Annotated in this window: 63 protein-coding genes (1 of these 63 only partly in view); 34 read left to right on the top strand and 29 right to left on the bottom strand. The window is 68.8% G+C overall.

All coding sequences use genetic code 11. From position 1 onward, the window contains the following. The 11 genes from A6A25_RS33375 to A6A25_RS45980 all read right to left on the bottom strand — a co-directional run. A protein-coding gene (locus A6A25_RS33375) for a pilus assembly protein TadG-related protein (protein WP_073897055.1) crosses the window boundary here: on the bottom strand, positions 1-406 show its 5' portion. 11 nt of this gene lie to the left of the window's left edge; only the first 406 of its 417 coding nucleotides appear in the window; it begins with the start codon at positions 404-406; its stop codon lies off the left edge, out of view. 38 nt (positions 407-444) lie between these two features. After that, entirely contained in the window at positions 445-852 is a 408-nt protein-coding gene (locus tag A6A25_RS33370) for a pilus assembly protein TadE (RefSeq protein WP_237048077.1), read from the bottom strand. A gap of 138 nt (positions 853-990) precedes the next feature. Continuing rightward, positions 991-1,374: a TadE family protein gene (locus tag A6A25_RS33365; protein WP_338013243.1), complete on the bottom strand. Its 384-nt coding sequence runs from the start codon at positions 1,372-1,374 to the stop codon at positions 991-993. A gap of 71 nt (positions 1,375-1,445) precedes the next feature. Further along, the gene (locus A6A25_RS33360; RefSeq protein ID WP_054044579.1) at positions 1,446-1,634 is read right to left on the bottom strand and encodes a hypothetical protein; all 189 of its coding nucleotides are present in this window, start codon (positions 1,632-1,634) and stop codon (positions 1,446-1,448) included. Positions 1,635-1,684: 50 nt separating this feature from the next. Further along, the gene (locus tag A6A25_RS33355; protein WP_073897021.1) at positions 1,685-2,578 is read right to left on the bottom strand and encodes a type II secretion system F family protein; all 894 of its coding nucleotides are present in this window, start codon (positions 2,576-2,578) and stop codon (positions 1,685-1,687) included. A gap of 5 nt (positions 2,579-2,583) precedes the next feature. After that, entirely contained in the window at positions 2,584-3,507 is a 924-nt protein-coding gene (locus A6A25_RS33350) for a type II secretion system F family protein (protein ID WP_073897020.1), read from the bottom strand. Then, entirely contained in the window at positions 3,495-4,868 is a 1,374-nt protein-coding gene (locus A6A25_RS33345) for a CpaF family protein (protein WP_241829054.1), read from the bottom strand. Before A6A25_RS33345 ends, A6A25_RS33350 begins: the two co-directional genes overlap by 13 nt. 104 nt (positions 4,869-4,972) lie before the next feature. Beyond that, positions 4,973-5,875 (bottom strand): MinD/ParA family ATP-binding protein, encoded by a 903-nt coding sequence (locus A6A25_RS33340; protein ID WP_073897017.1) that lies wholly within the window; start codon positions 5,873-5,875, stop codon positions 4,973-4,975. Beyond that, positions 5,875-6,585, bottom strand: a complete 711-nt coding sequence (locus A6A25_RS33335) for a hypothetical protein (RefSeq protein ID WP_073897015.1) — start codon at positions 6,583-6,585, stop codon at positions 5,875-5,877. The genes A6A25_RS33340 and A6A25_RS33335 overlap by 1 nt, the downstream gene beginning before the upstream one ends. Before the next feature lie 124 nt (positions 6,586-6,709). After that, complete coding sequence (locus A6A25_RS33330; protein WP_073897013.1) at positions 6,710-7,732, bottom strand: hypothetical protein; 1,023 nt, start codon at positions 7,730-7,732, stop codon at positions 6,710-6,712. After that, positions 7,726-8,316: a hypothetical protein gene (locus A6A25_RS45980; RefSeq protein WP_241829053.1), complete on the bottom strand. Its 591-nt coding sequence runs from the start codon at positions 8,314-8,316 to the stop codon at positions 7,726-7,728. The genes A6A25_RS33330 and A6A25_RS45980 overlap by 7 nt, the downstream gene beginning before the upstream one ends. 264 nt (positions 8,317-8,580) lie before the next feature. On the opposite strand from A6A25_RS45980, the gene A6A25_RS33320 reads away from it, so the two are divergent. Next, positions 8,581-9,222 carry a prepilin peptidase gene (locus tag A6A25_RS33320; RefSeq protein WP_241829052.1) on the top strand — a complete coding sequence of 214 codons (642 nt, stop codon included), beginning with the start codon at positions 8,581-8,583 and terminating at the stop codon, positions 9,220-9,222. Between the two features lie 18 nt (positions 9,223-9,240). Here the strand turns inward: A6A25_RS33320 and A6A25_RS33315 are convergent, their stop codons facing one another. Continuing rightward, on the bottom strand, positions 9,241-9,732 hold the full coding sequence (locus A6A25_RS33315; protein ID WP_073897010.1) for an NUDIX domain-containing protein: 492 nt from the start codon (positions 9,730-9,732) through the stop codon (positions 9,241-9,243). A 980-nt stretch (positions 9,733-10,712) separates the two neighbouring features. On the opposite strand from A6A25_RS33315, the gene A6A25_RS33305 reads away from it, so the two are divergent. The 12 genes from A6A25_RS33305 (at position 10,713) to A6A25_RS33250 (ending at position 19,585) form a co-directional block, all read left to right on the top strand. Then, positions 10,713-10,955, top strand: coding sequence for a hypothetical protein (locus tag A6A25_RS33305; RefSeq protein WP_073897052.1), 243 nt, complete (start codon positions 10,713-10,715; stop codon positions 10,953-10,955). Positions 10,956-11,179: 224 nt separating this feature from the next. After that, a complete protein-coding gene (locus A6A25_RS33300; protein ID WP_241829051.1) occupies positions 11,180-11,662 on the top strand; it encodes a hypothetical protein in 483 nt (160 codons plus the stop codon). A 6-nt stretch (positions 11,663-11,668) separates the two neighbouring features. Continuing rightward, complete coding sequence (queC, locus tag A6A25_RS33295; protein WP_073897007.1) at positions 11,669-12,373, top strand: 7-cyano-7-deazaguanine synthase QueC; 705 nt, start codon at positions 11,669-11,671, stop codon at positions 12,371-12,373. A gap of 165 nt (positions 12,374-12,538) precedes the next feature. Next, entirely contained in the window at positions 12,539-13,354 is an 816-nt protein-coding gene (locus tag A6A25_RS33290) for a reverse transcriptase domain-containing protein (RefSeq protein ID WP_241829050.1), read from the top strand. Positions 13,355-13,359: 5 nt separating this feature from the next. Beyond that, positions 13,360-13,917, top strand: a complete 558-nt coding sequence (locus A6A25_RS33285; protein WP_073897005.1) for a formylglycine-generating enzyme family protein — start codon at positions 13,360-13,362, stop codon at positions 13,915-13,917. Continuing rightward, positions 13,914-14,375, top strand: coding sequence for a DUF6884 domain-containing protein (locus tag A6A25_RS33280; RefSeq protein ID WP_073897004.1), 462 nt, complete (start codon positions 13,914-13,916; stop codon positions 14,373-14,375). Before A6A25_RS33285 ends, A6A25_RS33280 begins: the two co-directional genes overlap by 4 nt. Further along, positions 14,372-15,436, top strand: a complete 1,065-nt coding sequence (locus A6A25_RS33275) for a glycosyltransferase family 2 protein (RefSeq protein ID WP_241829049.1) — start codon at positions 14,372-14,374, stop codon at positions 15,434-15,436. Before A6A25_RS33280 ends, A6A25_RS33275 begins: the two co-directional genes overlap by 4 nt. Continuing rightward, a complete protein-coding gene (locus A6A25_RS33270) occupies positions 15,433-16,410 on the top strand; it encodes a radical SAM protein (protein ID WP_241829048.1) in 978 nt (325 codons plus the stop codon). The genes A6A25_RS33275 and A6A25_RS33270 overlap by 4 nt, the downstream gene beginning before the upstream one ends. Next, positions 16,407-16,970 carry a phosphoribosyltransferase gene (locus A6A25_RS33265; protein WP_073897002.1) on the top strand — a complete coding sequence of 188 codons (564 nt, stop codon included), beginning with the start codon at positions 16,407-16,409 and terminating at the stop codon, positions 16,968-16,970. The genes A6A25_RS33270 and A6A25_RS33265 overlap by 4 nt, the downstream gene beginning before the upstream one ends. Further along, positions 16,963-18,102 (top strand): glycosyltransferase family 4 protein, encoded by a 1,140-nt coding sequence (locus A6A25_RS33260; protein WP_073897000.1) that lies wholly within the window; start codon positions 16,963-16,965, stop codon positions 18,100-18,102. The genes A6A25_RS33265 and A6A25_RS33260 overlap by 8 nt, the downstream gene beginning before the upstream one ends. After that, positions 18,102-18,956, top strand: a complete 855-nt coding sequence (locus A6A25_RS33255; protein ID WP_073896997.1) for a 5'-3' exonuclease — start codon at positions 18,102-18,104, stop codon at positions 18,954-18,956. The genes A6A25_RS33260 and A6A25_RS33255 overlap by 1 nt, the downstream gene beginning before the upstream one ends. A 5-nt stretch (positions 18,957-18,961) precedes the next feature. Continuing rightward, positions 18,962-19,585: a PIG-L deacetylase family protein gene (locus tag A6A25_RS33250; RefSeq protein WP_241829047.1), complete on the top strand. Its 624-nt coding sequence runs from the start codon at positions 18,962-18,964 to the stop codon at positions 19,583-19,585. 47 nt (positions 19,586-19,632) lie between these two features. Here A6A25_RS33250 and A6A25_RS33245 read toward each other — a convergent pair whose 3' ends face one another. From A6A25_RS33245 to A6A25_RS33205, 7 genes are all read right to left on the bottom strand, one after another. Further along, positions 19,633-20,166 carry a flavoprotein gene (locus A6A25_RS33245; protein ID WP_083668877.1) on the bottom strand — a complete coding sequence of 178 codons (534 nt, stop codon included), beginning with the start codon at positions 20,164-20,166 and terminating at the stop codon, positions 19,633-19,635. Further along, positions 20,163-21,401, bottom strand: coding sequence for a helix-turn-helix domain-containing protein (locus A6A25_RS33240; RefSeq protein WP_274534364.1), 1,239 nt, complete (start codon positions 21,399-21,401; stop codon positions 20,163-20,165). The genes A6A25_RS33245 and A6A25_RS33240 overlap by 4 nt, the downstream gene beginning before the upstream one ends. A 49-nt stretch (positions 21,402-21,450) precedes the next feature. Continuing rightward, positions 21,451-23,667 (bottom strand): phosphotransferase, encoded by a 2,217-nt coding sequence (locus A6A25_RS45975; protein WP_143193570.1) that lies wholly within the window; start codon positions 23,665-23,667, stop codon positions 21,451-21,453. An 83-nt stretch (positions 23,668-23,750) separates the two neighbouring features. Further along, a complete protein-coding gene (locus A6A25_RS33225) occupies positions 23,751-24,110 on the bottom strand; it encodes a hypothetical protein (RefSeq protein WP_073896994.1) in 360 nt (119 codons plus the stop codon). A 14-nt stretch (positions 24,111-24,124) separates the two neighbouring features. Continuing rightward, positions 24,125-25,564, bottom strand: a complete 1,440-nt coding sequence (locus A6A25_RS45970) for a helix-turn-helix domain-containing protein (RefSeq protein ID WP_241829046.1) — start codon at positions 25,562-25,564, stop codon at positions 24,125-24,127. A 466-nt stretch (positions 25,565-26,030) separates the two neighbouring features. Beyond that, the gene (locus A6A25_RS33210; protein WP_073897038.1) at positions 26,031-26,759 is read right to left on the bottom strand and encodes a GntR family transcriptional regulator; all 729 of its coding nucleotides are present in this window, start codon (positions 26,757-26,759) and stop codon (positions 26,031-26,033) included. 33 nt (positions 26,760-26,792) lie between these two features. Next, the gene (locus A6A25_RS33205; RefSeq protein WP_073896992.1) at positions 26,793-27,326 is read right to left on the bottom strand and encodes a GntR family transcriptional regulator; all 534 of its coding nucleotides are present in this window, start codon (positions 27,324-27,326) and stop codon (positions 26,793-26,795) included. Positions 27,327-27,601: 275 nt separating this feature from the next. Between A6A25_RS33205 and A6A25_RS33200 the strand changes: the two genes are divergently transcribed. From A6A25_RS33200 to A6A25_RS33160, 9 genes are all read left to right on the top strand, one after another. Then, positions 27,602-28,291, top strand: a complete 690-nt coding sequence (locus tag A6A25_RS33200; protein WP_073896991.1) for a 6-carboxytetrahydropterin synthase — start codon at positions 27,602-27,604, stop codon at positions 28,289-28,291. Next, entirely contained in the window at positions 28,288-28,992 is a 705-nt protein-coding gene (locus A6A25_RS33195; RefSeq protein WP_083267853.1) for a 7-carboxy-7-deazaguanine synthase QueE, read from the top strand. Before A6A25_RS33200 ends, A6A25_RS33195 begins: the two co-directional genes overlap by 4 nt. A 241-nt stretch (positions 28,993-29,233) precedes the next feature. Beyond that, positions 29,234-29,860, top strand: a complete 627-nt coding sequence (gene folE / locus A6A25_RS33190; RefSeq protein WP_065914414.1) for a GTP cyclohydrolase I — start codon at positions 29,234-29,236, stop codon at positions 29,858-29,860. Beyond that, positions 29,860-30,675, top strand: coding sequence for a hypothetical protein (locus tag A6A25_RS33185; RefSeq protein ID WP_073897035.1), 816 nt, complete (start codon positions 29,860-29,862; stop codon positions 30,673-30,675). The genes folE and A6A25_RS33185 overlap by 1 nt, the downstream gene beginning before the upstream one ends. Beyond that, positions 30,675-31,742: a hypothetical protein gene (locus A6A25_RS33180; protein WP_198932949.1), complete on the top strand. Its 1,068-nt coding sequence runs from the start codon at positions 30,675-30,677 to the stop codon at positions 31,740-31,742. Before A6A25_RS33185 ends, A6A25_RS33180 begins: the two co-directional genes overlap by 1 nt. A 5-nt stretch (positions 31,743-31,747) precedes the next feature. Then, positions 31,748-32,458 (top strand): dTMP kinase, encoded by a 711-nt coding sequence (locus A6A25_RS33175; protein WP_198932948.1) that lies wholly within the window; start codon positions 31,748-31,750, stop codon positions 32,456-32,458. Between the two features lie 31 nt (positions 32,459-32,489). Continuing rightward, positions 32,490-33,410: a DUF2797 domain-containing protein gene (locus tag A6A25_RS33170; protein ID WP_073896986.1), complete on the top strand. Its 921-nt coding sequence runs from the start codon at positions 32,490-32,492 to the stop codon at positions 33,408-33,410. Between the two features lie 70 nt (positions 33,411-33,480). Continuing rightward, complete coding sequence (locus A6A25_RS33165; RefSeq protein ID WP_073896985.1) at positions 33,481-34,320, top strand: class I SAM-dependent methyltransferase; 840 nt, start codon at positions 33,481-33,483, stop codon at positions 34,318-34,320. Beyond that, positions 34,317-34,868 (top strand): NUDIX hydrolase, encoded by a 552-nt coding sequence (locus tag A6A25_RS33160; protein WP_073896983.1) that lies wholly within the window; start codon positions 34,317-34,319, stop codon positions 34,866-34,868. The genes A6A25_RS33165 and A6A25_RS33160 overlap by 4 nt, the downstream gene beginning before the upstream one ends. Positions 34,869-34,888: 20 nt before the next feature. Here A6A25_RS33160 and A6A25_RS33155 read toward each other — a convergent pair whose 3' ends face one another. Beyond that, positions 34,889-35,404 carry an NUDIX hydrolase gene (locus A6A25_RS33155; RefSeq protein WP_274534363.1) on the bottom strand — a complete coding sequence of 172 codons (516 nt, stop codon included), beginning with the start codon at positions 35,402-35,404 and terminating at the stop codon, positions 34,889-34,891. A 397-nt stretch (positions 35,405-35,801) separates the two neighbouring features. Here A6A25_RS33155 and fxlM point away from each other — a divergent pair, with 397 nt between their 5' ends. Further along, positions 35,802-37,025 carry a methyltransferase, FxLD system gene (gene fxlM / locus A6A25_RS33150; RefSeq protein ID WP_073896982.1) on the top strand — a complete coding sequence of 408 codons (1,224 nt, stop codon included), beginning with the start codon at positions 35,802-35,804 and terminating at the stop codon, positions 37,023-37,025. A 75-nt stretch (positions 37,026-37,100) separates the two neighbouring features. Here fxlM and A6A25_RS33145 read toward each other — a convergent pair whose 3' ends face one another. Further along, on the bottom strand, positions 37,101-37,964 hold the full coding sequence (locus A6A25_RS33145) for a hypothetical protein (protein ID WP_073896980.1): 864 nt from the start codon (positions 37,962-37,964) through the stop codon (positions 37,101-37,103). Positions 37,965-38,137: 173 nt separating this feature from the next. Here A6A25_RS33145 and A6A25_RS33140 point away from each other — a divergent pair, with 173 nt between their 5' ends. After that, positions 38,138-38,782, top strand: coding sequence for an HAD family hydrolase (locus A6A25_RS33140; RefSeq protein ID WP_073896979.1), 645 nt, complete (start codon positions 38,138-38,140; stop codon positions 38,780-38,782). 15 nt (positions 38,783-38,797) lie between these two features. Here the strand turns inward: A6A25_RS33140 and A6A25_RS33135 are convergent, their stop codons facing one another. Continuing rightward, positions 38,798-40,078, bottom strand: coding sequence for a helix-turn-helix domain-containing protein (locus tag A6A25_RS33135; RefSeq protein ID WP_073896977.1), 1,281 nt, complete (start codon positions 40,076-40,078; stop codon positions 38,798-38,800). Between the two features lie 437 nt (positions 40,079-40,515). Here A6A25_RS33135 and A6A25_RS33130 point away from each other — a divergent pair, with 437 nt between their 5' ends. The 6 genes from A6A25_RS33130 (at position 40,516) to A6A25_RS33105 (ending at position 45,084) form a co-directional block, all read left to right on the top strand. After that, on the top strand, positions 40,516-41,001 hold the full coding sequence (locus A6A25_RS33130) for a 6-pyruvoyl trahydropterin synthase family protein (protein WP_073896976.1): 486 nt from the start codon (positions 40,516-40,518) through the stop codon (positions 40,999-41,001). Positions 41,002-41,112: 111 nt separating this feature from the next. Then, positions 41,113-41,562 (top strand): NUDIX domain-containing protein, encoded by a 450-nt coding sequence (locus A6A25_RS33125; RefSeq protein ID WP_073896974.1) that lies wholly within the window; start codon positions 41,113-41,115, stop codon positions 41,560-41,562. Continuing rightward, positions 41,541-42,503 carry an inositol monophosphatase family protein gene (locus A6A25_RS33120; protein ID WP_241829045.1) on the top strand — a complete coding sequence of 321 codons (963 nt, stop codon included), beginning with the start codon at positions 41,541-41,543 and terminating at the stop codon, positions 42,501-42,503. Before A6A25_RS33125 ends, A6A25_RS33120 begins: the two co-directional genes overlap by 22 nt. Before the next feature lie 13 nt (positions 42,504-42,516). Next, positions 42,517-42,792, top strand: coding sequence for a hypothetical protein (locus A6A25_RS33115; protein WP_073896970.1), 276 nt, complete (start codon positions 42,517-42,519; stop codon positions 42,790-42,792). Between the two features lie 17 nt (positions 42,793-42,809). Beyond that, the gene (locus tag A6A25_RS33110) at positions 42,810-44,078 is read left to right on the top strand and encodes a hypothetical protein (RefSeq protein WP_143193569.1); all 1,269 of its coding nucleotides are present in this window, start codon (positions 42,810-42,812) and stop codon (positions 44,076-44,078) included. A 58-nt stretch (positions 44,079-44,136) separates the two neighbouring features. Continuing rightward, positions 44,137-45,084 carry a hypothetical protein gene (locus tag A6A25_RS33105; protein ID WP_143193568.1) on the top strand — a complete coding sequence of 316 codons (948 nt, stop codon included), beginning with the start codon at positions 44,137-44,139 and terminating at the stop codon, positions 45,082-45,084. A 26-nt stretch (positions 45,085-45,110) separates the two neighbouring features. Here A6A25_RS33105 and A6A25_RS33100 read toward each other — a convergent pair whose 3' ends face one another. Beyond that, on the bottom strand, positions 45,111-45,920 hold the full coding sequence (locus tag A6A25_RS33100; protein WP_073896964.1) for an NYN domain-containing protein: 810 nt from the start codon (positions 45,918-45,920) through the stop codon (positions 45,111-45,113). A gap of 1,040 nt (positions 45,921-46,960) precedes the next feature. On the opposite strand from A6A25_RS33100, the gene A6A25_RS33095 reads away from it, so the two are divergent. Both A6A25_RS33095 and A6A25_RS33090 read left to right on the top strand, forming a co-directional pair. Next, complete coding sequence (locus tag A6A25_RS33095; protein ID WP_073896962.1) at positions 46,961-47,191, top strand: hypothetical protein; 231 nt, start codon at positions 46,961-46,963, stop codon at positions 47,189-47,191. After that, positions 47,188-48,003: a hypothetical protein gene (locus tag A6A25_RS33090; RefSeq protein ID WP_143193567.1), complete on the top strand. Its 816-nt coding sequence runs from the start codon at positions 47,188-47,190 to the stop codon at positions 48,001-48,003. The genes A6A25_RS33095 and A6A25_RS33090 overlap by 4 nt, the downstream gene beginning before the upstream one ends. A 121-nt stretch (positions 48,004-48,124) precedes the next feature. Here A6A25_RS33090 and A6A25_RS33085 read toward each other — a convergent pair whose 3' ends face one another. From A6A25_RS33085 to A6A25_RS44960, 6 genes are all read right to left on the bottom strand, one after another. Continuing rightward, a complete protein-coding gene (locus A6A25_RS33085; RefSeq protein WP_073897032.1) occupies positions 48,125-48,523 on the bottom strand; it encodes an RNA polymerase-binding protein RbpA in 399 nt (132 codons plus the stop codon). 67 nt (positions 48,524-48,590) lie between these two features. Continuing rightward, positions 48,591-48,812 carry a helix-turn-helix domain-containing protein gene (locus A6A25_RS33080; protein WP_073896958.1) on the bottom strand — a complete coding sequence of 74 codons (222 nt, stop codon included), beginning with the start codon at positions 48,810-48,812 and terminating at the stop codon, positions 48,591-48,593. Positions 48,813-48,833: 21 nt separating this feature from the next. Beyond that, on the bottom strand, positions 48,834-50,948 hold the full coding sequence (locus A6A25_RS33075) for a hypothetical protein (RefSeq protein WP_073896956.1): 2,115 nt from the start codon (positions 50,946-50,948) through the stop codon (positions 48,834-48,836). Then, positions 50,945-51,781, bottom strand: a complete 837-nt coding sequence (locus tag A6A25_RS33070) for an SAM-dependent methyltransferase (protein WP_073897031.1) — start codon at positions 51,779-51,781, stop codon at positions 50,945-50,947. The genes A6A25_RS33075 and A6A25_RS33070 overlap by 4 nt, the downstream gene beginning before the upstream one ends. 281 nt (positions 51,782-52,062) lie before the next feature. After that, the gene (locus tag A6A25_RS44965; RefSeq protein ID WP_198932947.1) at positions 52,063-52,710 is read right to left on the bottom strand and encodes a hypothetical protein; all 648 of its coding nucleotides are present in this window, start codon (positions 52,708-52,710) and stop codon (positions 52,063-52,065) included. A 24-nt stretch (positions 52,711-52,734) separates the two neighbouring features. Further along, positions 52,735-53,331, bottom strand: coding sequence for a hypothetical protein (locus A6A25_RS44960; protein ID WP_198932946.1), 597 nt, complete (start codon positions 53,329-53,331; stop codon positions 52,735-52,737). 629 nt (positions 53,332-53,960) lie between these two features. Here A6A25_RS44960 and A6A25_RS45965 point away from each other — a divergent pair. Further along, the gene (locus A6A25_RS45965) at positions 53,961-54,140 is read left to right on the top strand and encodes a hypothetical protein (RefSeq protein WP_241829044.1); all 180 of its coding nucleotides are present in this window, start codon (positions 53,961-53,963) and stop codon (positions 54,138-54,140) included. Positions 54,141-54,390: 250 nt separating this feature from the next. Next, entirely contained in the window at positions 54,391-54,879 is a 489-nt protein-coding gene (locus A6A25_RS33050; protein WP_158073859.1) for a hypothetical protein, read from the top strand. The last annotated feature ends 234 nt before the right edge of the window (positions 54,880-55,113 follow it).

Here is a 55,113-nt window from a genome sequence, read left to right as displayed (position 1 = left end):
TCGCGGTCACCCCGCGCTGCGGGTGTGCGCTGCTCTGTCCGTGCACTTGGAGCGATCCGATGCCGACCAGTCCGAGCAGCTGGGTGGTCTGCGAGGCGGTCACGGTGACCGTGACGGTGTCGCCGGAGACGGTCACCGTGCCGGAGGCGCCCTCGGCGGCCAGGTGCGCCTGGGCGTTGGCGACCGCCTGGGTAGGCACGAGTTGCAGGGTGCCGTTGCCGCGGTAGGCGGTGAGGTCGATGGCCTGGGCGCCGGCGCGGGCGGCGGCCTCGGCCTGGCCGTTGGCCCGTACTTTTGCGGCCAGCGCGAGGCCGCCGTCGAGGGTCAGGCCGGCCAAGGCCAGGATGCCGACGGTCAGCGCCAGGACGAACGCGGTCACGCGGCCCTCGTCTGCGCGCCACCACATCGACCACCGGCTGCGCTGGGCGTGGCGGCCTCGCCGGGTCATGTCTGGCTCCCGGTGTTCAGGGTCGACCGCCAGAGGTCCACGGGTTCGACCGAGGTCGCCGACAGGGTCTTGCCGCCGGGCACGCCGAGGATGAGCGCGTCGCCGAAGTCGACGGCGCAGGACACGGTCACGCTGACCGTGCCGCCGGGGCGCAGGCCACCGGTCGACGTGCTCACCGACAGAGACGCGCACGTCACCCCCGCCGAGGACAGCGCGCTCGCGGCGGTCGACTGGGCCGCGGCGGTCGCAGCCGTCGGGGTGCGTTCGATACTCGCGGCGCGGGCCGCCTGGTGGGCGGCGTCGTCGATGCGGATCCGCGCGTCCACCCCTCGGTGGATGACCACCCCGACGAACACCAGCAGCATGACCAGGAACGGCGCGGCGATGGTGACTTCGGCGGCCACCGAGCCGTCATCAGCACGCCACCAGGCCGCCCACCCCCGCCGACCGGGGCGCACGCGGCCCTGACGCCGTCCGGGGGTCATGACGGGCGCGCGGGGCGGCGGCGTCCGCGATGACATCGTCTGCGGTGTCATCGCGGGTCACCCGCTCGCCAGGTCGGGGACGAAACGTTCGACGGGCCCGACGGCCTCGGCGTGCACAGGCAGGCTCAGGAACGGCACGACCGAGGTCGCGGTCCCGCTGACCCGCACCGACGCCGAGGCCGCGCTCCGATCCGAGGTGACGGCGGAGCCGGTGAGCGGACCGCTCGCGAGCTGGTCGAGCAGTTGCCGCGCGCTGGACGTGCCGGCCGCGGCAGTCCCGTTCTGGGACCGTGCGACCGCGAGCCCCTGCGAGGCAGCGGCTTGGGCGATGTGGGTGGCATGTGACCAGAGCGCGAACTGCACGATGGCCATCAGCATCAGCAACAGCAGGGGTGTCGCGATGACCAGTTCCGCGCTGACCGAGCCACGATCACCGCGCAGCGCTCGGCGGACTCGCCCCCATCCGGTGCGAGTCGCTGATGACCGCTTGCTGTGCTTGTGGATCATGGGAATCACATGGTGATGCCGTTGGCCTTCTCGGTGACCTTCGCGATGACAATCGCGATCACCGCAAGCGCAGCCACGACCAGCAGCGCGGTCACCAGGACGGTCTCGGTCGAGTACCCGGCCTCCGGCTGGCGCCGCAGCTCCTCCCACCGTGCTTGCACCACTGTCCACAATGCCTCCACTTGTGTGCGCATCGTGTTGTCCTCCCTTGTCGTTCACGTTCAGTCGTTGTCCGCGTGAGATGTCACAGTCCATTGAGGACCTGCGTGAGCGCGGGGTAGGCGATGAAGGCCAGGAACCCGAGGAACAGCGCCATCACCGGCAGGCTCATGCGTTCGGTGGCGGCTTGGGCGTCGCCCTCGGCCTCGGTGATCTGGTGGGTGCGCAGTGCTCCGGCTTTGGCAGCCAGGGAGGTGCGGACCTTGGCGCCCTCGGTGCCGGCCAGGCTGACCGAGGCGGCGAGCTCGGCGAGTTCGGTGACGTCGAGTTCCTCGCCGAGCTGGCGCAGGGTCGCCCACGGGGTCGCGCGCGTGAGGCGGGCGGTGTCCAGGGCGCGGCGGATCTGCTCGAACGCCCACCCTCGTCCGATGTTGACCGAGTCGCCCAGCGCGCTGTCGACCCCGGCTCCCCCGGCCAGGGTGATCCACACCAGGTCCAGGTAGGCCGAGAGCGCGTGGCGGAAGCCGGTGCGCAGCTTGGCGGCTTCGGAGTGGGCTTGCAGGTCCGGCAGGACGAACCCGACGGCCGCCAGGACGAGTCCGGCGATGATCGGGAACTCGAAGCCTGGGCCGAGACCGGCCACGGTGAGGACCACGGTCAGCAGGACGGGCAGCAGCAGTCCGGCAACGGTGAGGGTGGCTTTCTCCGCCAGGTGGGTCGAGGTCGAGCGGCCGATGACCGCCAGGTCCTTGGCCAGGCGTGGACCGGGGAGCCCGAGCGCGCGCAACGGTGCGACGGCGGGGCGGCCGAGGCGGACGGCCCAGCCGGTGTCGTCGGTGGCGAGGATGGGTGGCGGAGCGGGTGGGGCGGTGGCGTGGGCCAGGACCGCGCCGAGGGCCGGTCGTGGCGGAAACAGATAGACCGCCAAGGCCCACAGGCCGATCCCGGATCCGATTCCCAGGGCGATGTAGGTGATCATGGCGTTCACTCCTGCCTCGCGGTCACGAGACCCCGTGCCGGGCTGGTCGCCGAGTCCTGGTCGGCAGTGGAGAGGAAGCGGTCGGGCTGGGCGACGCGGGCGATGCGGTTCAACCACGCGAACCCGGCGGCGAAGAGCGCTCCGATGCCCAGCAGCACGATCTGCCCGGCGGCGCTGTCGTAGGCGCCCATGTAGTTGCGGTTGAGCAGCACCACGGCGACGGCGAAGGCCAGAGTGGTGCCGACGATGACGCGCACCGAGGTGCGGGTGCGAGCACGTCCGGCCTCAACGCGCATCCGCATCGAGGCTTGACCGCGGGCGGCGTCGGCCAGCGAGCCGAGCAGTTCGGCGAGCTGGCGGGTCTGTTGTTCGGCGGCCAGCAGCAGGGCGGCGATGACCAAATCCCCGACCGGGTCGTCCAGGCGTTCGCCGAGACGGCGCAGCGCGGGCGCGAGCCGGTCGCCGTTCTCGATCCCGGCGGCGAGCTCGCCGACCTCACCGCGGATGGCCGCCGGTGCCAGTGGCGCTGTGGCGAGGATGGCCTGCTCGAGCCCCGCTGCGGCCGACAGGGTGTCGCGGAGCATCTCGGTCCAGGTGGCGATGGCCTCGATCCGCGCGACTCGGCGGGCGTGCTCGGGGTCGCGGCCCAGCACCCTGGGCAGCGCCCAGGCGGCAAGGCCGGCCAAGACGGCGCCGACAACCCAGCCGGTGAGCAGCCCGGTTACCACCCCGGCGGTCACGGCGAGCGCGATCCGCAGGCCGCGGTGCTGGTCCACGTTCCCGGCCGCGCGGGTCCGGGTGCGACGCTGACGCTGGGGGTCGGTTCCGCGCCAGCCGAGGACCACCAGCAGCAGGCCGAGCCCGGTGCCGACGCCGAGCAGCGCCGCGGCTGCGGTAGTGGGACTCAAGGTGATGTTCACGGCGCCCACCAGCCCTCGGGGTTCTCCAGCACGCCGGGGTCGAAGCCGACGTCGAGCAGGTCGTCGAGGGTGTCGCTGCGCAGCGCTCCGGCCACGGGGCGCGCGCGGCGGTCGGGACCAGGGCGGTAGACCTCGTTGGAGATCACCTGCGGGCCATCGGCGCCGACGACCTCGCGGATCGAGGACACGACACGGGTGCGTCGGTCCTCGGCGCGGGCCAGGTGCACCACGAAGTGCACCGCCGAGGCGACCAGCAGGTTGGTGGCCTCCAGCGGGAGCCGCTCGACACCCTGGGCGGCATAGGAGGCGAGCCGGGTGAACGCGATCCGCGAACTGGAGGCGTGCAGGGTGGCCATCGAGCCGTCGTTGCCCTGGGACATGGCGTTGCACATCGGGATGACCTCGGGACCGCGGATCTCGCCGACGATCACCCGGTCCGGCGACATGCGCAGGCCCCACCGCACGAGTTCGGCCTGACTGATCGCGCCTTCGCCTTCGACGTTGGCTTCGCGCGCCTGGAAGGCGGTCACGTCGGCGTGGATGTCCGGGTCGTGGTCCAACCCGAGTTCGAAGGCGTCCTCGATGGTGACGATGCGCTCCAGCGGGTCCATCTCGGACGCCAGCGCACGCAGCAGGGTGGTCTTGCCCGCACCGGTGCCGCCGGTGATCAAGACGTTCTTGCGGGCCTTGACCAGCGCACGCAAGTACTGCTCCAGGCCGGGATCGACGGTGCCTCGGCGGCGCAGCTCCGGAAGGGTGACGGTGAGGTAGCCGTGGCGGCGGATCGACAGCGCGGTCACGCCCCCGGCGGTCAGAGCCATCACCGCGAACAGCCGCTCCCCGCCGGGGAGCTGGAGGTTGACCGCCGGGGAGCCCTGGTCGATCCGCCGCTCCTGGCTGCTCGCGCGGGCGGCGAGCAGCCGCACCAGGTCGGTCAGCTCCTCGTTCGAGCCCGCGATCGGCCCGACCGGGGCGCGGCGGCCGTCGTTGTACTGGACGAACACCCGGTCGAAGCGGTTGGCGTTGATCGTCTCCACCATCGGGTCGTCCAGCAGCGGCTGGAGCCCGGCCATGCCGAACAGCTCGTTGACGACCTCCCCGACGACCCGCTGCTCGACCTCACGCGGCAGCAGCTGCCGACCCGCGGCCAGCTCGTTCTCGGTGTGCACCCGCAGCGCCTCGTCGAGGATGCCGCGCGCCAGCTCGCGCCGGGCCTCGCGGTTGGCCGTCGTCCCGGTGCGGTCCTGCTGATCGGCCACCCGCTGCGGAAGCTCGGCGTTCAACCGCTCCCGCAGGTGCTGCCGCAGCCGCGTCGTGGCGGCCGACAGGTCAGCCGTGTCCTCGTCGGTGCCCCATCCCAGCGGCGGCACACCAGTATCTGTACCTGGTGCGGCGCTACCGAACGGGGCCGATCCGGGCTGCTGTTGGTGGGGGCGCAGAGGCACCGGCGCCGGGTACTGGTTGCTCGGGTACGTCACGACGCCTGCCCTCCCTGCTGGTCGCGGCGATCGGTCGCGGGGCCAGGCGCGACGCGCACGCCGTTGGACGAGACCGCGCCGGGTGGCACACCCGGAACCGAGCGCAGAACCGGGACCTGCGCCACCGGCTCAGCGGGCCGGGGCTGACTCTGGCTGGCCGGTGGGCGCTCGCGAGTGGCGAGTTCGGTGGCGACCCGGTGGGCAAAGCGGCCGAGCGCCGAATGCGCGGGGCCGCTGCGACCCCAGCGCAGCTTGTTCGGCCGACCGCACAGCACGGCCGCGCCACTCGGGTCGTCGGGCACGCGTCCCAGCGGCGGCACGCCGAGTTCGCGGGCGACCTCGGCGGTGGAGTAGCCCTCGCCCACCAGCAGCAGAACCGGGTTCGGGCTCCAGCGGCCGACGGTGGGCAGCCGGCGCGGCAGGTGCGCGAGGTCGTCGGCGTGAGCCCGCGACAGCAGCACGATCGCGTCGGAGGCGCGCACGATCGGCAGAGCGGGCGAGCCGGGGTCCACACGCCCGCAGTCGACGATGACCACCGTGCCCGGCTGGTTGGCCGCCGCCCGCAGCACACCCAGGCCGCTGGTTGGGTCGGGAGCCAAGGCCGACAGCGCCGCGCGGGCCTGATCAGCATCGGGTGGGGCGGCGATCACCGGCAGTCCGCCGGGAAGCTGCTGGGTATGCCGCCACACCAGATCGGCGTCGCCGCCACGGCGCGCGTCGGCGGCCAGGCTCACCAGGCCCGGTGTCGAGGACAGCGAGAACCGCAGGCCGAGATCGCCACCGGAAGGATCGGCCTCGACCACCAGGGCACGTGCCGGAGCGGGCCAGCGGGCAGCCAAGGCCACGGCCAGCGTGGTGGCGCCCGGTGAGCCTTTCAGGGACAGGACCGAGATCAACATCAGCGACCCCCAGCAGAGAGCATCACGATCGACAACTGACCGGCCGGCACCGCGGCGACCTGGCGGGCGGCGGCCTCGGACAACTGCACCGACACCACGGTGTTCTGGTCGTTCGCCGGGGTGGTCACGCTGGTCACCACCGCCGGCCAGACCGTGCCGCCATCGGCGGGCGGACTGGTCGCGGTTCCGGCCTGGCCGGGCACGAACACCACCGACACCCGCGCTCCCGGTCCAACTTCCGCAGGGAACTGGCCCGGTTTGAGCGCGAGGGCGGCGATGGCCTGCCCGTTCGTCGGGACCGCGGCGCCGCCGACGGCGTCCGGGGTGAGCAGCGCCCCGGCCGACAGGCTGGTGGCCATCGGCCTGCCGACCACGGTGGCCGCCTGGTCCGCGCCGACGACCGCGACACCGGGGTCGACCGCGACGTTGACCTGGCGCAGGTCCTGTGTGGTCAGCACGTGCCCTACCGGCACGCCGCGAGCCAGCGCGAGCACGGACTGCCGATCTCCGGAGTTCAGCGAGATCAGCACGAAGCCACCCACGCACGCCAGGACGAGCAGCACGCCGAGCAGCAGGTACGGCACGCTGCGGCGCCGCCCTGTGGTGCGCAACCGCGAGGCGGGAGGCTTCTTGCCGTCGTTGATCCAGGGGCCGTTGGCCGTGCTCGTGGCTCGGTCGGTGTCGGGCCGGATCGTGGTGTTGGTGCTCACGCCGGTACCTCCAAAAGGCATGGGGGTAGTGCGCCGCGTCGCCAGAGGATGGTCAGCGAGCGGAACAGGTGGTCATCGCTTTGTGGGCTGGGAAGTGGTGCCTCGCGGGGAGGCAGTGGCGGGGTCAGCCGCCGCCGTTGTTGAGAGCCTGCGATTCCGCCACGCGGAAGGTCGCGTTGCCCGTCGTGGTCATGTCCGGGAACGTCCCGCCCTGGCCCGCACCGGACCAGGTCACGGTCCAGTGCACGGTCGCCGTCACCGGGTACGCCTGCCCTGGTTGGCTCGCTGACGATCGGCGGTAGACGTGGCCGCAATCCGGCGATGGCGCTTTGGGATCTGTGCCTGCCTTGTAGGGTGTTCCGGCGCCGGTGCAGGTGACGGTCGAGCCGTCGCCCATCGCCCAGGTCACGGAGGTCGGCGTCGCGACCGCCGTCACCGACACGCCGGGAACCGCGGCGGTGGCCGAGACCGGTCCCCAGCCGCCAGACAGCCACATCCAGGTCGGCAGGTTCACCAATTGGTCGCCGGCCGGGTTCGCCGCGATTGACGGCGAGGGCAGTCGGAGCTGCTTGCGGGCCATCTGCGCGAGCTCGGCGGGTGAGGGCAACAGGGCCGCGCCGGGCTGCTGTCCGTCGGCGATCCATACCGGTGGCCGGTAGAGCCCATCCGTGACGCCTTCAGTGGTGCACTTCCACACGTACCACGCGCCCGGCCCCTGACCCGGCTGCGCCGCTTGGGCACGGAACGCTGTCGGCCGGAACACCGCAGCGTGGACCACTCCGCCGCTGGTGGTCGATGGCTTGTAGGAGGCGGTGACCACGCCACCGGAGGGTGGTTGGTAGTCACTTTTGACGTAGGAGCAACTCGCCAGGTTCGAGTCCCCGCCGACGATGGTGTCGCCGGGGTTGCTTGGCCTGCCGGTGCTGGAGTCGTTGCCTCCGGGGCGGCCTGGCTTGTTGGATCCGGGGTTTCCTCCGGGCCTGTTGGGGTCGCCGCTTGTGCCAGCCCCCAGGTCGCACAACGGAGTGGGAGTCTGGTTGCAGTTGACGTTGCCGTAGTTGTCGCCCGCGAACGCAGGTGCCGTACCGAGGACAAGCCCGGCGGCGACCGCGCCCGCCACGACGGCGGCGCGCTTCATGTTCAGCATGTCCCCACCTCGCGCACGGCGAAATCGGTGACCTTCCAGGACTTGTCGCCTTGCAGCTCCACCTGCCCATTGATCAATCGCCGTCCCCCAGGGGTGTCGTCGGCGAGTTGACCGTTGTCGGCGCGGTACTTCAGCGCCTTGGTGGAATCACTGCAATCGGTCACGATGATCTTTGTCGGGTTGTCCGCAGGTTCTGCGGACGCGACCTTGGCGTCGTGCGTCGCTTCGCCCTTGGTCACCAGCTTGTTGTAGTGATCGGCGTAGAGCCCGCGGGTCAAGTTGGTCAGTGCGACGCCGGTCGCGTACTTGCCGAGGGCCGCCGACTGCCAATCTGAGGTCGTTCCGGCCACCGCGAACTCGCGCCACATCCCCAGATACGCCGCAGTTGCGTCCTGCTTTGCCTTGTCGGCTGCGGACGCCGTCGTAGTCGGCGTCGAGGACGTCTCTTGCGGTGGCTGCGTCGTGCTGGCGCCGGTTCCCGGCGAGCCGCTGGAGCTACACGCGGCCAGGGCGAGCGTCGCCGCCGCGAAGATCCCCAGTACGACACGTCCGCCCTGTACGCGGAAGGTCTTCCCCCCTACCACAGGTGCACCCCCAGACTTCCGTAACGATCGTCTTGTGTCTCGTGACACTCACCACGTCTACACCACGGACCCCCACCGACTGCAAAGTCGGGAAGCACTGACTTTGAAGTCGGTATGACATCCACTCACGAAGATTCACTCGATCGGTCTACTTCGGTCACTCTGCGGGTCGTCGCGAGGTAACACTTAGAGCAAGGGATGCTGCCTTTTGGGGGCGAAAGATGTGTCGATGTTGCTACGAAGGGTGATAAGAGGTGAGGGCGCTTGACCTCGCCAACATTGATCATTTCGTGGACCGCACTCGGCGTGTTGGTTGGAAGCGCACTCGGACTGATGACTCGAAAGCTGCTGCACTACCGGAGACTCAGCCGCTGGAGCTGGACAGCGGCAGCAGCGCTCACCGGGCTGCTGTTCACAGCGCTGGCCTGGCGGATGGACTCGAGCGTCACCTTGCTGGCCTACAGCTACCTGGCAGCCGTGCTGGTCCCGCTTGCGATGGTGGATCTGGCCGAGCAGCGCCTCCCCGGCGTGGTGGTGCTGCCCAGCTACCTGGTGCTTGCCGGCGCCTTCGGCGTGGACGCCGTGCTTTACGCGAACTACGACAACCTGCTGCGGTCGGTGGCCGGCATGGTCGTCCTCGCTGCGGCCTACCTCGGCCTCGCACTCGCGGTCGGCGGGCTCGGTGCTGGCGACGTCAAGCTCGCCGGTCTCCTGGGGCTCGCGCTCGGTTGGTGGAGCTGGACGGCGCTGTTCACTGGGACGTTTCTGGGATGGCTGCTCGCAGCAGTTGTTCGGGTCGCGCTCAGGACGACCGGCCGTGCCGAACGGGACGACCCGATGCCGCTCGGCCCCTTCCTCGCGCTGGGTGCCGTAGCGACCGTCATGTTGAACGCGACTGGCTCATAGCGCATGAGAGCGTACTGGTCACCCGAGCTGCTCCGAGTAATCCGTGACGCCCGTCGTTAGGGCGTCCAGGGCTCGAGCCAGGCGCTGCGCCATGTCGGGCCGCAGCATGGTCTTGGCCTCGGCGAGTTCGACTAAGGCGAACTCTGCGATCTCCGGATCGGAGATCCGGATGGTCTTTACCTGCGCGGGTGACAACGTCCCGCCGTCGAAGATGAACACCAGCTGGTCGTCCCACGGTCCGTGAGGTCCGACCCAGTCCAGCACCAGGATGCGGCCGGCGGTGGCGATGAGGCCGAGTTCCTCAGCGAGCTCGCGGGCGCCTGCCGCTCGCGGCGGTTCGTTGCTCTCCGCCATACCGCCGGGGAGATCCCAGTTGTCCTTGTAGGTGGGGTTCACCAGCAGAACGCGCCCGGCTTCGTCCCGGATCAGCAGGTCGGCGGCTACGCGCTTGCGCGCCTGCTTGGCGTTGCCCTCCGCGAGGTAGGCGAAGCGCGCCTCGTCATCGGTCATCCCGGCCACGACGACACCCTCACTGTTGTTTGTGCAGGTCAAGACGGCTCGCGCCACGGAACCCCAGAACCGCAATCGCGATCTTGACCTGCCGGAGTGAGTTGGCTTCCGGGGGTGCCTGTCGATCGGTTCGACACTGGGTGCGGCTATCACAAGTCGCCCTGTCGTGTCTCGCTTTTCTGCGGCCAGTACCCAGAGTATTACGCGGTTTCACCCGTTTGGCACAGACGTGCCCGAATGGGAAATCCGCAGGTCACGCGCCCTGCCGCCCAGTGGACGCCCCATCGCCGCTGCGTTCCCGCTCTGGTTCGCGCCGCGCGGCGGACGTTTAGCTGCGTTGGCGGGTTAACAGCGGTTCTACCAGCACCGTTACCCGCCCTCCGGTTCGACCGGTGAATAACTAAACGCTCGACGCTATGGGAGTAGCAGAAGTTCGGGACAAAAGTAAATCGGGACTCGCTGAGTTACGGAGTAGATGATGACACTCTCCCAGCGATTCGCGGAACCTGCGGTTTCGCGATGCCCACAAACAAAGCTCGCTGTGCCGCGTTTTCTCGTGCAGCCGGTGTGGGTACGGAGTTGGACCACCGCACGAGGCGGTGACGCACGATGAACGACCGCGGACCTTGGGCGGTGACGTGCCGGGATATCGCCGGCCGCCCTCGGAGCTTGACGGTGCTCGTGCGTGGCTCGGACGTCGTAGTGATGGCACCCCCAGGTGAGGTGGCCAGGCTCGACGCCGCTGAGGCCGAGCAGTTCCGCTCCGTCATTGCCACCGCCGTTAAGGTGGCCGCCACTCCTGCCCCCGGTGGGTCTGGCCCCTCCGAGGAAACCGGCATAGCGAGCACGGTGAAGCAGTACGGCGACGGTGGTCCCCCAACCGTCGCGGGGCGCTCTGCTTCACCGTCATGTCGCGGCGGAACCACGACCCCGATACCTGGTTCCGCCGCGATCCCCACCCTGCGAGGTGGGGCCGCGTGATGTCCTTGGCTCCGGTCATTACCGCGATCGCCGCTGTGGTGTTCGTCGGTTGCCTGCTGTTGCGGGCGTTCCGGCAACGACGCTCCGAGGCCACCTCCGGCAGACACAGCTTGGCCGTGTCGTCCTACGTCGGCAGGCATTGGCGTCAGCCGAAGCAGCCACCGTCACCCATGTTGCTGCACGCGCTGGCGACGGTCGGCACGCACGGCTTGGGCTTCATCAGGGAAAGCGAAGCCGCGTGAGCCGTCTCGATAACCGGCCAAGACCGTGCGCTCCGCATCAGGTCGGCTGGTACGGGGTCGGAGCGATGGCTGACGTCCCCTGATTTGCGAACTCGCGCCGACCGTTGATCAGCGCGATCCGCGCGGCCATGAAGTGCCGCGTCCTCGATCACGGCGGGGCCGGGGTTTTCCCTTGAGGCGCCTCGGCTCCGCCGCACCAACCCCTGCACGACAGGAGCCTTTCCATGACCACAGCAACCGCAACCGACACCCGGCAGCATGACGACATCGCGCCGAGCGTGCTCCGGCGGTACTACACCAACCTGCTGAGCTGGCCGACGACGATCGCCTCGGAAACCGGCGAAGTCCGGCTGCGCCTGGGCGAGACGATCGACGCGCTGGTGATGCGGGCCGGGTTCGGCGGCGAGGTCAACCATGAACTCGTACAGGCAATGATGCGCGCGCCGATCATCGTCGTGCCCGGCAAGAAGGCGGCCGACTGGGTCTTCCTGACCCAGCCGCGCACGCCCATGCGCCAGTCGACCGTCGACGACCTCATGGCCGCCCAGATCGGGTGGTACAAGCCGGGCGCCACGGTCGCGCTGCCCGCGTTCGGCACGACCGAGGGCGGTCTGTGCTGGTTGCAGCGCCCCCAGCCGGGCGGGGAACTCCCGAGTTGGGGAGCCGTTGTCGGCGCGGTTCGGCGTACCTTCACGCGGACGTGGTGACCGGCCATGACGATCGACCACCCCGAGCACCGCCACCCCGAACACGCGGTCGTCATCGCGTCCGGTGGCCTGGACTCCACCGTGCTGGCCTACTGGCTGGCCGCCCGCCACAGCCGCCTGACGCTGGTCTCGTTCGACTACGGGCAGCGCCACCGCGTCGAACTCGATCACGCCGCCGAGATCGCGCGGCTGCTCCTGAGCCCGCACCGGATCATCGACCTGACCAGCCTGGGCGCGCTGCTGACCGGTTCGGCGTTGACCGACACCTCGGTGGCGGTGCCCGACGGGCACTACACCGACGAGTCGATGGCAGCCACGGTGGTGCCCAACCGCAACGCGATCATGCTCGACATCGCCGTGGCGGTCGCCATCGCGGTGCGCGCGGACGCGGTCGCCTTCGGCGCGCACGCCGGGGACCACACCATCTACCCCGATTGCCGACCGGAGTTCGTGGAGCGGTTCGCCCGCAGCGTGCAGGCGGCCAACGAGGGCCTGCTGGTGCCGGGGTTCCAGGTACTTGCCCCTTTCCTGACGCTGACCAAGACCGACATCGTGCGCGTCGGCGAGGCGCTGGCGGTGCCGTTCGCCCGCACCTGGTCCTGCTACCGGGGCCGAGAGGTGCACTGCGGCACCTGCGGAACGTGCACCGAACGCCAAGAAGCCTTCCGCGACAACGGCATCGCCGACCCCACCGTGTACCGGGCCGCGTGAAGGAGCGTGAGAATCGTGGACGCGAAGCCCACAGGCCCTGGGCTTGAACGGGGCCGTCTTTCCCTCGATCACGGCTCGCGCGTGTTGGGTTGCGAGCCGGTTCTCGGTGATCAAGGGAGCGTGCCTGCCGCTCAAGCGGAGCCGACCCTAGCGCACCCACCTGCCGTGCCACCAACCCCTGTCCTGCAGACGCACTCGCTGATCCCGTTGCTGGACGAGAAGCACCTGCGGACCGCGTTGCGGCAGTGCGGACGGCGAACCTCGGCACCTGGTGCGGACCGGATGACGCTCGGGGAGTTGCGGCGGCGTGCTTCCGAACTGCTGCCCCGGCTGGCCGAGCAGTTGGCCGAGGGCACCTGGCGGCCGGGCCCGGTACGGGAGGTGGCCTTCCCGACCTACACCGGCAAGTCGATGACGGCGTGCGTGCCCACGATGATCGACCGGCTGGTGCACCGCGCGCTGCGCAACGCGATCGAGCCGATCCTGGAAACGCAGGTGCTGGCCGACTGGGTGTCCGGTTACCGGCCTCGCCGCAACCGCATCACCGCGCTGCGCCACGCTGCGGCTCACGTCGAGGCCGGCTTGCGCGCGGTCGCCGATGTGGATGTGGCCTCGGTGTCCGAGGGCGCCACCGTCGAGCAGGTCGTCGACTGGTGTGCCCGGCACGTTCACGACGGCACCTTCCTCGACCGAGTGCGCACCGCGCTGGCCGCGATGCCGTACCCGATCGCGCCGGGTTCCGGGCTCGCGCCGCTGCTGATCAACCTGCGCCTATCCCGTCCCGACGCCCTGCTGGGCGGGCTGCGGGTGGTGCGGTTCGCCGACAACTACGCCGCCTTCGCCGCCGACGAGACCGAAGCTCACGTCGCCTTCACCGTCATCGCCGAGGCGCTCGCCCAATTCGGGATGCGGCCCAACGAGTCCAAGAGCCGCGTACGAACGCACGCCAACGTCGAAGACCTGTTCCTGATCGGGGGCTGACCACCATGAAGATCGAGTGGGTCGAGGTATCCGGAGGGACCTGCCGATTCGGCGACGATGCCCGGCCGGTCGAGGTCGGCACGCTGCTGTGGACGCGCACCCCGATCACCTGCGCCCAGCTGCGCGGTGAGCGCGGTGGTGAACGCGGGCTGCACCCGGTCACCGGGATGACCCATGCCGAGGCCACCGAGATCGCCCGCGCCCTGGGTGGGCGGCTGCCGACCTCGGCGGAGTGGGAGTGGATGGCGGGCGGCCCCGCCCGGCGGCGCTGGCCGTGGGGTGACCAGGACTGGACGCCCGAGTTGGCGAATCTGCGCGACTGCGGCCTCGGCACCACCTGCCCGGTCGACGCCCACCCCGACGGGGCGACCCCGGAGGGGCTGCTGGAGGTGGCGGGCAACGTCTGGGAGTGGACCGCCCGCGCCACGATGGGCGGCGGCGTCACGCTGCGCGGCGGCTCCTACGCCTCGCCCACGCTGTACGCGCGCACCACCTTCCTCAACGCCGCGCCCGTCGAGCTGGCCTCGCCGGGCATCGGGATGCGGGTGGTGCGCCGACCATGACTCCCACCGGCAGGCTCGAGCCCGAGCAGGGACTGGTCATCGTCTCCTGCAGCCGGGAGAAGCTGGTCACCACGACCCCGGTCCCGGCCCTGGAGCTCTACCTGGGCGCGCTCACTCCCCGTCTGCGCGACCACCTCGCACCCGAGCATCGGGCACGGCTGCGCATCCTGTCCGGGGCACACGGCCTGCTGCACCCCGGCGACCTCGTGGGCACCTACGAGTACAAGCTGCGTACCCGCGGCGAAGCGCAAGCGCTCCAGACGCGCGTGTCCGAACGCCTGACCCCCGACTTGCGGGCCGAGGCGTTGCGGCACGTGCTGGTGGTGCTGGAGCCGCTGTACCTGGCCGCCGCCGAGTGCCTGTTCGACCACGCGCCGCCGCTGACCTTGACGTTGCTGCCCAACCCCGTCGACTGGACTGGGACGAGCGCCGTGTTGTCCGGGTGGGGCTGGCTGTGACCACTTCCGAGTTCGCCCCCGGCCCGCCGCCGCTGCGGGAGGAGTTGCTGCGGCACGGCAACAACCACAGCTCCAGCACCCATGCCTGGGAGGCCGTCGCCGACGGGATCGGCTGGCACCAGCCCACCCCGTCGGACTGCTGGCTGGCATCCGCACGCACCGTCTCGGTGGTCATCCCCGCCCACCAGGTCGGCTACTGCCTGCCCACCGTGCTCGACGCCTTGGAGTCCCAACACCACCAGTACGAGTTCGAGGTCATCGTCGTCGACGACGCCAGCACCGACGACACCGCCCACGTCGCCGCTCGGCACCGGGTGGTCGACCGGCTGGTGCGGCTGCCGCAGCGGATGGGCGCGGCCACCGCACGCAATGTCGGCACCGCCCTCGCCAAAGGGCAGACCGTGCTCTACCTCGACGGCGACATGGTGATCCCGCCGCACGTGATCACCGACGTCGCCACGCGCGCCACGGACACCAGCGTGCTGGTCGGCTTTCGCCACAACCTGCGCTATGAGGTGCACTCGCAGGACCCGGCCATCCTGGGCCGCATCCCGAACCTCGCCGCCGACCACCGGGTCGTGTGGCGGCCACCGCCCAACGTCGTGTTGCCCTACAGCGGGATCACGCTGCCCGAACCGCTCGACGGCCGCCCGCTCGACGACACCCACGACTTCATCGACCTCGGGTACGGGCAGTCCTACTACGACTGGGACTTGCCCCGCATGGTCGTCACCGCCCTGGTCGCCGTGCCGCGCGCCGCCCTGCTCGACGTCGGCGGTTTCGACGCCGAGTTCGGTCGCATCGGGTGGGGCATGGAGGACACCTACCTCGGAGCGTGCCTGATCGCCGCCGGGCTGCTGGTCATCCCCCTGCGCCAGGCCGTCGGGTTCCACCTCGACCCACCCGACGCCGCCGAGCAATGGCAGCACAAGCTCGCCGGCTGGCCGCGCACGCTGGCCCGCTACCGCGACCTGCTGGAGCTACCCGCGCCGCGAAGCCGCACCCACGCCTTCATCGCATCCATGTCCGAGCTGCTCACCCACTGCGAGGGACGTCCATGACCACGACAACCGCGACCACCGGCCGTGCTTCGGCGCGCCGGATGGTCGGCTTCGGCACGCGCGGCGGGACCGGTGTCGTTTACGACCCGCTCACCGGCCTGACCCATCGAACCGGCCAGCCGGTCCTCACCGGGCGCACCGCCCTGGCCCACGAAAGCATCGCCTCGCTACCGGAAGTCCACCCCGGTGAGCTGGGCGACGTGATGCCGGTCAGCGTGTGCTGGTCGCCCATCGTGCGCTGCAACCTGGCCTGCCCGCAGTGCCTGGACGACAAGAGCGTCCCGGAGCTCGGCCGCAGTGAGCGCGCCGAAGTCGCGGCCAGGATCGCCTCTTCCGGGGTGCTCGGCGTGGACGTCTCCGGCGGTGAACCGCTGCTGATCCGCGAACTGCCCACCCTGCTCGATGTGCTGGTCGACGGCGGCTGCGCGGTCAGCGTCACCACCAACGGCACCCACCTGCCCCGCCGCGCCGAAGCCCTCGCCCGCCGGGTCGACGCGATCCGGGTCAGCCTCGACGGCCCCGACCCCGAGCGGCACGATCGGTGGCGTGGCGAGGGCAGCTTCGCCAAGGCCGTCTCCGGCATCCGCGCCGCGCTCGCTTACGGCATCCCGACTCAGATCCAGACCGTGCTTATGCGCTCTACCGCTGCCGGGCTACCTGCGCTGGTCGAGCTGGCCGACCGGCTCGGCGTCCACGGGGTAACCGTCCTGCAGTACCTGCCCTTCGGCGAAGGCGCCCCACTCGCCACCGCCGAACAAGTACCCGACGAGGACGCCCACCACCTGGTCACGGCACTCGGCGCAACGCCGGTTCCGGTGCGGTTGCGCACCCGCGCCGACGCCGCCGGGTTCACCGTCGTGCGCGCCGACGGACAGGTCTGGCGCAACACGCCGGACACCACCGCCATCGCCGCCCTGCGCCCACTGACCGGGCCGGTCAGCCTGGCCGTGACCGGACGGGACGGTTCGGCATGACCCGCACCGCACAGCGTGTGTTCGAGCACCAACGCATCTGGCGGGTCACCCCCGACGCCCTGAGCGACGCCTGCCTACTGCTCTTCGCCGCCATCACCCGCGACCACCCGAAGGTCAACCACGTCATCGGCGTCGCCAACGGCGGCGTCGCCCCCGCCCGCATCCTCGCCGGCCGCCTCGGCGTGAAGCCCCGAACCGTGCAGGCCCGGCACAACGCCGACGACGGCCTCTACCGGCAGGCCACGGGCAAGGTCACCGTCGACATCGACGCCTTCCATCGCGCCCTCGGCCGCCGCAAGCTCGACGGCACGATCCTCGTGGTCGACGACATCTGCGGCAGCGGCGCCACCCTGCACAAACTCCGCAACGTCCTCACCCCAGTCCTCGCCCCGGACGTCCGCGTGATCACCGCGACGCTGTGCCTGAACACCGGGGCGGAGACCGGCCCGGACTACTCGGTGTGGACCGTGTCGGACTGGGTCAGCTTCCCGTGGGAAAAGCGCCCCGAGCAGCCGACCACCGACATGCCCAGCCCGGACCGGGTGACCAGCCATGCCTGACACCACCAAGCCGCTGACCGTGGCATTCGTCCTGGTCTCCTACACCGACAACGCCCCGGCTGGGATGGAACGCGCCACCGCCGCCCTCGCCCACGGGCTGCGCCAGCTCGGACACCGCGCCCTGATCATCACCGCCGTCGAACCCGGCCCGCCCAACGACGAAGTGGACGAGGACCTGGTGGTGCTCGGCTCGGTCGGGGTCACCTTCCCCGCCGACGACGACGAACTGCGCGAGGCGATCAGCACCCACGGCCAGGACGAGATCATCGCCGCCGACCTGCGCGCCCTCTACCGCCGCCACCACGTTGACATCGCCGTCTACGTCGACGCCCTGTGGGGACTCGGGCGCCTTGCTCCGGCCTGCGCTGGCGTGCGGACGGTGCTGGCGATGCACGTCGTAGGCCACGACCAAGACCTCGTGGCCGCCCTGGAGCGCGCCGACGTGGTGGTCGCGCCGTCGGCCACGGTCCTCGGCCAGGCCCACGACCGAGGATACGACGGCACCTGCTGGCAGGTCGTGCCCAACGCCCTGCTCGACGACCACGGCGCGCCCGACGCCCGCCAGCGCGAGGCTCTGAGGCAGGGCGGGCCGGTGCGGGTGCTGGCCCGGCTCGGGCCGGAGAAGAACATCCGCGCCCTGCTCGATGCCGGCCGCCTCGTCGACCGCGGCATCGAGGTCGTCCTCGCCGAGGCCGGATTCGAGCACACCGTCGGTGCACAGGCCGCCGAGTACCGCCGCTGCGCCTACTCCGCCGCCCACCTGCTCCTGGGCAGTATCCGCGACGACGGCCTGCCCTGGGACCAGGTCCAGCCGTGGCTGGCCGACGCCGCCGTGGTCGTCGTGCCCTCGACCAAGGAAACCTTCGGGCTCGTCGCCCTGGAGGCGATGAGCGTCGGCACCCCAGTCATCGCCTTCGACGTGGACAACCTGCCCGCCCTCATCGGAACCGGGGAGGGAGCAGGCGGGATCCTGGTGCCTCGCGCCCACGGCGAGTTCGGGCTGTGGGGTGCCACCGAAGCACTCCTCGACGATCCGCTACGCTACGCAGCGCTATCACGGGCTGCGTACTACCGCTCGCGGGACTATCTGCCCACCACAGTCGCCCATGACTTCCTCAAGGCGGTGCGGTGATGACCGACGTCCCACTTCTGCTGGTCGACGGCCACAACCTGCTCTGGCGCGGAGCCTTCGGCTTCCCCGCCGCGATCCACTCCCGCGACAAGACTCGGGACCTGACCGCCCAGTTCGCCTTCTTCGCGCTACTCCGCGTAGCCATCCGCGAAGAGTTCGCCGCGCCGCCCGAGGTGATCGTGGTGTTCGACGGCCAACACGGCGCGGCCGAACGCCAAGCCACCGACAGCGACTACAAGGCCAACCGCGTCCTCGACGAAGCCGCGCTCAAACCCATCCGAGCCATCCCGCACGTCCAGGAAGCACTGACCGCCTACGAGCTGGCCTGGATCGAGATCGACACGGCCGAAGCCGACGACGTGATCGCCACCCTCGTCACCCACGTCCGCCGCGACGACCCCGATCGCCGAGTGTGGATCATGTCCGGTGACCGCGACTTCTACCAGCTCATCGACGACCGCATCCGTGTGCTCAACACCGCCATGAAGCGAGGCCGTCGCCACATCCAGCCCGACACCGTGTTCGATCGCTACCAGGTCCAACCGACCCAGTGGGCGGACTTCCGGGCCCTCACCGGCGACCCGGCCGACAACATCCCTGGCGTGCGCGGCGTCGGGACGGGCACCGCCGCCAAGCTCCTGGCCGGCGGCCTCACCCTCGACCAACTCGCCGACGCCGGACGGCTCACCGGCACCAAGGGCAAGGCCGTTGCCGAAGCCTGGGACCAGGTCCTCGGCTGGCGCGACCTGATCAGGATGCGCACCGATCTCGACCTGCCCCTGCTCCCCGCCGGCCGCAGCAGCCGGGCGCTACCTAAGCCTGCCGAGGTCATCGAGAAACTCGGGCTGTGGTGACTCCGGTGACCGCGTTCATCCCGCCCGCCTCGGTTCTGACCGTGATGGCCCATCCTGATGACGCTGAACTCTGGACGGGCGGCACGCTTGCCCTCTGCGCCGCCGCCGGAGCCGACGTCACCATCGCTGTCCCGCGCCACCCCGAGCCCCGCGCCAGCGAGGCCGCCGCCGGGGCCGCCGTACTCGGCGCCGGGCTCCACCAGATCAACGAGCCCACCGCGGCGGCAGTACGCGAGCTGCTGCTGGACACGCGCCCCGAAGTCGTGCTCACCCACCCGCTGCGCGATGTGCACCCCGACCACCGGCGCATCGCCGAAGCCGTGCTGGAGGCACTTCCCGAGGTCGTCATCGCCACCGGACACCCTCGGCGGGTCTACACCACCGACACCTACAACAGCCTCACCCTCGACGGCCCCGTTCCCGCCCACACCACCGTCGACATCACCACCACCTGGACCGCCAAGCAACGCGCCCTGGCCGCACACGCCTCCCAGCCCATCGCCGAGCACTTCGGGCCGATGGCCCAGAACCTCGGCCGGCTGTGGGGCGCACGCATCGGCGTCGAACACGCCGAGAACTTCGTCCCGCTTCCCGTCCTCGGACGCCTGCCAGCTGCGGCAGCCCTGTGACCTCGCCCGGCCGTCCGACCACGTGGCGGACGGCCGCCGGTCAACGACTAATCGCTCGTACTCACGGTCACTGCTGACAGAATCTGCGCCCAGTCGAAGGCCGCAAGCCCGTCCTCCGCGCGCGTGGTCACCGCATCGGGGTCAAGCATGATCACTCCGCACTGTGTGAGGCGTTCTACGCTGTCGACGTACGCAGGATGCTTGCGCAGCAGCGCTTTCACGCACGGTGCGGCGATAATCGGTATCTCGGCGCCGAGCAGCTCGTTCAACACGCCGAGAGCCACGCTGTCGCTGATACCCGCAGCCCACTTGTTGAGGGAGTTGAACGTCAGCGGAGCTGCAATGACCATGTCTGCTGTCGGCAGGGAGTCCTGTTGGCCTGGTGGACGTGCAGTCACCCGCGTCATGCAGCCGGTTTCGGTAGCGAGCGCGTCGAGGTCGATCCACGAGGCCGCAGAGGGAGTGGCGATCAACGACACCCGCCATCCCTGCTCGGACAACAGGGCAACGAACTCATTGATCTTTAGCACCGGCGGCGCGGCCGTTACCACGAGGTAGGCAGAGCCGCGGTCATGGCTCACGCCGCCACTCCGGTACGGATCGCTAGTTCACGCAGGCCGGGTACTTCACGACGCCGTTCACGTGCCATCAGGTCTCGGATGAGGTTGTGGGCCGTACGACTGGTGTAAACGATCTCGGGGGCGATTCGATCGGTTTCCAGCAAGTGCAGCACCGCAAGGGCATCTTCGTCGATCTGAGTGTGCGCCCAAGCGCTGTCGAGGTGGAACTGGGCTCGCCGCCCACGCAATCCCGTGGGCATGCGCGTGGGATCGAGTCGTTCGCTGGTGGCGAGCAGTTGGTACGGGTCATCCAAGGCAACAGCCGCCGACATGCGGTGAATGGTGACGTTGGTGGGGCCGAACGCCGTATAGCCGATATTGGCGTCTCGTCCGAGCCGGTCTGCAAGTCGTTGTGCTGTGTCCAGTCTCCCACAAGCAGAAGCGACGTCGTTTCGCCGTGCCGCGATGATCGCCGCAATCAACGTCAGCGCGCCCGCCCAACTGATGCGGCGAGGATCATCGCCAGACACGCTTGCAGCCGCACCGACCGCGAGTTCCTCCGCAGCGGCGGCTTGGTCAAGCTTGAGCAAGGCGCAAGTCATCTGGTACGCCGCAGCGGCCTGTCCAAACGGATCGTCAGCGTCGTCCGCCGCCGCTTTCGCACGCTCGGCGGCAGCCCGTGCCGTCGCGCCGTCACCCGTTTTGGTTGCCAGCTTCGCTTCCACCACTGCGGCACTACATCGCAGAATCAGAGCTTGGCGTCGTTCTTGTCCCCGGCTGGTGGACATCAACGCAGTGATGGCGTCTGCGACGGTGGACAGCGCGCCACCGACCTCGGCGTACCGAGCGGCTTGATAGGTCTCGTGCAACCGCGTCACAGCCGCCGTGATCGAGGACAGACCTTGCAAAGCAACTGCGTCCGAGCTGGCTTCGGCGAAGTTGTCGGGCGCGGGGAGCCAACGGTGCGCCAGGACCGAGCCCGTTAGCAGAGCTGTATCCCGCATGACTTCACGTCGACTGATCGTGACCTCAGCAGGCGCGGCGCCGGATGCCGAAGGATTGAGCAGCGTGTCGAGCTCGGCGAGCGAGAGCTTGAGTTCCGATGCGATTCTCGGCCGACGCCACGGTTGCGGCGTGAGCGTGCCACGCTCCCACCGACCGACCGTCGAGGCTTCTACGCCGAGCTTCTGCGCAAGCGATTCCTGCGTGAAGCCCATCGCCTCGCGCCGAGCAGCGAGTTCCTGTCGCCGATCCAACGTCTACCACCTCAGATGTCGATGTACGAGTAAGTCAGGGGCCGCCGACTCAAAACGCCGACCACGACCAAGGCCGCTCGATCTCGCCACGCAGGCACGCCACCCGGTGCCGCACCTGTTGGGCTGCTTCCGTGCTGGTTTTGGCTTTACCAAGGACGAAAGCTGTCCAACGTAGTTCTCTGATCGTCGCCAGGGTGCGGTAGCCAGACCACGCGGTCATGTCATAGCCGCCGTAGGCGTCCACGAAAGCCTGGTAATCCAAGTCCGTGAGCCGGGCGAAGTCGGTGTAGTCGACCGCCAGCGAGACCAGGTCCCACTCCCGAAGTCCGATCCCGACATGGTCGAGATCCAGCAACACGGGGCCGCCACCCGCTCTGGGGACAACAACGTTGCCCTGCCACGCATCGCCGTGGATGACGCACCGAGACAAGGTCGGAACCAGCATCGAGTACTCACCGTGGAGCAGCTGTGCAAGATCTCGAAGCCAGGCTCGGTCATCCTCCGACAAGGCGGTACCGCCGTCGATTGACTCGCGCAGCCCTTCGAAAGGGTCGACAACGGGGAACGAAGGCGATTCTGGTACGTCCAGCGCGTGCAGGCGGCCCAGGACTGCGCCCAATTCGGCCGGCGTGGCGTGGCGGTGATCAGGAAGCCGTACCCACCACGTCACGGGTCGAGTTCCAACAACCGTGGGCTGGTCGATGTCGTCGACGGCACGTACGACGGCGATTCCGGCGTCAGCCAGCCAATGCGCCGCCTGGATTTGACGGGCGGCGACTAGCTGCGAGCCTGGAGGGCCCACACGAGCCACGACACCGTCGGCCATCTCGTAGATGACGTTGGTGCCGTCACGGATCAAGGTCGCTTCTGCGGTAGGCAGACCGGCTTTCCTGGCCGCTACCATCAGCACGTCACGCGGATCTCCAGACAAGACCAGGCCCGTGTCCACGTCAGACATCGGCTGTACCGGATTCCACGAGTTCCGAGAATTCGGCCACTTCGGGTATCGCACGATGCTGTTGGCACGCCCGCGCCAGCTTGGCGAGTTCCTCGTCCATCCGTCGTGAGTGCAACATCGCGGCGTCGTCGAGGGCTTGCCGTCCAAAGAGGACGGCTTCACGCGGATCCCCGATCGCCATGTGCAAGGTAGCCAGGCGCGCCCTGGAGAATGCCCGCGAGCGCGGATAGGCGTCGCTATGCAGTCGAATCGCCGAGACAAGACGCTCGGCGGCGTCCCCTGGCTGCTTTCCGCGACGGCGAGCGGAGTAAGTGCCCGCGCGCTGCTCCCCGCGTGCTCGGCTTCGTCGTAGTACACCAGCCAGGGTGGATTGGTCTCCGGTTGCCGTTGGGCGAAGTAGGTATCCGCACGGTCGACTTCGGCTCGCGCTTCGTTGTGGCGGCCCAGCATTGCCAACAACCGGGCCCGGACCACACCGATCATGGCTCGCGCGGTGGCGGTCAACCGGTCAGCTCGCACCTGGGCGAACTCGATCAAGGACAGCGCGTCGTCCAGGTTGCCGAGGTAGATGGCTTGGCGTGCCATATCGGCGAGGGTCGCGGCACGCAACTCCCACGAGCCACCCTGCTCGGCGCACCACAGACCGAAGCGAAAGCATCGAGCCGCTGCGTCGTGGTTTCCGACGTCGAAAGCCGAGAACGCCACCACTCCCGCAAGGTTTCCGATGGCCTCGAACATCCCCGCTTCGACGGCGGCGCTGGCTCGGGCACTCAACAGGTGGCCAGCCCACCGCAGATGCGCGGCCCCCGCTTCACCGGCCATGCCTCCGCCATACAGGTTCTCGCTGGCGGCCAGCGTGCTCGTCATCAGCTTGACCTGCTCGACCTCGGCCCATCCGATCCGCCGCGGCGGCTTCACGGTCAAGGTGAGTGACTCGAGGAACTCAGCGGGCACCTGCCCCATGTCGAGGCTTCTGGCGGGGTCATACGCGGCGGTGAGCGCAGAAGCGGGCGAGCTCGACACCAGGGAGGTTTGCCGGGATCGTCCCCAGGTCGCTTGCCCTGTGACCGACTGCGGCAGATCCTGTGAGCCGTGGGTCGGCCCTTGGCCGAGCAGCACGTTTAGCTCATCGAGGGAGACGCCCAGCGCCTTCGCGATCCGAGGGCGCCGCCACGGTTGAGGCGTCAGGGCGCCACGTTCCCACCGCCCGACGGTGGAGAACTCCACACCAACAGCAGCAGCGAGCCCTTCCTGAGTGAAGCCCATCGCCTCACGTCGAGCCGCGAACGCCTCGCGTTTGTCGCCCACGCCGCTCACCTCGCTTGCCTGATTCAGCCACCAGCCTGGTCGGCGAGTAGCCACGCCGTATGTCTGCCGATGCCGTCACACGGTCAGGCGTCCTGTTCGATGCGCTCGAAGATGTCGATGTCCGTGGCCTTCTGCCAGTCGGGCAGGTCGTTCCAGTCCGCGACGTAGGACGGCTTCGGGTCGGGGAAGTGCTTGTAGATCTGGCCGATCCAGCACAGCGCGACGAAGCGGCCTTTCTGGTCCGAAGTGAGCTTGGCGGTGGCGCCGTCGGTCGCCCTGATGAAGGCGAGGACCTGGTCGTACACAGCGGTCGCGGCGTCACGTTCCCAGTCCGGCGTCTCATCCCACGGAGTGATGTAGCCGGGCTTGGGCTCGCCGGGGTAATGCTTGGTGACTCCGGCGATCCACGCCTCGCGGAACACGCGGCCACGGTCGTTCTGCATTCTGTCGTCCTCCATCATGCGGCGCGGTTGCCGACGAGTTCGGTGATCTCGGCGTCGAGCCGCTGGATCTGCTGGTCGGTGAGCAAAGGGGCCAGGTGCGGCTGTAGGCCACGCAGTTTGCGCGCGATGACTCCGGAGCCGGTCTGACGGGCGGTGGCCAGGGCGGCGTCGGCGTAGGTCGCGACTTGGTCAGGATTGCGCCGATGCACTCCGATCATCGCCAGGTCGGTGAGAACACCGGCCTTCCGGCGGGCGGTCAGGACGCTGGCCAGCGCGTCGGTCAGGGCGGCTTCGGCAAGGTCGTAGCGGCCGAGGTTGACGTAGCAGGTGCCGCGTTCCTCGGCCAGGCGTGAACCATCGAATCGGAGCCAGCCACCGTTGTGAACCGGCCCCTGAAGGTGCTGGACCTCGGCTGCCGTGTCGAGTGCGCGCTGGCAGGCGTCCAGGTCGCCGAGACCGGCGAAGGTTTCTGCCTGCACAGCTGCGATCCATTGCCGGGTCGAGAGGGCAGGATCGCCCCGGCGGGCCAGGTTGGCGGCCAGTTCGAGCAGCGGAGCAGCCTCATCGAACTGGCGCTCGTACACGGCGATGAAGGCGTGCCTGGTCAACGCGCAGGACCAGAGGTCCGGGGCATCGGCTTCCTTGCCTGCTGTCGCGGCCAGGGTGTAGCAGTGGGCGGCGTCGGTGTATCGGTCACCGTCGAAGAAGATCTCGCCCGCCAACTGGAAGAGGTCGGCGGACAACTCGCAGAGTCGCTGCCGGATGGCCGGGGTCTGCGGATGACGCAGGCCCGTCGACAGAACATCGAGCTGTGCGCGGACGAGGGGAAGTACCTCGCTCTTGGTCGGCGCGAGTGCGTAGACCCGCCACAGGTGGCTGTTGAACTGGGCGAACTCGGCTGCCGCCGCGGAATCCACCGCGCCGGTTCGAGCCACTGCGGCAAGCCTGTCCACGTCGGCGAGGACCGGTTCGACCGCAGGCAACGCCAGCAGGGCACCGCTCATGGTGAACAGGCGCAGTAGGTCGCGACGGTTCATGTCGTCTGTCTCCGCAAGGTCGGGCTGAACAGGGACGGCCTCCCTTCCGAACAGCCTGCCACCCGCTCGTGGCGCGGCGGCTTCGAGACGGACTTGAGCACCACCGTGCGCGGTGGGCTGCGTGTCGAGCGGGCCTCCTGCGCCGGCATTCGCCGCTCGGGCTGGTACGGCGGCCGAGGGCGGAGCAGTCATCTGCCGGGATGGTGCCGAGGCAAGCAACGTGCCCAGCTCTTCGAGGCTGATCCCCAGCGCCTTCGCGATACGTGGCCTGCGGTACGGCTGCGGAGTCAGATCACCGCGCTCCCAGCGGCCCACGGTCGAAAACTCCACACCGACGGCTGCAGCGAGGCTTTCCTGGGTGTAGCCCATCAGCTCACGCCGCGCCGCGAACGCCTCTCGCCGGTCGCCCATGAACATCACCTCGCTCCGTCGGTCCAATGCCACGATAACCAGCTACCGGTCAAGTCTGATCACCCGCTCGGCGAGCAGCACCCGTTCGGACTACCGCCGCACAAAAGGCGTTTTTGCAGGTCAGAGACGGTGACGCCTCGTTGCCGCCTCATTGCCGCCGCATCGTCGCTCTGGCAGCCGTTGATCATTGGAAGTTGACTGAGGTCGCTGCGGTCTGGGCGGCCTTCTGTCTCCAGCGGCAGCCCGAGTGACTAGTAGCGCCTTCGCCAGAACGTGCGGCTGTGGATGTCCGATGGTCAGACCACCCTCCCCGTCGATCGGGAGCCCGCCGTTCACGCGGACGTGCTGGTGAGCACGCTCGATGCACGCATTTAGGGCTCGGGCCATTTGGTAGTTCCAGGGCGTAACCGATGAGGAGATCGTCACCAATGCAGTTGCCGTGTCTGAAATCGAACCCCTCGACACCGTGGCTCTAGCCCAACTCGGTCTCTACGGTCTGGCGGTACAGCAGCTCGTACAGGTGGGCGCCCTTGATGAGGACCGAGGCTTCGACGGGGCGTTCGTTGTCGCTGTAGATGACGCGCAACTGCCGGATCACTGGCGTCCCGTCAGGGAGGTCCAGCGTCTCGGCTTCCTCCACCGTCGGGGGGCGGGCCGAAATCCGGTCGACGAAGGTCCGCTGGGGAAACCCGAGGTCGGCGAGGACCTGGGGTGCGCCTCCGCGGATCTTGGCGGCCTTCGCCAGGCTGCTGTTCGCGGCGATCTCAGCTGGGTAGTACGACGCGGACATCTCCACGGGCTGCTCGTCGTGGACGAGGATTCTGGTGCGGACGATTGCGGTAGCGCCCGACGCCAGCTGCAATCCGTCGACTATGTCCGCGGGCGGGACGACGTTGTCGACATTGAGCAGCTGGTAGCGGAACCGGCCTGGTTCAGGCTTGATGTAGGCGGAGGCGTCGATGATGAACGGCTGCCGATCGCGGACGTAGACGCCTTTGCCGACACGGCTGTCAAGGAAGCCTTCGTCCTTCAGCGCCTTCAGCGCGTGCTGGATGGTGGCGTTCGCTGCGCCGTACCGCTCGACGAGCTGCGCGGTGGACGGCAGTTGCGTACCTGGGCTCAACTCGCCACGCATGATGAGATCGCGCAGTTCCGCCGCGATCTGCTGATGCCGGGGTCGGGTGTCACGCGCGCGAGGCAAGACCGACTCCAAGAGACGCCGTCAGGGGATCGGTCACGGCGTCAGCTCGTATCGCAGCCGTCGCCCCTCGGCCACCATCGTCATCACGCTGGCTTCGACGGGCAGATCGCTCTCGGTGACGAGCGCGCGGGCGAGCACCAGCACGCAGGACGGATCGTCCAGCGCGAGCGCGGCCCGTTCGTCTGGTGTGGCCAAGCGCGCGCTGACGTCTTCCCGGACGCGACGAGGCGGATAACCGAGGTCGGCCAGGAGGGCAACGGCACCGCCGGGGATCTTGCGATGCTCGGCCAGCCTGGTGCCCCGAGCGATGTTCGCGGGGTAGTACGAATCGACGAGTTCGACCGGGTGGTCGTTGAACAGCATGAGGCGGCGGCGCACGACCACCGCCTCGCCCGCAGCCAGGCCCAGCATGTCGGCGACCGTCGCGGAGGCGACCACCTCGTCAACACTCAGCAGCTTCTGAGTTCCCGTGCCACCGTGCTCTGCTGCCTCGGCACCCCAGGCGTCGCCGCGGTGACCGCTCACATAAGGCATCGACACGCTCGTCCACGGGCCGGCGCTCGCCATCGCTCGCCCTCCTTGTGTCTCGCGGTGGGAGGTGCTCCCGCCGTTGACCTTAGTCGTAAGGCAGCAAGGCCACCCTCGACGCTCGTCCGACAACCTTGTCACCTTTCGGGTATCGCAGTAAGGTTGATCGGAAGTGAAGGTACTACAGATCGCCGCTGGTGCCGCTCCACCCTCGGACTTTCTGGCCGCTGCGTCGTCCGGCCCGACAAGGACAGCTCCGCCGCCAGCGCACATCGTCCGAGTGCCATTCGGCATGACCGAGGAAGGAGAGCTACATGAAGGCCACCGAGGAGAAGTGCGTGGCGGACGGTCAGATCACCATCTCGCAGTCGTTCGGCTTCAGTGCCAGCCACGAGCTGAGGCTGTTGCCAGCCAGTCACAAGTGTCGCCGCAACCACGGCCACAACTACACGGTGACCGCTTCGGCACTCGTGCGCGGTGACGCCTCAGGAGATCTGTCGCCGCTCGGGGATTATCTGGCCGCGACATTCGACCACCGGTTGCTCAACGAGCAGGTCCCCTTCCACCCGACGAGCGAGCTTCTCGCTGCTCACCTTGCCGAGTGGTTCCGGGACAACATGGAATCGGCGATGCCGATCACGCTGGTCGCGATGGTGGTGTCGGAGACCGCGACTACATCGGCGCTCTGTGACGGCGTCACCGGTGAGGTCACGATCTCGAAGACCTTCAAGACCAGCCACGGCGACGTCACGCTGGTGCTCGGAGCGGACGGGCTGGACAAGGTTGGGTTCATCACCGATTTCGGTGACCTGAAGCCGTTCGGGGCGTACCTCCAGGCGTCTGACGCCGACGCAGGGTTACGTGCTGCTGGCCCTGCACTGGTCGCTCACCTGGCTGGTTGGTTCGTCGACAGCGTCGAGCCGGGGATCCGCGGTCGACTCGTGTCCGTACGGGTCGAGTCGGGTACCACCACCGGCCTGTGGGAACGAGGCGATGCTTCGTGAGCACCCCGCCTTTGCCTCCCGGACGTGTAGAGGGTTCCGCGATTCTCACGGAGAAGTTCGAGTCGTTCCAGGGCGAAGGCCCGTGGACCGGGCAGCGCTGCGTGTTCGTCCGATTCTCCCGGTGCAACCTGCGGTGCAGCTACTGCGACACCCCAGAGAGCTGGGACTGGAACAGGTACAACCCGGCCGAGGTCAGCGACAGAGTCCCCGTCACCGAGCTGGTGTCGTGGGTGCGTGAGCGCGGCGTGGACATGATGGTGATCACCGGCGGGGAGCCGATGTTGCAGCAGCCCGCCATGATCGCCCTGGCCCGCGGCCTGGCGGACGTTCGGGTGCAGGTTGAAACCAACGGCACGATTGCGCCCACACCGGAACTTGCCTCCGTGGTCGACCTCTGGGTGGTGAGTCCGAAACTTGCGAACTCCGGCATGACCTACTCCACCCGCATCAAGGCCGATGCCCTCTCGGCGTTGGTTGCGACAGGCCGCGCGGTGTTCAAGTTCGTGGTCACCGAGCCCGGCCGCGACCTCGACGAGATCGCCCAGCTCGTCGAGGAGCACCGGCTGGCTCCGGTGTGGGTGATGCCGGAAGGCACCACCCAGGAGAAGGTTCTGGCCGGCATGGACGCGCTCTACGGCCCGGCCACTGAACGCGGGTGGAATGTCTCCACCCGCCTGCACATCCTGACCGGGGCGCGGTGACAACGATTCCCAGACCGAGCACTGGATCAGGCGTTTCCCAGCGCCAGCACCACGACCTCGGTGACGTCCCTTGGGGGCACGGGTTCCGAGGACCTGACCGAGACCGCCCTGATGCTCGTAGTCGCCGTCGCTGCGTTGGCGGGTTGCCCAAAACCTGCGCGCCGGGGCTCTACCAGCAGCAGCCGCCGCCGCTACTGACGTCCTTCACCCACTTATCAAACCCGGAAGCGAGGCGAAATCCGTGACCAACACCCTCGACAGACCGGCACCCAGCGGAAGCCAGGACCTGGCGTCGCCGGGCCTGGTCGACACCGAGCGCGTCGCCGATCTTGTCGGCCAACTTCTGGCCGCGATCGGCGAGGACCCCGGACGGGAGGGCCTGTCGGACACGCCGGCCAGAGTCGCCGCATGGTGGCTCAGTTTCCTCTCCCCACAGCCGTCGGCCACACCGACCTGCTTCCCCGAGCAACACCTGAGCGGCCAGTTGGTCGTGATCGGTGGCATGAGCGTCTGGTCGCTGTGCGAGCACCACCTGCTGCCCATGAACCTGGACGTCGCCGTCGGTTACGTACCGGACGGCGAGGTGATGGGCCTGTCGAAGTTCGGCCGCATCGCACAGCAGTACGCGGGTCGCCTTCAGGTGCAGGAGCGCTTCACCCGGGAGGTAGCGAACGAGATCGCCGCCGTGCTTGGCAGCAACGACGTGGCCGTCGCGGTCCGCGGCACGCACCTGTGCATGAGTGCGCGAGGTGTGCGGATGGAGGCAGCTCGTACCACCACAGTGCAGTCCGGTGGTCGATTCGAGAGCGATCCTGTGCTCTCCCAACAATTCCTCACCCTCGCCACCGACAGGTGGAGGACCGCCTGATGACCAAGAGCATCGCCTTCTCCGCGATCGCGCCGCCCGACTACCTGGACGCCTTCGTAGCGCAGGAGCCCGCCAGCGTCCACCACGTGGCAGCCCAACGTGTGTTGACCGACGCTGCCTACCGTACGTTCTTCCACCGCGAGGCCCAGCGGGGCGCGGAGATCATCGTCGACAATGGAGTCTTCGAGCTGGGCCAGGCCCTGCCGGCCGCCGACCTGATCGCGGCAGCCCGCATGGTCGACGCCTGCGAGATCATCCTCCCGGACGTCATGCGCGACGGGCTCGCCACCATCAAGTCCAGCGACGAAGCCGCCCGCGAGATCCTCGAACTGAGCGACGAGTTCCGCCTGTGCGTGGTGCTGCACGCGGCAGACGATCAGGAATGGTTGCGCTGCTACGACTACTTCGCTTCCAGCGACTACGTCGGAGCGATCGCGCTGCCTGCCTCCCGGCGTCCCGCGCCCGAAGACCAGCTCTGCCGCACCCGCTGGGCGGCAACCCAGTACCTGGAAGACCACGGCATGATCGAGGATCGCATCGTCTATCGGCTGCTCGGCCTCGGGCGCACCGGGCACCTGGAACTCGCCGAACAGCGCGAGCACGAATGGATCGCCTCGGTCGACGGCGCCGCACCGGTCATCCTCGGCGCGATGGGCATCGCAATGCTGCCCGACGGCCCCTACGAGAAACCTCCGACCCCACGGATTGAGAACCTGGGACCGATCCCCGAAGAACGGTTCGACCTGATACGCCGCAACATCGCCGTCGTCCGCGAGGCGGCCGGCAGTAGCGTGCGGATCCCGGAGGCCGCCTGATGAGCCTCCTCGCCAACACAGTCCCGACTGCGCGACCCGGCTCGGCATTGTGTCCGTCGCCCATCGCGGTGGACGGGCACACGATGGCCCCGGACCGCCTTCTGCGGTACCTGCAGATCAAAGTGCACCACCTGATCCAGGACCACGACTGGGACAGCATCCATGTCGTCGGCGGCTACGACCGCGAAGCCGTGATCTCCGCACACGAGAAGACCGGCAAGCTGTTCAACTTCGAGCGCCCCACCGCAGACGTCCAAGGCCGTGACCTCATCGTCAAGGCGTTCCCCGGTGCGGACTACGTCCACCACTACGCGCTGATCATCGCTACGTACCTGTCCATGACAGGAAAACCGGCCGACACGGTCACCTACGAGTTGCCCGACCCGACGTTGTCCCGCGACGCGGTGGGGAAGCTCGAACTCGAACTCGACGGCGACCTCGTAATCGTCGGCTGGGGCCTGGCGCATCTCGCCCCGCCGGACGGTGTGTGGAACCACGGGCACGGCTACGCCTGGCAACACACCGAGATCCACGGTCGCCGGGTGGTCTACCTCGGTTTCCTGCACAGCATCTGGGGCGACGTCGCCGGGCGAGTCGTCACGCGCCTGGCGGAGCTCGGCGCCCGCGAGGTCGTCTATGTCGGCAAAGTCGGCGCGCTGAACCCCGACATCGAGCCCAACACGCGACTGGCCACCGGAAACACGAGCCTCGTAGGAGGAGGCTTCGTCACGTGGCCCGATTTCTTCAGTGACTTCGCTACCGCCCAAGCGGGCGTGCACACCGGCGTCCACGTCACCTCGCCCTCGATCCTGCTGGAGAACCGGGACTGGCTGACCGAGCACGCCGAGCACGCATTCGTCGATCCGGAGATCGGTCCTATGGGAGTCGCAGCACGCGATGCCGGGATCGAGTTCGGCTATCTCCATGTCATTTCCAACAACCTCGCGCGCCATTACCCCGCGGACTTGTCCAACGAGCGTCACAGCGACGTTGTCCGACGGCGCACCGTCCTCATCAGACAGATCCAAGACATCATCGCCAACCGACTGGCCGCTCGGCCGATCTGAACCCCTTGGAGGGCCGCCACATGACGAACGCAGCACCTTTCTTCAACCCGGCGCGCGGCCGGGAGATCACGGTGGTCGGGATCGACGGCGCGGGCAAGTCCACCCTCGCCACCCGCCTGCACCAAGCGCTCAACGAGGCTGGCCACGAAGCGATCCTGATCGGCAAGCACAGCACCGAAGTCCCGATGGACCCGGAGTTGTCCGCCTACGTCGATCGGCTCAACGCGCTCGTCTACCGCCGCGACGCCCGCGTCGCCCAAGCGTGCGGCGACCACTACTGGCTGCTGGCGCTGGCCGCCTGGTACACCCTCCAGGACAAACTCGTCATCCAACCCGCTCTCGCCGCCGGAACCCACGTGATCCTCGACAACGCCCACCACAAGATCCTCGCGCGCTACGCGGTGAATCCCGACGTCTCCACCAGTTTGGCCGAGCAGGTCTTCGCCCACCTCACAGAACCCGACCTGGTCTTCTTCCTGCACATCAGCGCCCGCGACGCGCTCACCCGCAAGGGCGAATTCAGCTCCCTGGAAACCGGCCACTCCGGCGCCACGGACGAGGACTTCATCCGCTACCAGGACATCGTTCTCGCGAAGCTGCGCGAGCACGAGCAGCGCAGCGGATGGCTGTCGATGGACGTGACCAACATGGACCGCGACGCCGTCTTCAAGAGCGCCGCCAACGCGCTCGCCGACCGCCTCCAGCTCGCCATCTGACCCCGCCCGCAGCCACCGCGAGGAACGCACCATGCCAGCGACCCAACCGACCGACGGCGAGTACGTGTGCCACGGCGTCACCTGGGCGACAGGAGATCCCCGGCTGCTGCTGGCCCCGCTGCCCGACGGGCCGCTGGTCTACGCCGAAATCATGAACCAACGACTCGGCTTTGCGGTTGATACCGGCCGGTGGTGCACCGGCCGGTATCAGTTCGCCGACACTGTGCGCGTCGAGGCCCTCGCCTGCCCCGACCGCGCGTCGACCGAGCAGAGCGACCAGTGCGGCCGGTGCTTCCGCCAGGACGAGTTCCGCTTCGCCCACCGGTTCCACCAGGACGGCAACGTCCCCGAAGCCCTGCGCCAGTACATGGACCAACCGCACTGGCTCTACCTCGCCACCTTCGCCGACGGCGCGACCAAGATCGGCACCGCAGCCGAACCACGCAAGCAATCCCGCCTCAACGAGCAGGGCGCCCTGACCGCCACCTACCTGACCAAGAGCCCCGACGGCCGGGCCGTACGGCACCTCGAAGACGCCATCACCCGCAGCCTGCAGATGCCCCAAACCGTCCGGGCCTCGACCAAGCTCAAGGCGCTGGCCAACCTGACCGACCTGTCTACCGCGAGCGCGACCCATGCCCACCACGTCGCCCGCGCCGCCGACGCACTCGCCGCCATAGACATCCCGGCAATGCTCGAGACGTGGACTCCTCCTGCCGAAGGCGACCGAATGCGCGTCGCCGACGGTGTACGGATGCTGTATCCACACGACCTACGCGACGGCGAGCACGGCTTCACCGTCGTCTCGTGCATCGGCACCCAGGTACTGGCCGTCCTGGACGGAGACGACGAGGTGGACTACGTGCTCGACCTCGGCGCTCTCAAGGGTCGCCGCATCACGCTCGGCCCGTTCGCGTCGCCCACCGCCGCCTTCCAGAACTCTCTCTTCTAACCGCCCCCGCCCGGCTCGTCGCGTCCGTCCGCGGCGAGCCCGGTCTGCACCCTGAAGCGAGGTAGCCACGATGGCACCCCTGGACGCCCTTCTCGGCTGGGACGAGGACACCACCGCAGAGGCGTACGCGGCCTTCACCCGTGACTTTCCCATGTACGCGGCCACCAGCCGAGACCTTGCCCGGCGCGCTGAGCTCGCCGACGGCCGCCTGGTGGTCGACCTGTGCGGCGGAGCCGGCGCGACCGCAGAGGCGATCCTCGAACTCGTCCCGATCGACGCCCAGGTCGTCTCGCTGGACAACGCCGCTGCCATGCAGCGCGTTGGCCGACGTACCCTGGCCGACCCACGCATGTCCTGGGTCACCGCCCCTGCCGAAGACCTGGCAGACCACGTTCCCGGCGCGGCGGATGCCGTGGTGTGCAACTCCGCGATCTGGAAGACCGACGTGCCGCAGGTGTTCGCCGCCGTCCGCCAGGTCCTACGACCCGGTGGCCGGTTCGTGTTCAACGTCGGCGGCGGCTTCGCCGGCGTCCGCCACCCCGACGAGACCAACATGCACACCGGACCGTCGTTGAACACCCTGATTCATCAGGTCGCCGCCCGTGACTACGGCTACGCCCCGCCCCCAGCCGCCGAGGCAGTTCCCAAGCTGCCGCTGGACACGATCACCAAGCACCTGTCGGCCGTCGGGCTGACCGTGGTCGACACTGAGGTCGTCGCCCAGCACAGCACGATGGCCGAGAAGAAGGCGTGGCTGTCGATTCCGGTCTTCGCTCGACCCGACGGGGAGTTCACGCACGCTCAGCGGATGGACATCCTCGACAAGGCGTACTCGCTGACCAAGCCCGACACGCCTACCGTGACGAGCTGGCTCGTAGTGGTCGCGCAGCGGCCCAGGGAACTACGTTGACCGCCCAGCCGCCGCCCAGCAGCCGCGGCAGCGGGACAAAGTACTGCGATCACGCGGCCGTTGGTGTGCTCATCTCCTCACTGGACGGGCTGCTGGTCTTCGAACGGGCGAGGCCCCCGGCGGGGATCGCACCGGTCGCCGGTCATGTCGACCTGCACGGAGGACCCGAGCAAGCCGCCCACGTTGAGGTTGCCGAGGAAGTCGGCCTGACCGTCACCTCTCTTCACCTGCTGCTGACCGCATGGCGACCCAACCACTGCCGTCGGCCGACCAGCGACCGCGTGGGCCATCAGTGGTGGATCTACCGGGCCCAGACGTCAGGACCGATCCGACCTTCGGCCCAAGAGGTGCGCGCCCCTCGATGGCTGCACCAAGACCAGCTCCAGCAGTACGCGCACCGCACCGCGGCCTACGCCGAAGGGCAGCTGAGCGAGGAGCAGTTCACCGCAGAGCCCGGCTTGGAGCCGGTGTGGGTTCGATTCCTTCACGAGCTTCACCTGGTGACGCTGCCCGACGACACCCTGAGCTTGATTGACCAGGTCCTTTGACCGTGCACCGGCAATGGTCCTCAGTGCGCTCCCACGACGTTTCCCGCTGCCAATCGGCGCACGTATGCGCGGATGCGGTCGCGGTCCTCGGGGAACACGCTCTCCCATGTCTCGTCCAGGTCGACCCACTTCGACGGCTGCCCGGTCTCCCCGCCGAGCGGCACATCACGACTGACGACGGCCCCGTAGGACAGGCTCAGCGTCGGTGCCCAGTCGGCACGGAAGGAGCGGACAGCCACTGCGGCCGGTACAGGCAGCAGCACGCCCGCTACGCCGGCCTCCTCCGCGAGTTCACGGGCTGCGGCTGCTCGCGGCGTTTCGTCCGGCTCGACCTTGCCGCCAGGCGGTACCCATCCGCGCACGCGGTGCCGCACGAGCAGGACGTAGCTGTACGTCGGGTCGGTGACCCAGACCTCGGCCGCGAGCGGCTCCATCAGGGTCTGGTGGGCGCGCAGCCACGCCTGGGCGTCATCGAACTCCATCGCAGCAAGGTGCGCATCGGCGACCGCCGCTTCCACGGTCAACTGGTCAATCACCTGGCCCAGCCTATGCCGACGTCGCGGTTAGCCCTGACATTGCTGAGAGGGCGACGCGGTTCGTGTCACAAGCACTCGACGATGATCATCGCGAGCATCCGAGGCCGCCATACCCCGAATGTTGGAAACCGTCAGCGACGAGTCCTCGCTTTCGTGCAGGTCAAGCCAAGCGATGCCTCAGCGACATCGTCTGGACCTGCTTGTTGGCGTAGCACCTTCGCAGTTGACTACCTCGGGGCTGTACCGAGAGGAGCGTGCTGCCTTCTCGGCGCGCTCCGGCGAGCACAGTCCAGTTCAAACAACCCAGAGTGACCGCCTGTCCCAAGCCTGGGTGAGTGGCTACAGGATCATGCTGCCCGGCCGCCACCGAGATGACCGTTGAACAAGAAGGGAAGCGATGGACACCGATACCACCACCGCGTCGCCGACGACTCTGCGCGCGGAGATGGTCGCCAGGGTCCGCAAGTCGGGATACGCGCAGCTCAACGAAGTTGAACGGGTCCTGCTGGAGACACCACGCCACGAGTTCGTGCCCGACGCCCCGCTTACCACCGCCTACGACCCGTGGCAGGCGGTGGTCACTCATCGCTTCGAGGACGGCCGGTCGTTGTCCTGTGCGTCGGCGCCGTGGCTGGTCGCGGCGATGCTCGACCAGCTCGACGTCCGACCGGGCAACCGTGTACTGGAGATCGGTGCGGGCACCGGCTACAACGCCTGTCTTCTCGCCCAGTTGACCGGCCGCGCGGACCTGGTGACCACGATCGACATCGACCCGGACGTGACCGCGAAAGCCTCACAAGCGCTGACCGCCACCGGCTACGGCGACGTGCACGTCGTTACCGGCGATGGTGGGCTCGGCTACCCCGACCACGCGCCGTACGACCGCATGATCGCCACCGTCTCACCGTGGGACATCCCCGCCCAGTGGTGGAAACAGCTCGCGCCCGGAGGACGGTTGGTCGCCCCGCTGCGGTGGCGCGGCCAGGGACGCAGCGTCGCCTTTACCTACACCGATGGCCGCCTGGTGTCCGATTCGCTCCACCTGTGCGGCTTCGTGTACCTGGTCGGTGACGGCGAGGGCGAACTCAGCGGCTCGATCACCGCCGACGAGCTGGTGTCGCTCCACTGGGACCGCGATCAGGCCGTGGACCCCGAAGCGCTGCGCGGGGTGCTCGACCAGCCGCGTGTCACGGCTTGGTCCGGGACCACGATCGGCAGGAACGAGTCGCATGACGGGCTCTGGCTCCGCCTGACCGTGACCGACCCGCGCGTGTGCCGGATCAAGGTCCACGCCGACGTCCCGCCCGAGGTGTGCGATCCGGTCGCAGGGTGGTGGCGCATGGCGCTGGTCGAGGGCGACACGCTGGTGTACCTCACCGCCCGCCGCCTGGAATCCGACGACGAGGTGCGGTGGGAGTTGGGCGCGATCGGTCACGGCCCGGCCGCCGACGAGCTGACCGAGTACCTCTGCGACGAGATCCGATCCTGGGCGCCCGAGCGGAACCAGCACACGCCATCGCTCATCGTCTACCCGGCTGGTACCCCGGACAGCGAACTGGCGGGCCCAGCCATCGACAAGACACACAGCAGGTTCGTCCTCACCTACGACCCGGCCGGATGATCTCGTCGCCGGTCTGCGACCTCGGTGTCAGGCAGAGGCGCGGCCTGACCGTTGCCGTGGAGCGCGGCGAGGTGGTCATCCGGGGAGTGGAAGTCCCGCCGTCCGCCAGGGGCTGGCCAACAGCGCGCTGGTGTCGGATCCGAGTCGTCCGGCGAACGCCTGCGAGATCGCCGCGCCCCACAGTGCGTTGACGACCGCCGTGTCTGTGGGTGACTCGCCGACGGCGTCCTCGGCGGCTGGAACGGTCTCCCAGTACAGCGAGCGCGCCCGGAGCGGGAACCCCCACGCGATCGACGCCTCGGTGACCGCGTCACAAGCCGCTTCCCAGCGTTGCTCGTCGACTTCCGCGCACACTCGACCCATCCGGCGCACAACCCCTGCCGGCGTGGCTTCGGCATGGCGCAGGACTCGCAGCGCGGCTTGGGTGTGCGGGCCGTAGGCGTCAGTCGCGGTGTGTCGCGAGGGCAGACAGGTCTGCCGCCACGGAGCGATGAGCAATTCGTAGTCGGCGCTTCCCGTGTCGTCGTGGCCTGCCGCTGCGATCGCCAGTCCGGCGTCGAACACGGGCAGGACCACCTTATGCCAGCCGGAGTGGTCCGGTGAAGCCTGCCGGGCCAGCAGGTAGGGGTGTTGCAGCACGGCGATCGGGTCGTCGAGTTCGGCGGGCATCGGCAGGCCGAAGGTGTCCTTCCATCGGATCCACCGTGAGGCGAGCCGTCCGGCCAGCTCGGGGTCGGAGATCCGGTTGATGATCCTGTCCCGAACGGCCTGGCGATCGGAGGCGCGCTCCTCACCGAGCGAGCCCATGCGAGTGATCTGCTCGAAGGTCAGGTTGGCAATGGTCACGTCGAGCTGTCGCCATTGCTCGCCACGAGGGTGCTGGGCCAACAGCGCGCGTCCCAAGTCGTCACGACCGCGGCCCGGACCGGAGGTGCTCATCGGTTCAGGATGGCAGCCCCGATCTGCCGACGTCGGTGCAGGCTGCGTGGCCGGTGTGGCGTCAGACCACGCGGCGGCTCGACCGGCTTCCGCGCGGCGGCGAGGTCAGCGGGGCAGTGCGGGCCGCAAGACCTCTGTGGCGCGGTGATCGTGGGTGACGTAGGAGTAGGAGCATGGTGACCGCGGTGGTGTTCGACGTGGGCGAGACGTTGCTGGACGACTCGCGCGAGTGGGGTGCGTGGGCCGACTGGATCGGCGTGCCACGTCATACCTTCTCGACCGTGCTGGGTGCGGTCACCGCTGCCGGCCGGGACAACGCCGAGACGTTCCAGTACTTCAAGCCGGGATTCGACCTTGCCCGCGAACGGCGGCTACGGGAAGAGGCCGGACTGGGTGAGCACATCGAGGACAACGACCTTTACCCCGACGTCCGGCCCGGCTTGGCGCGGCTGCGGGAGCTCGGCTTGTGGGTGGGGGTGGCCGGGAACCAGACCTCCCGCGCTGCCGAGCTGCTGCGTGCGCTGGGCCTGCCGGTGGACCAGGTCGCGACGTCGGGCGATTGGGGTGTCGCCAAGCCCTCGCTCGAGTTCTTCGCGCGCGTCGCGGAGATGGTGCCCGACGGACCCGGCGAGACGGTGTACGTGGGTGACCACCGGGACAACGACGTGGTGGCGGCGAAGGCGGCGGGGTTCCGCACGGCGTTGATCAGGCGTGGCCCGTGGGGCTACCTCTGGGCTGACGACCCGCTGGTGCGTCGCGACGCCGATTGGGTGATCGACTCCCTGCACGACCTGCCCAATCTGCTGGCGCCGCACTAAACGTCCGGCCGGGCATCAACGAGCACGAGCCCAGGCGGCGAGGTCGAGCAGTCCCGTGCTCGGGGCGCTGTGAGTACGCAGCAAGGTCGACAGCGAATGGCGGACCTGGGGATGGGTGCGGGTGTGCTCGGGCGCGGCCTGGCGGGCGGCTTGCAGGCACAGGTAGGCGTCCTCGTGACGGCCGAGCGTGAGCTGGGCGCGGGCGAGGTCGATGAAGTAGTGGGAGCGACGTTCGGCGGGCAGGTTGTCGGGCGGGTGCCACGCCGCCGCCCGTTCGATGCCCAGAGGATCGCGCAGTTCGACGGCGACGGCGAGTTCGTGGATGCGTAGGGAGGCCGGCCCGAACGCGGTGCCCTGGTAAACGCCTTCGTGGACGGCGGTTGCGGCGCGGCGGGCTTCGCGCAGGTGGTCGGCGGCGCGATCGGGCTTGCCAGCCCGGCCCGCGACGACCGCGGCGCGCATGTGCAGGGCGCCGAAGGCGGCCGAGGCCGAGGCGGTGTCGAGGTCGGGTACGTGGTCGGCGGCGAGTTCGAGGGCTCTGGCGGCGGTATCCAGGTCGCCGTTGGCGAAGAAGGTCTCGGTACGCACGTACGCCACCGTGGCCAGCAGCAGTGGGTCCTCGGCGAGCTGGGCGGCCGAGCGCATCAGGTCGATCAGCCGCGCGGACAGGTCCAGGTAGCCGAACTTGAAGGCCACCCCGTCGGCGGCACGCAGCGCCAGGGTGAGCAGGGCTGCGGCGTGGCGGCGACCGGCGACGTCGCCGAGCTGGCCGGCGCGGGCGAGTTCAGTGATGAGGTCGGGCAGGCGACGGGCGAGGTTGCCGTAGCGGGACTGCAGCCGGTCGTCGCTGGCGCGGGCGATATCGCCGTGTAGATCGGTTGGAGTCCTGGTCGGCCCGTCGTCGGGCAGGTCCAGTCGGTCGAGGGCCCGGCGCAGGCGCGGGATGGCGGCGTGGATGACGTCGACCTCGGCGACGGGTTCGCGCTCGCAGTTCTCGCTGGTGAACGGCACTGGCGGAACCAGCTCGACGCTGACCGATCCTGGAGCCAGGACCGCAGCCGGGGTGGCCGTGCTGGAGCGACGGGCGGTGCGGCGCAGCAGGTCGTCCAACTCCTCGAGGGAGACCTGCAGGGCGCGAGCGAGGCCGGGCCGCTGCCACGGCTGGGGCGACTGGACGCCGCGTTCCCATCGGCCGATCGTGGTGCGCTCGACCTTGAGCGTGACGGCGAAACTTTCCTGGGTGTAACCGGCAGCCTCGCGAACCGCGGCAAGCGGAGTGAGCGCTCGTGCTGCCATCGCGCGTCCCTCCTGCCGGTCCCTCCATAGCGGAGGGTACTCGCCCGTTTTCGCTGCGTACGGCCGGTGTCGCCTCACCGGTGCCTCACCGCCGCCCTGTAACTGACCACCCAACTCGGGCATGGTCGGGTGCCACATTGCCGCTCCATGCACCCATTAGGGCCAGCACACGTCGAGGGCGGGAACGCCCTGGTCAGGCGGGGTGTCGCCCTGTGGACGCCTCGCAACCGCCGCACGGTCGCTCTGGTGATCAGGGCGGGCAGGGTCGTTGACTGGGTTCGTGCCTGCGGTGGTCGACCCCCGACCGGCCACCGCAGGTGGTAGTCGATGTGGCCGCCTGACACAGCGGAAAGTGAGCTTGGTTCAGTGCAGATGCACGAGGTGATGTTGCCGCAATCGCCCCTGTCGACCGCCTGGTCGCGCATGGTGGTCCGCTGATGCCGCACAAGATCACCGTCGAGCATTCGTTCGAGACCGGGCACCGGCTGCCGCACCTGGGTGGCAAATGCGTCAGCCTGCACGGCCACTCCTGGTCGGCCGCAGTAACGGTGAGCGCCCCGGAGCTGAATCCCGAGGTGACCGTCGTGGAGTTCGGCGCGCTCAAGGTCGGGCTTCGGCGGTGGATCGACGAGCACCTCGACCACGCCACGATGCTCGGCGCGCGCGACCGCCTGATCGAGCCGCTGATCGCGGAGGGCAGCCGCGTGTTCTGCTTCGGAGTCGAGCACCCGGCGGACGTAGCCGAGCAGTTCGCCTACGGGCTGCCGTGGCCGACGGTGGAGGCTGTCGCGGTCCTGCTGGGTCGGGTCGCCGAGAGTGTCTTGGCTGGCCTTCCCCGCGCGGACGGTGCGCGGGTCGAGCGGGTTCTGGTCCGCGAGACCCGGCTCAACACCGCCGTCTACGAGCCCCCGGTGCCCCGATGAACACCGCCGCGTCGGACGCAGCCGTGACGCTCGCGGTCAACGAACTGCTCGGCTTGGCCCCACCCGGCGTGCACCTTTGACATCGCCCTGTCCGTCGATCGTGAGAGCACCATGACCACCACCTCACCCGCCCTCGGCCCGCTCGTCGCCGTCTACGGCCTCGTAGGACACGACGAGCGCCTCTTGCTCGTCCGCGACTCAGGCACCACCGCACGGCGCCTGCCCGGCGGTCTCGTACCGGCCGGTGAACCCGCCGAATACGCCCTGCGGCGCATCCTTTGGCATCAAGTCAACTCTCACATCGCCCACCTGGACTTCTGCGCTGCCGTGGAGCTGCCCGGCCATCGCGGCGCAGGCGGGGAGCCCGAGGTCTATGAACTGGCGCTGCTGTTCGACGTCACCCTCACCGACCTCAGTGCGATCCAGGCTGGTCACGGCGAAGCGCACTGGGTGACCAACACCGAACTCGACCACGTCGACCTGCGTCCCACGGGGCTCGCGGAGCGCTTGCACGTCGGTGGCCTGACCGGCGAACACCCGTGGTGGCCTGCCGACTCCTGACCAGGCATCCGCCGCTCGTTCATCCGGCGCACCGTGCCGCCAGAAACAAACCCGAAGGAACCATGTCGTCGGCACTCGACCTCACCGCCGCCCTGCCGGCGGCCCACGCTGCGATCGACCTCGCGGTCGAACACGTGCTCAACCACCCTCCACGCAAGATCCGCTACAAGGGAGATCGCAATCCGGTCTCCGAAGTGGACGAGACCATCGAACACCTTGTCCGCCAACGGCTGAGCGCGCGCGGCCACGCCGAGACGGGGTTCGTGGGGGAAGAGACCGGAGCGGTCGGTAACCCGGACACCTACTGGGTGCTCGATCCCATCGACGGCACGATCAACCACCAGCACGCCAACCCGCTGTGCGCCATCGCGCTCGGCCTGGTCCACCACGACCAGCCGATCCTCGGAGTCACCGCGCTGCCTTTCCTCGGCCACCGTTACTGGGCGGTCCACGGTCACGGCGCCTACCGCGATGGCGACCCGATCAGCACCTCCACCACCGACGTCCTCAACAAGGCCCTGGTCGGGTTCAGCGACTACGGCAGTGGTGCCGACGAAGGTTTGCGGGACGTGCTGTGCGCCGCCGTGGACCGCGAGCTCACTGCACGAGCGCAAGGGCTGCGCCGGTATGGCTCCTCCGCGCTGGACCTGGTCTGGGTCGCTGACGGCACCCTCGATGCTTGCGTGCTGCTCGGCAACCACACCTGGGACACCGCGGCCGGTGCCGTCATCGCCCGCGAGGCCGGTGCGCTCGTGCTCGACGCCGATGGCAGTCCGCACTCGACCAGGTCGCGTTGCGCGATCGCGATGACGCCGGGTCTACGGGACGAGGTGTTGCCGTTCCTGCGGGTGCTGCGTGGTAGCCGCTTCTGGCCCGATCGCAACGAACCCGACGGCTTCGACCACCTGGCCGCTCCTGACGGAACCGAAGTCCTGCCGTGAACGGGAGTACGCCGTGGTGATCCTGCCGACTCAGCGCCGCTCGTCCGAAGTGCCGCTGCCCGTACCGGTCCGAGCCGCTGGCACTCCGGCGCCCAGCGTCGACCACGGCGCGCTCACGCAGTACCTGCCCAGCATCGGGGATCTCCCTGCAGCCGGGTTTCTGGCTCACCCGCTGGACGTCGACCAGGAGCGCGCCGCCGCGCTCAGGGCCGCTCTGCAAGGCCACCGCCCCGACGACGAGCATCTTGCGCTTCTGGACCGCGTCCTTTGGGCTCTGCGCCGTATCTGACCAAGAACGGGCTCCACATGACTGCCGACCGCGCCGCACGTCCGTGCCGTGAGGTGACCATTTCCGCCCACCTGGGGGCGTGGGTCGCGCCGCATCCCTCCGAACTGCCCGATCTGCGCATTCAGATGTGCGAGCAGGTGCTCCAGCCACCCCATAGCCGGGAATTCATGATGCGCGTCGTCGGCGGAAGCAGCCCGCTGATCCCGACGATCTCCGGCCCCCCCGAAGAGACGGCTGGCATCGACATCATGGGCGGAATGCTGATGGCACGCAGCGAGCAGCGACGGTTGCGCCAGGCGCAGTTGTACTGGGTCGACGAGGACATGACCTCGCTGGCGCTCGCGGCAGCGGCCACCCCGTCCCACGAGCCGGTCCGGGCCCGTCGAATGCCGGCCGAAGCGGGGCTGATGCTCTTCGCCCACCCGATCGGCAGCCACGATGTCGACCTCGCCGCAGCGTTGACCAGCCCGTGGACCACCGCGGCCCCCGACCTGGACGAGGACCTGCGGCTGACCTTTCCCGTCGTGGGCGTCTCGTGGTCGCGGTGGAGTCCGGCCGACCTCGACCTGGACGGAGCACCCGGCAGGATCCGCTGGATACCCCGCACGCCGCAGGGCGCGGCGCCCTTGACGCCCGAGTTCGACGGCGTTTGGTTGACCTTCTGGACCACGGGCAGCAAGGGCTGGGACAGCCTTCCCTTGGACCGGCCTCTGGCCATCGACAATCGCAGCGGCGGGACGCTCACCGCTGTAGACCTGGTCGCACGAGAAACTTTCGCGGGATTCGCCCGGATGCAGACCTACGACGAACTCGTCCTGCGATTCGACCAGCCACTGTCCCGCCCCGATCCGGACAACGGAAGCCAGTGGGCGCACGTGGTCTACACCGCCTGGCAGCTGATGGGACAGACCGGTAACGCCCAGCTCACCGAGACCGAAACCGTGCCCCGTCCACGTCACGGCCTCAAACGCGACAGGCGAGCCGACATCCTCGGGCCCGGCACCGTGCAGCTGGTTCGAGTGCACACCCGCCACCGGCCCTCGGCGCAGGCAAGCGCCGAGGACACGGCAGCCTCGCACGGCCGCCGCACACCGCAATGGACCCGCCGCTGGCCGGTCCGCCCTTACCGGCGCAATACCTGCCTCAACCCCCGCGCCCACGCCGACGGTGGGTGCGAACACGAGGAGCGAGTGGTGCCCGCCCACATCAAAGGGCCTGCCGACAAGCCCCTGGTCACGACGGACAGGGTGCACATCTGGGACACACCGCCTCCACCGCAACCGTGACCGTTCCACGACCTACCGAACCCTCGACGTCTGCCCACTCCAGGTCTCGGAAAGCATGATGCGCAAGCCCTTGCCTTACGGCCGTGACGATGACACCGCGGCCGAAACCTACGTGCGCGAGGCGCTGCGCCGTTCCCAGCGCGGCAACTGGCCCGCGTTGCTGGCCGACGATCGTGCGGTGCAGACCCACCGAGTGCTGCGACGCATCGAGTCCGGTGCGATCCAGACCCGTGTGCACCACCGCGAGGCGATCAAGCAGGCTGAAGCCGACCGGGACGCGGGCCTGATCAGCGCGGCACAGTACGCCGAGAAGTACCAGGAGTACGCGCAGTGGCGGGAACGGTCCGTGGTCTTCGACGCCGTCCTGCGGCAGTACCTCAACATGGCCGTCGACCAGGTCCGGGCCATCCGCAGCGATGCCGTCGCGGAGTCGCTGCGTCAGGTGCTGCTGACGTTGGCCGTCGCCGTCGAGGAGCATCGGGACGCGCACTCCGGGGAGGAGTCGCTGGCCGACACCGCGCTGTGGGCGAGGCTGCGGTTGCTGCCCTGGCCGACCGCCACGGGCGCCGAGCGGCGCGTCCTGGCCGATGCCGTGGCCACCGAGCGCGCCCGCCGCGGGCCCGCGCGCCGGGCAAGCGAGGACCCCATCCAGTTCGAGGGCTTACCGGTTTTCGGGGAAACCGTGGACGTCGTCGACCTGCTCCTCGACGTCACCGATCACACTCGGTCCGCGTGTGATCGAACCGAACTGGCCGAGCTGTGGAAGCAGCGAACCCCGGATCTCCTGGATTCCGCAGCAGCGCAGGTCACCGCCGCCAGGCAGAAAGGCAGCTATCCCTCGCACCGACTGCGCAGGGCCCTGCTGTTCCTGGAAGGACTCGACTTGATCAGCCGTGTTTCCGACGAAGGGGGCGCCGAGGTCGTGGTCACCGACCGGGCACGACTCGTCGAACTGCGCCGGCGATGGGACGAACAGCAATTCGGCCTCGACGACCTCGCGCCCTAACAGATCAGATCCGACTCGACGTGAGTTCAAGCGTGTTCTCCCTGGTCTACCGCGTCAGGGCTGCCGGTGAGGGTCAGGGTGATGTCGCCGCCCGAGGCACCCACCACGGTGACCCGGTGCGCCACGCGCGCCAGGAAGTCTCGGAAGCTGCGGCACCCGTAGTTGCGCTCGTCGAACGCCGGGTCGAGGGAAGTCATCTTGTTCTTGACCCACCCGGCGGTCGGGGTGGTGACGGTGGCCTGCTCCATGACCGTGACCAGCAGGTTCTCGGCGGTGGTGATGTCGAACTCGTCGGCGAGGTGGTCGCCCGGCTCGGGTTCGACCTGGGCGACCAGGGTGCCCCAGTACTTGTATTCCGAGCACACCGACACCAGCCGTGGGCTGGCGTTGGCCTCGGTGCCCACACCGACGACGTGCTTGCCGAACTCTCGTAGCCGCTGTACCAGCGGGGTGTAGTCGCCGTCGCCCGCGACCAGCACGAACACGCTGACCTCGGGGTGGGTGATCAGCGTTTCCATCGCGTCGACGGCCATGCGGATGTCGGCGGCGTTCTTGCGGGCGGCGCCGAAGCGGACCACCTGGATCAGGTCGACGCCGTTCATCGCCAGGTCCTGCTGATAGCGCCCGAACTGCGGGTTTGCCCAGTCCGCGTACGCGCGGCGGATGACGGCGTTGCCGTAGTCGCGGCACAGCTGGGTGATCGCCGCGTAGGGAACCGGATTGGCGCGACCGGGTAGCCCTCGGCCCGCGCCGCAGACCAGGTTCTCGAAGTCCACGTAGACCCCGACCGAGGCGTTGACCTGCTCGACTCGGCCTCCCGCCGCGAGTGCTTCCACCTCCTGCCCATCGACGGCTCCGTAGCGCGACTTGATGGCGCGACCGGCTGAGCAAGGGCCCGCTCTTTCGCCCCCAGCGGCCCAACTGACCTCGATCCGGGCCTTGCCGATACTCGGGCACCGGGGTTGAACAGCGGTTTTGCCGGTAGTTCGTCCTCGGCGACGGGTTCTGTTCCCGTCGTGGCGAGCATCGATCGGCGAGCCTGGAGAGCGTGAAAGTAAGCCAGGCCGTTGTGACCTGCGGAAACGCTGGATTCCTTTCGGTGTCACGGTCGGGCAGGCCCGTGTCGAATGAGGGCGGGCGCACGCCTGTGATCAGCGGTTTTGCGGAGTCCAGAGGGGTCCTGAGCGCGTAGTTGACACCTCGGCCGGTTCACTAGTGCAGTGAACCGGCCTGGACCAGGGTGTTCTCAGCGGAGGCGCGATCCAAGAAGTGGATTGACCAGCGCCGATACGGTCTCAGGACCGTCGAATGTAGACGGACGCGACGCCCTGACCAGGAACTTCACATGCGGCCCGGCTCGCTACAGGGCATCTGACCAGCGGAATGGGACAGGTAGGGCGTCCCTCGCGGCCACGAGGAACGCCCAACCCTTGAACCCGAAGTCCACCCGACGTCCATGAGAAGAGTGCCTTCGGAACCCGTTCGCCCTGCATACGGCCACTGGCGTGCCCGGAGAGCGCCTCCACAGTAAGTCGTACCGGGACGTTCAACGGCCTCGGCGGCGGCACATGGGACACGCCACCCCACATCGCCTGACCAGCGGCAATGGGTAGACCGTCTGCGCCAACTCCACGTTTCCCCAGGTAGACATGGGTTTTCGGCGCGTCCACCGCCCTCGTCACCCGGCGCCGAAAAGTGTGAGGCAGCCCACCTTGTGGTCGGGACATCGAATTTCGGCCCAGGTCGGTGTTGTCGCCGGAAAGTCGGTGAAGATGGTGAAGCCCTCGCGGGGCGGTGGCGGCCACCACCAGTCGGTTTGCTCCGCGATCGGGGCTTCACCGTTCACCCGACGTCCGACCCTTTGGAGAGCATTCCGATGTCCGTGCTTCCGGCACCCTTGGCGATCCTGCCTCGCACGAACTGCGGTGCGACGCCCCTCGTCCAGATCGGCACCTTCACCATCGCCGCAGCGTTCGTCGTCGTCCTCGTGTTGCTCGGTCAACCGCTCACGGGCGCGGCCGGTGTCGCGGCTTGGCTCATCACCACGGCGGTGCGACCGACGACCAGCAAGCAGGCGGCCCCTACCCGCGACGGTGCGCTGAGGTGACCACGATCGACATGCCCGAATCGAACTTCAGCCAGGGCCGATCCCGAGGCCCCGGTGCCGGCGGTGGCAGACGGCGCGATGCATGGCCGTTGCAGGCCGTGCTGAACAGCCTGTACGAGCAGCCCAAGAGCGGGCAGACCTGGACCCAGGTGCTGCTCGCCGACCGCACCGGCCTTCCACTCGGAGACGTGCATGCCGCCTTCGCGGTTTTCCCGCTGCTGGTCGAGTGGGGGGTGTACGCCACGATCCTGCGCGAGCTCGAAGCGGACGACGACGATGTCGCCGTCTGTGAGCGAACTTACCGACACCTGGCCGAACATCTTCCGCTGCGGAACGCGCTGCCGCCTGACATCGCCGCTCTTACCACCGAGGTGCTGTTCATGGACGCGTTGAAGTCGCTGAAAGGCAAGCTGCCCCTGCGTGACATCGCAGAGAAAATGCGGGAGAAGAACTCGAAACACACCTGGGAACGAACGACTCTGAGCAGATACCTACCCACGAACAACGCGGACGAGGCGCTTTGGCCTGCGCACAAAGAGCGCGTGAACGTCCTGCTGGCCGTGTTGTGCGAGCACGCCGGACGTCCCAACGACGTCAAGCACTTCTTCACGGCGTGGGAACGTCTGAACTCCGCGCGCAACCGTCACCTCCGCCCCGGCATTCCCTCACCGGTGATCCATCGCTCAGAGCAGGCCCACAACACCGACAGGACAAGTGCGCGAACAACTTCTTCGGTGAACGCCACGCTGCTCGCGGCGGTCCTGATGGCGGTCGTCGTGCTCATCGTCGCGGTCGTGGCGGCGTTCGCGTGATGACAGCTGGCCGGCGTGCCCGTGCCGTTCGACAAGTGCACGCCGATGAACAGCGCGCATGTCGAGCGCAGCGGTGACTTGGCCATCGCGCTGCCCGAGCGACGCCTCGGGCAGCGCGAGGTCATGGCTCGAAGCGGAAGCCGTAGGTCCGGTCGCCGATGGGAACGCGGCCGTAGGGCGAGGTGCGCTGGCGGCGAATGCCCGCAAGGGCCTGGTCGACAAGGACCTCGAGATCGGCGACGTTGCGTCGCTCCAAGAGCATGACGTAGTGCGTGCGCGGAGGTTTGCCTTTGGGCGGCGTCCAGTCGGAGTCGTCGTCGATGCGGAGGCAGTGCTCGATGCCGTGGCGCGGGCACGTCCAGGCGGCGGGGATCTCGGCGTCGGTCGAGAACGGCACGGTGAACTCGTGCCCTCTGCGGCACGTGAAGCGGACCTGCACCCGCGGTGCCGGCCGCGCGTCGCGATCCGGTTCGCCGGTGGGCGTTCCCAGGCGGTAGCCCCGCAAGACCCGTCTGGGCATCATGATCTCCGCTCGCGTATCGGACGGGCTGGTGTCGCGAGCCGTTCTCGTGCCCGCTGTCGCTGGGCTATGGCGCTTTGGTTTTGGTCCGGGTCGCGCCGCCACGCCCGCGCAGCACCACGCCGGACTCGGACAGGACCCTGTGCACGAAGCCGTACGAGCGGTCGGTGGCCTCGGCCAGTGCGCGGATGCTGGCGCCCTTTTCGTACTTCTTCTTCAGGTCAGCGGCCATCTTGACGCGGGCTTCCCCGGTGATCCGCTTCCCCTTGGCCGTGGTGCGTGCTGTCATGCCGGTCGCTCCTCTTCGCGGTCAGGCGGTCGGTTGGTCGAGGGCGGCTCGCCGGTCGATGACGGCGGCCTTGCTCTTGTCGGCGCCGGGGCCAGCGGCGGTGTAGTAGTCGATGGCCTGGCCGTAACGGCGGTCGGCCTCGGCCATGTCGCCGAGCGCGGCGTGGACCTCGCCGAGCACGGTGCACAGGTCGGCCAGGTAGCCAACCGAGCCGTAGTCGTGCACGGCCTGCTCGATCTCGGCCAACTCGGAGGCCGCCTCGGCGGCTTGTCCGTTCAGCGTCAGGGCCCGCGCCAGGTGCAGGACGGTGCGGGCGTAGCCGATGTCATCGCCGATGCCGCTGAACATGCTGGCCGCCAGCCGCAGGTGGTGGGCGGCGAGCCGGGCGTCGGAGATCTTGGGGTGCAGGGCGGTTTCGCCGAGGCGGCGGTGCCGCAGGGCGATGCTGCGGGCGTCGTTCATCTCCTCGGCGATGTTTAGGGACCGTTGAAGGTCCGGCAGGGCGGCGTGCGGGTCGTTGGCCTTGAGGTGGGCGCGGGCACGGGTGGACAGCGCGCCGGACTGCAGCCACGGGTCGCCGACTTCGGTAGCGCGCTCGACGGCGATGGTGCAGATGGCGACGGCGGCCTCGTGGTGGCCGAGGTTGGTCTCGCCGAAGCCCTGCCGGGTGCGGCAGACGACCTCCAGGATGTGCCCGGCGTCGGCGGCGGCGTTGGCCCCGAGGAACTGTGAGCGCACCAACTCACCGGCGGTGTAGTTGGGGCGCAGCGGGTTCCAGAGGACCTCGCCGAACTGGTACACCAGCTCCGTCCAGCCCTGGTCGGCGGCGACCTGCTGCGCGGCGAGGAGGTTGGCGCGTTCGGTGTCAACCCAGTCCAAGGCGGCCTTGGCGTCGTCGAACATGCCGGTGTCTAGGTCGACGTAGACGTCGCTGAAGCGGCGGGGGAAAGGGTTGATGACCTTGTCGGCTGCTGCTGCGCGCCGCAGGTACCACTCGATCATCCGGCGACGTACCGTCTGCCGCTCGGTCTGGTCGTCCTGGTCGGCGAGGGCTTGCACGTGCTCGCGCAGGACGTCGTGCAGCCGGTAGCGCTCGTCGCCGGTCTCGGTGACGAGGTTGGCCTCCACCAGCCGTCCGAGTCCGCGGTCGACCGCGCTGACCGCCACGTCGAGCCCGGCGGCGAGCGGCTCGGCGGTGAACTCGGCGCCGGGGTGCTCGGCCAGGCCGCGATAGAGCCGGGCGGTGGTGGCGTCAAGGTCCTCGTAGCTCATCTGCAGCACTCCTTCGACGGACAGCTCGTGCGGGTCCAAGGCGGCGGACGCCTCGGCGAGGTGGGTCAGGCGGGTGATCAGGCGCGCCGGGTCGCGCCGGGGGTAGGCGGCGATGTGGGCACCGGCGATGGTGAGGGCCAGCGGGTGCCCGTGACAGCGCGTGGCCAGGGCGTGCAGCAGCTCCTCGCCGAGAGGTTGACGGTCCTCGTCGAGCAGGCCGGCCAGGAGGATGGCGCCGGTGGTGGCGGGAAAGCAGTCGAGGTCGAGGTGGCGGAAGCCCGTGACGGCCAGTCCGGCGAGGCGGTAGCGGCTGGTGACCAGGATCGTGCCGCGCGCCGTGGCGGGTACCAGGGGCTGCACCTGCTCGGCGGAGCGGGCATTGTCGACCAGCACGGCCACCGCCTTGTCCGCAGTGACCGTCCGGTACAGCGCGACCAGCTCGGCCACCTCGCCCGGCAGGTCGTCGGCGGCGATTCCGAGCGCACGGAGCCACCCGGCGAGGACCTGCGGTGTGGCTGGCGGCGGGTGGCCGCTCCAGCCGTTGAGGTCAATGTGCAGCACGCCGTCGGGGTAGCGCTCGTGGTGCGCGTCGAGCCAACGCACCGCCAAGCCGGTCTTGCCGACCCCACCCAGGCCGGTCACCACCACGCGGGTCGGGCTCACCGTGGCCAACAGTCGGTCCAGGCGCTCCAGTTCGTCTACGCGATCGACCCAGGTACGTCCGGGCGGCGGAAGCTGCCGAGGCACCCGCCCGCGACGCTCGGAAGCCTGCAGGACGATGGTGTCGGCGGTGACCGTGCGGGCTTGCAGCACCTGGCCGTAGACCGATCCGGACACCGTGTTGATGTACTCGGCCTCGTTCACGCACGCTCCGCCGGCTCGGGACGGCGGCTAGCGAGCACGGCGTTGCCCCACAGGCACTCGCGCCGGACGAGGGTCAGGCCGTCTGGTCGCCACAAGCCGATCGGCGCTACGCCGTCCGGGTGCGGTTGCCACGGTCCCAGCAGGTCGGCGAACTGCCGCCGGCTTCGGTGGACGAGCGTGATCCCGGCCTTGGCGAGACAGTCCTCGACCGCGGCGGCCGTCTCCAGCCCGAGGACGATGCCGTCGGCGTGCGAGGCGGCCAGTAGCGAGCCGGGTGCCAGCCGCTCGTGGTACCCGGCCAAAGTGGCGGCCGGGTCTTCGGCGTCGGGCAGGCAATGCAGCACCGACCCGACCACCACGCCCACCGGGCGGGTCAAATCGAGAAGCCGAGTCGTCACGGCATGGTCGAGTACTTCCTCGACGTGCCGCAGGTCGGCCTCGATCACGCCGGTGCTCGGATCGTCCTTACGGACTATTAGCTCGAGACCGGCGACGGCTACGGGGTTGCGGTCGACATAGACGACACGGGCCTGGGGCTGCTCGGCCTGGGCGAGTTCGTGCACGTGGCGAACGCCGCCCATGCCCGCGCCCAGGTCGAGGAACTGTTCGATCCCGGCGGTGAGCATGTGCAGCACCGCGCGACGCACGAAAGCACGACTTTCGCGGACGAACACGTCGTAGCGCGGCACCAAAGCCATGATCGCGGCGGCCGTCGCGCGGTCGGAGGCGAAACTGTGCCCGCCGCCGAGCAGGTGATCATAGATCCGAGACAGCGACGGCACATTGACATCGACGGACGCGCCCCACTCGCGCGCGTCCTCCTGCGTCGCCATCACCGTGCCGTTCTCCCCGCCCCGGCTCGTACTCACGAGCCCGACTCGCCGCGCACCCTGGTCGACTCGGGCAGGCTGACGGGTAGCGATTCGCCGCTTTGCCCGAAGTCGACCGTCAATTGGTGTCGGCGATTAGACCGGCGGTAGGAAGATCCGAACCAGAGCGGGACCAGGGCGCTCATGAGGCGCTGGTGGGGCGGCACCCCGCCTGAGCACCCCTTTTACCTCGGCCATGATCACCCGCACGGGTGGCCTCGAACGCGGCAGAGCCGAGCAGCGGGTCAGTTCTCGTCGAAGTACGCCTCGGCGGCGCGGCGGATCTGCGCGAGTCGCTTCGACACAGCGCTGTGGTTGGCGTAGCCGAGCACGTCGGCGATCTCGGTCCTGCTGGTCACGCCGCTGTTGAGCAGCACGACGATCTCCCGGTTCCGGGCATCCAGCAGCGTGAGGAAGTCGTTGGTGACCAGGTTGCCCAGCACCTCGCTCTCCGGTCCCTGGACAGGGACGGTGTCGGTCAGCTCGACGAACTTCACCGTCACCTTTCGCCGCTTCCCGTGCAGCTTGCGCTCGAAGTCTTCGCGCGCGTACGACCAGTGGCTGGAGAAGTCGTCCTCGACCCGGTGGGAGCGGACCGCGTCCAGGATGCTGCGCAGCCGGCCGGTCCGGTCGGCGGCCTCCACGGTCTCGGCCACGGCGTCGCGGGCGTCGTCCTCGCCGAACCAGACCTGTCCGCCCATCCGCGGGTTGCCGGCCACGGCCCCGGCGAGCACGCTGCCGTCCTCCAGGGTGACCGGGCCGGGCGTCTTGCCCTTGTCGATCTCGGGGAAGTCCCGCAGGCGCTCTTGGATGGTGGTGGTGACGGCGGGCACCCAGAAGTCCAGGTTGTGGGCCAGCAGCCGGATCGGGTCGTCGCCTGAGAACGCCTTCATCTTCGACCCCGACACCAGGTGCGGCTACACCGTCCACGCCCAGGCGCGGGCAAGCCGTGCCTCGAAATCGGGCGGCAGGAAGTCGTCGATGCCCGACCAGTCGGCCATGAACGGCCACTGTCCGCCTCGCAGCAACGGGAGCTCGAACATGTCCAGGACGCGCTTGGGCAGCAGGTGGAACAGCGGCGCGTACTCGAAGTACCGCGCCCGTGTCCGCGGGACGAAGGTGACGTTGACGTCGCCGAGGTCGGCGATCCTGGTCATCGGCTGTGGCAGGTCGTCCAGGTCGAAGAAGCGCCGCCGGAACTGGGCTGCCTCCCACAGCATGTTCCACTGCGCGATCGCGAGGAACTCTTCGGGCGAGGTGTGGGGCGCCGGGAGCGTCACGTACTCGGGCGGAGCCGGTTCAAGCGGCCGGACCACGCCGCCGAAGATGAACCCGGCCGAGATGTTCCGCAGGCGTGGGTACTCCTCCGGGCAAGCGTCCGCCTCGGGGAGGAATACGTCATCGCGGCGCCACTCCAGCACCTCGGCAGGGGTCGGCTCCTGTTCGCCGCTCACCTCACCGTCCGCCATCTGCTGCTCCACGCGTTGACCGGTCCGCTCGTCGATCTGAGTCATACCCTCATCACGACAGTCTCCGCCGGATTCGTTCCGGACACGCCCGGTACGAGTGCTTCTTGCCTCCGGCGTGACCGACGAAGATGGCCAGGCGCGCACGGTGCATACGCACGGCGGCGAGCCACCAGATTCCAGACGAGTCGAACATATGTGCGAGCGTGGTGGTAGTTTGCCAACGTGACTCCGCCGCCTTCAACCCCCGCGCCGGACGGCGCACTGCGCTACCGAGTCGATCAGACCGGCACGACGATCGCCGTCCTTCCCGCCACCTGCAAAGGCGGACGACACATCGTCGTCCCCGGAGTCAGCAGAGCGATCTTCGCCGGAGGCGAGGTCCGCGTGGACTGCCCCGCCTGCGCAGCGACACCCGGAGTCGACGCGAGCTGGCGGTTGACCAGCAGCCACGCCAGCCCCGACCGCGCCGAGTTGGACGACCAACCCTACGGCGACCTCATCCACCGCGCGCGGGCGGCGACCGGCGCAAGGTAGGCGGGCGTGTCGTGATCAACAGCCCATTCACGCGCTGGGAGGGCGATGACATCCACGGACGCAGGCCGGTCCTCACGTCGGTGTGGGTCAATCTGGACATCCTCTTCCCACGGCCGGCGGACGCACCACGGCACGTCATCGTGACCGGACTGGACCTCACGGGCGTGGTACCCGGACGGCTTCACGGCCGCTTCCCCCGCGTGGAGGGCGACTGGTACGGGATCGTCAACTACGAGATCGGCTACGCCGACGGCCGCCGCGACAAGCTCCACCTGGTCGACCAGTTCGTTCCGTTCGCCGCGCTGCGCGAACGCAGGTAGTTCGCACGCCACCTCCTACTCGGAGCCAGTGATCGTCGGGTCTCCCGATATACTCGTGCGCGGCGGTCACGCCCGCCCGACTCCGAGCCGGAACGCCCACGCCACAGCCGGCAACCGAGGACAAGCCGTCTCCGACGCAGCGTGCTACTTGAAATCGCCTGCCAACCTTGTGGGGCGGCGTGGGAGTCCCGTTGGGGAGCGCATGATGACCAAGTCCAACAGAGCTCGCACCCGAGCAGTGCGACAGCACATGACTGAGTCCGGCACGAACTACGCGCGCGCCGCTCACGAGGTAGGCGATCCTCGCCAACCTATGCCGAACCGTACCGACTCTGTCCGCGCCCACGTTCGAGCGTTGTTGTCGGGGCAAGCCCAAGACACGCGGCGACAAGATGCTGAAATCGAGGCGTTGGAGGCTAAAGGTCATCGCATTGTCGACGGCGGCCAGACAGGGCAGGACTCATGGGAGATCCTCGACTGGCGCACCGGTGAACAACTCGCCCACGGCGACGATGGCCTTGAAGGTTACGACGCGACGACTGACCGACTCGATCCCGACGGCATGTGGTTCCACATGGACCAGATCGAGTCGGAGCCTGGACCTCGCCCCGTGACCGACGGCATTCCCAGCAGCTTGAGCGAGGTGTTGGATGACTGGATCTCCATGCGGAGTACATCCGACGAAGAGATCGCCGAATTCGTCGGCTGGTCTGCGGAGAAGGTTCGCGACCACAGGTGAGCACCAGCATGGCGAACGCGAAGTCGTGCAGGCACGATCCGCCGGAGCGACCGGCTGGACACGGGCGGCGTGAGAGCTTCCCGCGCGGCTTCTAACAGTCGGTCCTGCCAACCTGGGGCGGGCCGGTCGGTCCCGCCCCAGGTGGCCGTCACAGGTGCGAAGACAACTCGAAATGCGACTCAACTACTAGTAGCGTGTCGCTGCTTAGTTGTGATGCCAGTGGCTGGGAGGCTG

The sequence above is a fragment of the Saccharothrix sp. CB00851 genome (assembly GCF_001905065.1).
Lineage (GTDB): Bacteria > Actinomycetota > Actinomycetes > Mycobacteriales > Pseudonocardiaceae > Actinosynnema.
Note: the sequence above shows the minus strand (reverse complement) of the source record. Positions and strands in the feature narration are given on the sequence as shown.

What these genes read in the sequence shown, in the direction of transcription:
- A6A25_RS33360 (WP_054044579.1), bottom strand. Translation starts at nt 1,634, where the DNA reads ATGCGCACACAAGTGGAGGCATTGTGGACAGTGGTGCAAGCACGGTGG.
- A6A25_RS33355 (WP_073897021.1), bottom strand. Translation starts at nt 2,578, where the DNA reads ATGATCACCTACATCGCCCTGGGAATCGGATCCGGGATCGGCCTGTGG.
- A6A25_RS33340 (WP_073897017.1), bottom strand. Translation starts at nt 5,875, where the DNA reads ATGTTGATCTCGGTCCTGTCCCTGAAAGGCTCACCGGGCGCCACCACG.
- A6A25_RS33330 (WP_073897013.1), bottom strand. Translation starts at nt 7,732, where the DNA reads ATGCTGAACATGAAGCGCGCCGCCGTCGTGGCGGGCGCGGTCGCCGCC.
- A6A25_RS33315 (WP_073897010.1), bottom strand. Translation starts at nt 9,732, where the DNA reads ATGACCGATGACGAGGCGCGCTTCGCCTACCTCGCGGAGGGCAACGCC.
- A6A25_RS33305 (WP_073897052.1), top strand. Translation starts at nt 10,713, where the DNA reads ATGTCCTTGGCTCCGGTCATTACCGCGATCGCCGCTGTGGTGTTCGTC.
- A6A25_RS33300 (WP_241829051.1), top strand. Translation starts at nt 11,180, where the DNA reads ATGACCACAGCAACCGCAACCGACACCCGGCAGCATGACGACATCGCG.
- queC (WP_073897007.1), top strand. Translation starts at nt 11,669, where the DNA reads ATGACGATCGACCACCCCGAGCACCGCCACCCCGAACACGCGGTCGTC.
- A6A25_RS33285 (WP_073897005.1), top strand. Translation starts at nt 13,360, where the DNA reads ATGAAGATCGAGTGGGTCGAGGTATCCGGAGGGACCTGCCGATTCGGC.
- A6A25_RS33280 (WP_073897004.1), top strand. Translation starts at nt 13,914, where the DNA reads ATGACTCCCACCGGCAGGCTCGAGCCCGAGCAGGGACTGGTCATCGTC.
- A6A25_RS33270 (WP_241829048.1), top strand. Translation starts at nt 15,433, where the DNA reads ATGACCACGACAACCGCGACCACCGGCCGTGCTTCGGCGCGCCGGATG.
- A6A25_RS33265 (WP_073897002.1), top strand. Translation starts at nt 16,407, where the DNA reads ATGACCCGCACCGCACAGCGTGTGTTCGAGCACCAACGCATCTGGCGG.
- A6A25_RS33260 (WP_073897000.1), top strand. Translation starts at nt 16,963, where the DNA reads ATGCCTGACACCACCAAGCCGCTGACCGTGGCATTCGTCCTGGTCTCC.
- A6A25_RS33255 (WP_073896997.1), top strand. Translation starts at nt 18,102, where the DNA reads ATGACCGACGTCCCACTTCTGCTGGTCGACGGCCACAACCTGCTCTGG.
- A6A25_RS33225 (WP_073896994.1), bottom strand. Translation starts at nt 24,110, where the DNA reads ATGCAGAACGACCGTGGCCGCGTGTTCCGCGAGGCGTGGATCGCCGGA.
- A6A25_RS45970 (WP_241829046.1), bottom strand. Translation starts at nt 25,564, where the DNA reads ATGTTCATGGGCGACCGGCGAGAGGCGTTCGCGGCGCGGCGTGAGCTG.
- A6A25_RS33205 (WP_073896992.1), bottom strand. Translation starts at nt 27,326, where the DNA reads ATGGCGAGCGCCGGCCCGTGGACGAGCGTGTCGATGCCTTATGTGAGC.
- A6A25_RS33200 (WP_073896991.1), top strand. Translation starts at nt 27,602, where the DNA reads ATGAAGGCCACCGAGGAGAAGTGCGTGGCGGACGGTCAGATCACCATC.
- A6A25_RS33185 (WP_073897035.1), top strand. Translation starts at nt 29,860, where the DNA reads ATGACCAAGAGCATCGCCTTCTCCGCGATCGCGCCGCCCGACTACCTG.
- A6A25_RS33180 (WP_198932949.1), top strand. Translation starts at nt 30,675, where the DNA reads ATGAGCCTCCTCGCCAACACAGTCCCGACTGCGCGACCCGGCTCGGCA.
- A6A25_RS33170 (WP_073896986.1), top strand. Translation starts at nt 32,490, where the DNA reads ATGCCAGCGACCCAACCGACCGACGGCGAGTACGTGTGCCACGGCGTC.
- A6A25_RS33165 (WP_073896985.1), top strand. Translation starts at nt 33,481, where the DNA reads ATGGCACCCCTGGACGCCCTTCTCGGCTGGGACGAGGACACCACCGCA.
- fxlM (WP_073896982.1), top strand. Translation starts at nt 35,802, where the DNA reads ATGGACACCGATACCACCACCGCGTCGCCGACGACTCTGCGCGCGGAG.
- A6A25_RS33145 (WP_073896980.1), bottom strand. Translation starts at nt 37,964, where the DNA reads ATGAGCACCTCCGGTCCGGGCCGCGGTCGTGACGACTTGGGACGCGCG.
- A6A25_RS33140 (WP_073896979.1), top strand. Translation starts at nt 38,138, where the DNA reads ATGGTGACCGCGGTGGTGTTCGACGTGGGCGAGACGTTGCTGGACGAC.
- A6A25_RS33135 (WP_073896977.1), bottom strand. Translation starts at nt 40,078, where the DNA reads ATGGCAGCACGAGCGCTCACTCCGCTTGCCGCGGTTCGCGAGGCTGCC.
- A6A25_RS33130 (WP_073896976.1), top strand. Translation starts at nt 40,516, where the DNA reads ATGCCGCACAAGATCACCGTCGAGCATTCGTTCGAGACCGGGCACCGG.
- A6A25_RS33125 (WP_073896974.1), top strand. Translation starts at nt 41,113, where the DNA reads ATGACCACCACCTCACCCGCCCTCGGCCCGCTCGTCGCCGTCTACGGC.
- A6A25_RS33110 (WP_143193569.1), top strand. Translation starts at nt 42,810, where the DNA reads ATGACTGCCGACCGCGCCGCACGTCCGTGCCGTGAGGTGACCATTTCC.
- A6A25_RS33105 (WP_143193568.1), top strand. Translation starts at nt 44,137, where the DNA reads ATGCGCAAGCCCTTGCCTTACGGCCGTGACGATGACACCGCGGCCGAA.
- A6A25_RS33095 (WP_073896962.1), top strand. Translation starts at nt 46,961, where the DNA reads ATGTCCGTGCTTCCGGCACCCTTGGCGATCCTGCCTCGCACGAACTGC.
- A6A25_RS33085 (WP_073897032.1), bottom strand. Translation starts at nt 48,523, where the DNA reads ATGCCCAGACGGGTCTTGCGGGGCTACCGCCTGGGAACGCCCACCGGC.
- A6A25_RS33080 (WP_073896958.1), bottom strand. Translation starts at nt 48,812, where the DNA reads ATGACAGCACGCACCACGGCCAAGGGGAAGCGGATCACCGGGGAAGCC.
- A6A25_RS33070 (WP_073897031.1), bottom strand. Translation starts at nt 51,781, where the DNA reads ATGGCGACGCAGGAGGACGCGCGCGAGTGGGGCGCGTCCGTCGATGTC.
- A6A25_RS44965 (WP_198932947.1), bottom strand. Translation starts at nt 52,710, where the DNA reads ATGAAGGCGTTCTCAGGCGACGACCCGATCCGGCTGCTGGCCCACAAC.
- A6A25_RS44960 (WP_198932946.1), bottom strand. Translation starts at nt 53,331, where the DNA reads ATGACTCAGATCGACGAGCGGACCGGTCAACGCGTGGAGCAGCAGATG.
- A6A25_RS33050 (WP_158073859.1), top strand. Translation starts at nt 54,391, where the DNA reads ATGACTGAGTCCGGCACGAACTACGCGCGCGCCGCTCACGAGGTAGGC.